59 protein-coding genes and 1 pseudogene (1 of these 60 running past the window's edge) are annotated in these 57,671 nt (G+C 35.7%); 36 read left to right on the top strand and 24 right to left on the bottom strand.

Annotated features, from left to right (window positions below):
• Positions 1 to 530 precede the first annotated feature (530 nt).
• From tssR to tssO, 4 genes are read right to left on the bottom strand one after another with little or no spacing between them, the layout of a single operon-like run.
• Positions 531 to 2,936, bottom strand: coding sequence for a type VI secretion system protein TssR domain-containing protein (tssR, locus tag J2772_RS21710; protein ID WP_209920422.1), 2,406 nt, complete (start codon positions 2,934 to 2,936; stop codon positions 531 to 533).
• Between the two features lie 47 nt (positions 2,937 to 2,983).
• Positions 2,984 to 3,895, bottom strand: a complete 912-nt coding sequence (locus J2772_RS21715; protein ID WP_045493865.1) for a PKD domain-containing protein — start codon at positions 3,893 to 3,895, stop codon at positions 2,984 to 2,986.
• Between the two features lie 52 nt (positions 3,896 to 3,947).
• Positions 3,948 to 4,475 (bottom strand): type VI secretion system transmembrane protein TssO, encoded by a 528-nt coding sequence (locus tag J2772_RS21720; protein WP_209920425.1) that lies wholly within the window; start codon positions 4,473 to 4,475, stop codon positions 3,948 to 3,950.
• A gap of 12 nt (positions 4,476 to 4,487) precedes the next feature.
• Complete coding sequence (tssO, locus tag J2772_RS21725; protein WP_209920428.1) at positions 4,488 to 5,021, bottom strand: type VI secretion system TssO; 534 nt, start codon at positions 5,019 to 5,021, stop codon at positions 4,488 to 4,490.
• 180 nt (positions 5,022 to 5,201) lie between these two features.
• Between tssO and J2772_RS21730 the strand changes: the two genes are divergently transcribed.
• The 7 genes from J2772_RS21730 (at position 5,202) to J2772_RS21760 (ending at position 12,876) form a co-directional block, all read left to right on the top strand.
• Positions 5,202 to 5,873: a response regulator transcription factor gene (locus J2772_RS21730; protein WP_209920431.1), complete on the top strand. Its 672-nt coding sequence runs from the start codon at positions 5,202 to 5,204 to the stop codon at positions 5,871 to 5,873.
• A gap of 260 nt (positions 5,874 to 6,133) precedes the next feature.
• On the top strand, positions 6,134 to 6,424 hold the full coding sequence (locus tag J2772_RS21735) for an HU family DNA-binding protein (protein ID WP_002984212.1): 291 nt from the start codon (positions 6,134 to 6,136) through the stop codon (positions 6,422 to 6,424).
• A gap of 368 nt (positions 6,425 to 6,792) precedes the next feature.
• Entirely contained in the window at positions 6,793 to 8,355 is a 1,563-nt protein-coding gene (locus tag J2772_RS21740; protein ID WP_209920434.1) for an Rne/Rng family ribonuclease, read from the top strand.
• 78 nt (positions 8,356 to 8,433) lie between these two features.
• On the top strand, positions 8,434 to 9,846 hold the full coding sequence (locus J2772_RS21745) for a T9SS type A sorting domain-containing protein (protein WP_209920437.1): 1,413 nt from the start codon (positions 8,434 to 8,436) through the stop codon (positions 9,844 to 9,846).
• 83 nt (positions 9,847 to 9,929) lie between these two features.
• A complete protein-coding gene (locus J2772_RS21750; protein WP_209920439.1) occupies positions 9,930 to 11,360 on the top strand; it encodes a T9SS type A sorting domain-containing protein in 1,431 nt (476 codons plus the stop codon).
• A gap of 171 nt (positions 11,361 to 11,531) precedes the next feature.
• Positions 11,532 to 11,999 carry an OsmC family protein gene (locus J2772_RS21755; RefSeq protein ID WP_209920443.1) on the top strand — a complete coding sequence of 156 codons (468 nt, stop codon included), beginning with the start codon at positions 11,532 to 11,534 and terminating at the stop codon, positions 11,997 to 11,999.
• Between the two features lie 229 nt (positions 12,000 to 12,228).
• Positions 12,229 to 12,876 carry a response regulator transcription factor gene (locus J2772_RS21760; protein ID WP_209920445.1) on the top strand — a complete coding sequence of 216 codons (648 nt, stop codon included), beginning with the start codon at positions 12,229 to 12,231 and terminating at the stop codon, positions 12,874 to 12,876.
• A 245-nt stretch (positions 12,877 to 13,121) separates the two neighbouring features.
• Here J2772_RS21760 and J2772_RS21765 read toward each other — a convergent pair whose 3' ends face one another.
• The 6 genes from J2772_RS21765 to J2772_RS21790 form a co-directional block, all read right to left on the bottom strand.
• Positions 13,122 to 14,633 carry a carboxypeptidase-like regulatory domain-containing protein gene (locus J2772_RS21765; RefSeq protein WP_209920447.1) on the bottom strand — a complete coding sequence of 504 codons (1,512 nt, stop codon included), beginning with the start codon at positions 14,631 to 14,633 and terminating at the stop codon, positions 13,122 to 13,124.
• A gap of 11 nt (positions 14,634 to 14,644) precedes the next feature.
• A complete protein-coding gene (locus J2772_RS21770) occupies positions 14,645 to 16,009 on the bottom strand; it encodes a CsgG/HfaB family protein (protein ID WP_209920450.1) in 1,365 nt (454 codons plus the stop codon).
• A gap of 26 nt (positions 16,010 to 16,035) precedes the next feature.
• Positions 16,036 to 16,446 carry a curli production assembly/transport component CsgF gene (locus tag J2772_RS21775; protein WP_209920453.1) on the bottom strand — a complete coding sequence of 137 codons (411 nt, stop codon included), beginning with the start codon at positions 16,444 to 16,446 and terminating at the stop codon, positions 16,036 to 16,038.
• An 11-nt stretch (positions 16,447 to 16,457) separates the two neighbouring features.
• A complete protein-coding gene (locus tag J2772_RS21780) occupies positions 16,458 to 17,192 on the bottom strand; it encodes a curli production assembly/transport protein CsgE (protein WP_245365297.1) in 735 nt (244 codons plus the stop codon).
• A gap of 7 nt (positions 17,193 to 17,199) precedes the next feature.
• Positions 17,200 to 17,598, bottom strand: a complete 399-nt coding sequence (locus tag J2772_RS21785) for a hypothetical protein (RefSeq protein WP_209920456.1) — start codon at positions 17,596 to 17,598, stop codon at positions 17,200 to 17,202.
• A 169-nt stretch (positions 17,599 to 17,767) separates the two neighbouring features.
• Positions 17,768 to 18,586, bottom strand: a complete 819-nt coding sequence (locus tag J2772_RS21790; protein WP_209920458.1) for a hypothetical protein — start codon at positions 18,584 to 18,586, stop codon at positions 17,768 to 17,770.
• Between the two features lie 349 nt (positions 18,587 to 18,935).
• Here J2772_RS21790 and J2772_RS21795 point away from each other — a divergent pair, with 349 nt between their 5' ends.
• Genes J2772_RS21795 through J2772_RS21810 form a run of 4 tightly spaced genes read left to right on the top strand, consistent with a single transcriptional unit; the run spans position 18,936 to position 22,184 of the window.
• Positions 18,936 to 19,565 (top strand): NUDIX hydrolase, encoded by a 630-nt coding sequence (locus J2772_RS21795; protein WP_209920461.1) that lies wholly within the window; start codon positions 18,936 to 18,938, stop codon positions 19,563 to 19,565.
• Positions 19,566 to 19,592: 27 nt separating this feature from the next.
• Entirely contained in the window at positions 19,593 to 20,399 is an 807-nt protein-coding gene (locus J2772_RS21800) for a lysophospholipid acyltransferase family protein (protein ID WP_209920464.1), read from the top strand.
• A gap of 3 nt (positions 20,400 to 20,402) precedes the next feature.
• Positions 20,403 to 20,840 carry a hypothetical protein gene (locus J2772_RS21805; RefSeq protein ID WP_209920467.1) on the top strand — a complete coding sequence of 146 codons (438 nt, stop codon included), beginning with the start codon at positions 20,403 to 20,405 and terminating at the stop codon, positions 20,838 to 20,840.
• 6 nt (positions 20,841 to 20,846) lie between these two features.
• Positions 20,847 to 22,184 (top strand): UDP-N-acetylmuramate--L-alanine ligase, encoded by a 1,338-nt coding sequence (locus J2772_RS21810; RefSeq protein WP_209920471.1) that lies wholly within the window; start codon positions 20,847 to 20,849, stop codon positions 22,182 to 22,184.
• 62 nt (positions 22,185 to 22,246) lie between these two features.
• Here J2772_RS21810 and J2772_RS21815 read toward each other — a convergent pair whose 3' ends face one another.
• The 4 genes from J2772_RS21815 to J2772_RS21830 form a co-directional block, all read right to left on the bottom strand.
• A complete protein-coding gene (locus J2772_RS21815; RefSeq protein WP_209920474.1) occupies positions 22,247 to 22,681 on the bottom strand; it encodes a lipocalin family protein in 435 nt (144 codons plus the stop codon).
• Positions 22,682 to 22,739: 58 nt separating this feature from the next.
• Positions 22,740 to 23,792 carry an NAD(P)H-dependent flavin oxidoreductase gene (locus J2772_RS21820; protein WP_209920477.1) on the bottom strand — a complete coding sequence of 351 codons (1,053 nt, stop codon included), beginning with the start codon at positions 23,790 to 23,792 and terminating at the stop codon, positions 22,740 to 22,742.
• 86 nt (positions 23,793 to 23,878) lie between these two features.
• Entirely contained in the window at positions 23,879 to 24,322 is a 444-nt protein-coding gene (locus J2772_RS21825) for a hypothetical protein (protein WP_209920480.1), read from the bottom strand.
• A gap of 45 nt (positions 24,323 to 24,367) precedes the next feature.
• Positions 24,368 to 25,243, bottom strand: a complete 876-nt coding sequence (locus tag J2772_RS21830) for an aldo/keto reductase (protein ID WP_209920482.1) — start codon at positions 25,241 to 25,243, stop codon at positions 24,368 to 24,370.
• A gap of 203 nt (positions 25,244 to 25,446) precedes the next feature.
• On the opposite strand from J2772_RS21830, the gene J2772_RS21835 reads away from it, so the two are divergent.
• A complete protein-coding gene (locus J2772_RS21835) occupies positions 25,447 to 25,914 on the top strand; it encodes a GNAT family N-acetyltransferase (protein ID WP_209920485.1) in 468 nt (155 codons plus the stop codon).
• Here J2772_RS21835 and J2772_RS21840 read toward each other — a convergent pair.
• Both J2772_RS21840 and J2772_RS21845 read right to left on the bottom strand, forming a co-directional pair.
• Positions 25,867 to 26,787: a LysR family transcriptional regulator gene (locus J2772_RS21840; RefSeq protein WP_209920488.1), complete on the bottom strand. Its 921-nt coding sequence runs from the start codon at positions 26,785 to 26,787 to the stop codon at positions 25,867 to 25,869. The genes J2772_RS21835 and J2772_RS21840 overlap by 48 nt on opposite strands.
• 40 nt (positions 26,788 to 26,827) lie before the next feature.
• The gene (locus tag J2772_RS21845; protein ID WP_209920489.1) at positions 26,828 to 27,574 is read right to left on the bottom strand and encodes a metallophosphoesterase family protein; all 747 of its coding nucleotides are present in this window, start codon (positions 27,572 to 27,574) and stop codon (positions 26,828 to 26,830) included.
• 315 nt (positions 27,575 to 27,889) lie between these two features.
• Here J2772_RS21845 and J2772_RS21850 point away from each other — a divergent pair, with 315 nt between their 5' ends.
• The 5 genes from J2772_RS21850 (at position 27,890) to J2772_RS21870 (ending at position 31,421) form a co-directional block, all read left to right on the top strand.
• Positions 27,890 to 28,507 carry an NAD(P)H-dependent oxidoreductase gene (locus J2772_RS21850; RefSeq protein ID WP_209920492.1) on the top strand — a complete coding sequence of 206 codons (618 nt, stop codon included), beginning with the start codon at positions 27,890 to 27,892 and terminating at the stop codon, positions 28,505 to 28,507.
• Positions 28,504 to 29,388 carry an NAD-dependent epimerase/dehydratase family protein gene (locus J2772_RS21855; RefSeq protein WP_209920495.1) on the top strand — a complete coding sequence of 295 codons (885 nt, stop codon included), beginning with the start codon at positions 28,504 to 28,506 and terminating at the stop codon, positions 29,386 to 29,388. Before J2772_RS21850 ends, J2772_RS21855 begins: the two co-directional genes overlap by 4 nt.
• A gap of 2 nt (positions 29,389 to 29,390) precedes the next feature.
• Positions 29,391 to 29,678: a putative quinol monooxygenase gene (locus J2772_RS21860; protein ID WP_209920498.1), complete on the top strand. Its 288-nt coding sequence runs from the start codon at positions 29,391 to 29,393 to the stop codon at positions 29,676 to 29,678.
• Between the two features lie 80 nt (positions 29,679 to 29,758).
• Positions 29,759 to 30,433 carry a type 1 glutamine amidotransferase domain-containing protein gene (locus tag J2772_RS21865; protein WP_209920502.1) on the top strand — a complete coding sequence of 225 codons (675 nt, stop codon included), beginning with the start codon at positions 29,759 to 29,761 and terminating at the stop codon, positions 30,431 to 30,433.
• A 4-nt stretch (positions 30,434 to 30,437) separates the two neighbouring features.
• A complete protein-coding gene (locus J2772_RS21870; RefSeq protein WP_209920504.1) occupies positions 30,438 to 31,421 on the top strand; it encodes an aldo/keto reductase in 984 nt (327 codons plus the stop codon).
• A 202-nt stretch (positions 31,422 to 31,623) separates the two neighbouring features.
• Here the strand turns inward: J2772_RS21870 and J2772_RS21875 are convergent, their stop codons facing one another.
• From J2772_RS21875 to J2772_RS21885, 3 genes are all read right to left on the bottom strand, one after another.
• On the bottom strand, positions 31,624 to 32,067 hold the full coding sequence (locus J2772_RS21875; protein ID WP_209920507.1) for a carboxymuconolactone decarboxylase family protein: 444 nt from the start codon (positions 32,065 to 32,067) through the stop codon (positions 31,624 to 31,626).
• Positions 32,068 to 32,072: 5 nt separating this feature from the next.
• Positions 32,073 to 32,504 carry a DoxX family protein gene (locus J2772_RS21880; protein WP_209920509.1) on the bottom strand — a complete coding sequence of 144 codons (432 nt, stop codon included), beginning with the start codon at positions 32,502 to 32,504 and terminating at the stop codon, positions 32,073 to 32,075.
• A gap of 63 nt (positions 32,505 to 32,567) precedes the next feature.
• On the bottom strand, positions 32,568 to 33,140 hold the full coding sequence (locus tag J2772_RS21885) for a Crp/Fnr family transcriptional regulator (RefSeq protein WP_209920512.1): 573 nt from the start codon (positions 33,138 to 33,140) through the stop codon (positions 32,568 to 32,570).
• A 66-nt stretch (positions 33,141 to 33,206) separates the two neighbouring features.
• Between J2772_RS21885 and J2772_RS21890 the strand changes: the two genes are divergently transcribed.
• From J2772_RS21890 to J2772_RS21905, 4 genes are all read left to right on the top strand, one after another.
• On the top strand, positions 33,207 to 33,572 hold the full coding sequence (locus J2772_RS21890; protein ID WP_045493771.1) for a DUF1304 domain-containing protein: 366 nt from the start codon (positions 33,207 to 33,209) through the stop codon (positions 33,570 to 33,572).
• Between the two features lie 539 nt (positions 33,573 to 34,111).
• A complete protein-coding gene (locus J2772_RS21895; RefSeq protein ID WP_209920515.1) occupies positions 34,112 to 35,362 on the top strand; it encodes a glycine betaine/L-proline ABC transporter ATP-binding protein in 1,251 nt (416 codons plus the stop codon).
• A 1-nt stretch (position 35,363) separates the two neighbouring features.
• On the top strand, positions 35,364 to 36,191 hold the full coding sequence (locus J2772_RS21900; RefSeq protein ID WP_209920518.1) for an ABC transporter permease: 828 nt from the start codon (positions 35,364 to 35,366) through the stop codon (positions 36,189 to 36,191).
• A gap of 1 nt (position 36,192) precedes the next feature.
• Positions 36,193 to 37,047: a glycine betaine ABC transporter substrate-binding protein gene (locus J2772_RS21905; RefSeq protein ID WP_209920520.1), complete on the top strand. Its 855-nt coding sequence runs from the start codon at positions 36,193 to 36,195 to the stop codon at positions 37,045 to 37,047.
• Between the two features lie 70 nt (positions 37,048 to 37,117).
• Here the strand turns inward: J2772_RS21905 and J2772_RS21910 are convergent, their stop codons facing one another.
• Positions 37,118 to 37,507, bottom strand: a complete 390-nt coding sequence (locus J2772_RS21910) for a winged helix-turn-helix transcriptional regulator (RefSeq protein ID WP_209920523.1) — start codon at positions 37,505 to 37,507, stop codon at positions 37,118 to 37,120.
• Between the two features lie 176 nt (positions 37,508 to 37,683).
• Here J2772_RS21910 and J2772_RS21915 point away from each other — a divergent pair, with 176 nt between their 5' ends.
• Both J2772_RS21915 and J2772_RS21920 read left to right on the top strand, forming a co-directional pair.
• Positions 37,684 to 38,676 carry an NADP-dependent oxidoreductase gene (locus J2772_RS21915; protein WP_209920526.1) on the top strand — a complete coding sequence of 331 codons (993 nt, stop codon included), beginning with the start codon at positions 37,684 to 37,686 and terminating at the stop codon, positions 38,674 to 38,676.
• Between the two features lie 4 nt (positions 38,677 to 38,680).
• Positions 38,681 to 39,154, top strand: a complete 474-nt coding sequence (locus J2772_RS21920; RefSeq protein ID WP_209920529.1) for a cupin domain-containing protein — start codon at positions 38,681 to 38,683, stop codon at positions 39,152 to 39,154.
• Between the two features lie 20 nt (positions 39,155 to 39,174).
• Here the strand turns inward: J2772_RS21920 and J2772_RS21925 are convergent, their stop codons facing one another.
• Positions 39,175 to 39,636, bottom strand: coding sequence for a thioredoxin family protein (locus J2772_RS21925; RefSeq protein WP_209920534.1), 462 nt, complete (start codon positions 39,634 to 39,636; stop codon positions 39,175 to 39,177).
• A complete protein-coding gene (locus J2772_RS21930) occupies positions 39,633 to 41,696 on the bottom strand; it encodes a TonB-dependent receptor plug domain-containing protein (protein WP_209920536.1) in 2,064 nt (687 codons plus the stop codon). The genes J2772_RS21925 and J2772_RS21930 overlap by 4 nt, the downstream gene beginning before the upstream one ends.
• Before the next feature lie 121 nt (positions 41,697 to 41,817).
• Here J2772_RS21930 and J2772_RS21935 point away from each other — a divergent pair, with 121 nt between their 5' ends.
• The 9 genes and pseudogenes from J2772_RS21935 (at position 41,818) to J2772_RS21975 (ending at position 51,866) form a co-directional block, all read left to right on the top strand.
• Positions 41,818 to 42,969 carry a homogentisate 1,2-dioxygenase gene (locus J2772_RS21935; protein ID WP_209920539.1) on the top strand — a complete coding sequence of 384 codons (1,152 nt, stop codon included), beginning with the start codon at positions 41,818 to 41,820 and terminating at the stop codon, positions 42,967 to 42,969.
• 415 nt (positions 42,970 to 43,384) lie between these two features.
• Positions 43,385 to 44,890 carry a succinate CoA transferase gene (locus J2772_RS21940; protein WP_209920542.1) on the top strand — a complete coding sequence of 502 codons (1,506 nt, stop codon included), beginning with the start codon at positions 43,385 to 43,387 and terminating at the stop codon, positions 44,888 to 44,890.
• Between the two features lie 220 nt (positions 44,891 to 45,110).
• Positions 45,111 to 46,385, top strand: a complete 1,275-nt coding sequence (locus J2772_RS21945) for an acetyl-CoA hydrolase/transferase family protein (RefSeq protein ID WP_209920545.1) — start codon at positions 45,111 to 45,113, stop codon at positions 46,383 to 46,385.
• 138 nt (positions 46,386 to 46,523) lie between these two features.
• Positions 46,524 to 47,318 carry a hypothetical protein gene (locus J2772_RS21950; RefSeq protein ID WP_209920548.1) on the top strand — a complete coding sequence of 265 codons (795 nt, stop codon included), beginning with the start codon at positions 46,524 to 46,526 and terminating at the stop codon, positions 47,316 to 47,318.
• A 236-nt stretch (positions 47,319 to 47,554) separates the two neighbouring features.
• Positions 47,555 to 48,685, top strand: coding sequence for a 4-hydroxyphenylpyruvate dioxygenase (hppD, locus tag J2772_RS21955; protein WP_209920550.1), 1,131 nt, complete (start codon positions 47,555 to 47,557; stop codon positions 48,683 to 48,685).
• Between the two features lie 73 nt (positions 48,686 to 48,758).
• On the top strand, positions 48,759 to 49,220 hold the full coding sequence (locus J2772_RS21960; RefSeq protein ID WP_209920553.1) for a hypothetical protein: 462 nt from the start codon (positions 48,759 to 48,761) through the stop codon (positions 49,218 to 49,220).
• A 57-nt stretch (positions 49,221 to 49,277) separates the two neighbouring features.
• A complete protein-coding gene (gene fahA, locus J2772_RS21965; RefSeq protein ID WP_209920555.1) occupies positions 49,278 to 50,525 on the top strand; it encodes a fumarylacetoacetase in 1,248 nt (415 codons plus the stop codon).
• A gap of 63 nt (positions 50,526 to 50,588) precedes the next feature.
• Positions 50,589 to 50,969 (top strand): annotated as a pseudogene (locus tag J2772_RS21970) (GxxExxY protein).
• Positions 50,970 to 51,044: 75 nt separating this feature from the next.
• Positions 51,045 to 51,866 carry a flavin reductase family protein gene (locus J2772_RS21975; protein ID WP_209920559.1) on the top strand — a complete coding sequence of 274 codons (822 nt, stop codon included), beginning with the start codon at positions 51,045 to 51,047 and terminating at the stop codon, positions 51,864 to 51,866.
• Between the two features lie 90 nt (positions 51,867 to 51,956).
• Here the strand turns inward: J2772_RS21975 and J2772_RS21980 are convergent, their stop codons facing one another.
• Positions 51,957 to 52,472, bottom strand: coding sequence for a hypothetical protein (locus tag J2772_RS21980; protein ID WP_209920561.1), 516 nt, complete (start codon positions 52,470 to 52,472; stop codon positions 51,957 to 51,959).
• Between the two features lie 95 nt (positions 52,473 to 52,567).
• Complete coding sequence (locus J2772_RS21985; RefSeq protein ID WP_209920564.1) at positions 52,568 to 53,410, bottom strand: alpha/beta hydrolase family protein; 843 nt, start codon at positions 53,408 to 53,410, stop codon at positions 52,568 to 52,570.
• A 202-nt stretch (positions 53,411 to 53,612) separates the two neighbouring features.
• On the opposite strand from J2772_RS21985, the gene J2772_RS21990 reads away from it, so the two are divergent.
• The 4 genes from J2772_RS21990 to J2772_RS22005 all read left to right on the top strand — a co-directional run.
• Positions 53,613 to 54,386 (top strand): HipA family kinase, encoded by a 774-nt coding sequence (locus J2772_RS21990; RefSeq protein WP_209920567.1) that lies wholly within the window; start codon positions 53,613 to 53,615, stop codon positions 54,384 to 54,386.
• Positions 54,373 to 54,756 (top strand): DUF3037 domain-containing protein, encoded by a 384-nt coding sequence (locus J2772_RS21995; RefSeq protein WP_129059012.1) that lies wholly within the window; start codon positions 54,373 to 54,375, stop codon positions 54,754 to 54,756. Before J2772_RS21990 ends, J2772_RS21995 begins: the two co-directional genes overlap by 14 nt.
• 21 nt (positions 54,757 to 54,777) lie before the next feature.
• A complete protein-coding gene (locus J2772_RS22000; RefSeq protein WP_209920570.1) occupies positions 54,778 to 55,812 on the top strand; it encodes an alpha/beta hydrolase in 1,035 nt (344 codons plus the stop codon).
• Positions 55,813 to 56,005: 193 nt separating this feature from the next.
• Positions 56,006 to 57,671, top strand: the 5' portion of a protein-coding gene (locus J2772_RS22005; RefSeq protein ID WP_209920573.1) for a carbon starvation protein A. It continues 176 nt past the right edge of the window; 1,666 of the gene's 1,842 nt are visible here — the first part of the coding sequence; the start codon lies at positions 56,006 to 56,008; its stop codon lies off the right edge, out of view.

A 57,671-nucleotide genomic window follows, 5' to 3' on the forward strand; every position in this document is an offset into this window, starting at 1 on the left:
GCTACACGTCCTGATACATCTGTTGATCTTGATACGCTGTAGTTCATTTTTAATAATTTCTGACCTTCTCCGTTGTTGAATTTTAAGATTCCTCTCGAATTTCTTTCTGCCATGATTTGTAAATTTTAATCGTTAGTAATATTTTGTGATTCAGTGATTGTGTAGCAAATATAAAAGGTCTTTTTCTCTAAAAAAAACTTTTCATCATAAATCTGAAAAATTGTAGTAGTTCTACGACTTTTTGTAGTAATTCTACGACATTAGATTTATGAATATCCCCATAACTACTACTAATAAAGCATTTTAAAATTTATCTCCAAGTAAGGAAAAAATACACTTTTACACTTGAATGAGAAATAATTGTCAAAATAAATTCAAAAAAATCAATATTTCCACCTTAAAATTTCACACCGAAAAAATAAGGAGAGGGGTTATTGTTTAAAATAATCTAAAAATTTTCATCCCGGATACCTTAAACAAAAAAGCAGAAGTAAAGTTACTTCTGCTTTTTATAATGATAAAACCAACAATTAATGTTTAGTATATTCCGGTGCTTCTGTTGGAGCCATTGTCGGAGTAAAGAACTCGTTCAACCAATAGAACGTCTGCCCGTTTTGCTGGATTTTCACTGCCGGATTATTTCTGTGATTAAGCATTCTTTCTGCCAGATCCTTATAGTGATGGAAATAAGTTCTTACGGTTTCATTACGAACTATTTTAGATTTCTTCCATCCTTTAAGTTTGAACTTAGCCAATATCTCTTCTTCGGAAAGATCGAATCCTGTACTCATTCCAATGGCATAAGACATTGGAAGTTCATAAAGATCTCCTTTATCTAAGAATTTAATCGTTGGATTGTATTTCTTTAATAGTCTTACATATTCCTTGATCGCTTTGGACTGACTGAAACCTGGTTTATCCGGTTCTGTATTTCTGTATACTTCAGAATAGAAAGCTTTAAGATTATCATATTCCGACTCGGAAATAAGGATTCCTTTTTCTATACTTGGAGTAATTTCTTTCAGCTCTTTTGGTAAATATCCTTTTACAAGGAAGGGGTTTCCATAGTTGATAAGCTGTGCGGCGATTCCTGCAGAAACAGGGTTAGTAAGTCCTGGATACAGATATTTATACTTTAAATCCACATCTGTTTTCCCAGCTCCTACTGAAGAGTGGAAATATTCATTCAATGACTTATCAATATTCTGATTATCCAGGGTAACCTGTGCAATAAGGCTGTCTACTGACTTCTTAAGGAATCCAGGTGTGGCTACATCTCCTTTTTTAGGGAAGATTACAAATCCTTGAGACATACTCTGCTTAGGATAAGCTAAAGAGAAGAATCCTGCATCTCCTTCTATCAGGCTGAAGTTGTTCTTGGTAAGAACATCAGATTGGTTAATGATCTTTTGCTTTTTAAGCTCAGCAATATTTTTAGCAGTATTGGTTACCACGTTTTCAGCCATCAATACAAAATCATTGTAAGTATCTGAAGATCTTGCGCTGGTCTGGAACATAATCAATCTTGCCTGAGCCTGAGTAAGAGAACCGATTACACTGTACATATTTCCACTTTGGTTAGCAGATGTCCCTACAGTGACTACGATATTGGTTTCATCCGGAACATTGGCAAGTAGGTTTCCAGCTGCAGAAAGAGCTTCTCCTACCGGCTGGTAACCATTATTGCTGGCACAGTTCATTTCATTCGTTTTCTGATCGATAAACGTTGTAATCTTACTGTAGTCACTACTTAGGTTGGAAACCGCAGTATTGCTACCACAGGTGTTGTTTTTATATAAAACCACCCCATATTTTACATTATTGAAGTATGATGGTTTTTCAAATCTAAGCTGAAGATCCTGTAATAATGATTTTACAATAGGTGCATAAGGTGCATTTCCGGCACTTATATCCAATGCAAAAACAATATTGATGTTTTTATCTCTATCTGTGATTTCTTTATAGCGATCGAAATAGATAGGTTCTCCCAACACGTTGAATACATAGTTTTTACTGTAATCAAGGATATTCGTAAAATACTTGGTTTTGGAATCCGGAGTTGGAGTTTCATTTAAAGCCAGGGTTACCGGGAAGATATTTTCCAGAGGTTTTCTCTTATTTACATCTGTAAGAAGAATAGCAGTCTTATTGTCTGCATCCGATCCTGATGCACCTGGATATCCTTCACGAACTCCTAACTCAGTATCGGTGATCCCTGTTGTATTTTTAAGTTTGATTGCTGAACGCTCACCCCATGTAGAAATTACGTTGGAACTCACCCATCCGTAAAGGCTCTTACCAATACTATCGATATCAACAGACGGCTTTTTACCTACCAAGAATCTTTTGTTATTTTCAGCCTGCTTGTAAACATATACCATCTGTCCGTTAGGGATCTTAACATTGGCTGTTTCAATAAGACTTGGTGAGTTGAACACCATGATAGAGTCATTCTTGTAGTATCTTTCAGCACTTCTGATAACCTCGCTGTTATTAGGTACTACGGCTACTCTTACAGGATATCCTGTTCTTTCATTTTTCAGGGAATGATTCCATAAAAGCAGGTCAGATTCATGGATCCAACCATACGTTTTAATGGATTTTGAGGAGACTTTTTTCATTAAGGCATCCGGAACATATTCCGCTACCTTTACCATTCCGTCTCTATGTTTCAGAACCATTAAAGGCTCCAGAAATTTCACTTCTTTATATGATTTTTCATCATCTTTATCCAAATAAGCCGTATTTCTTGATCTGTCTGAAATAACGATCCATGGAACGGATTTTTTAGGATATCCGTTGACAACTGTTGAATTATCTACCTGTCCATATTGAGAAGGCTCAGGCGTTTTTTTTGACGGCAGTTTTACCTGACAACTCGTCAACAATACTGATAATCCTATATAATATGCTGCTAGAGGAAATTTATTTTTCATCCTATTTTATCTTTTTATGATTGGCACATCCGGAGAACCGGACGATATTATTTGCTTTGGTTTATATCTACTTTCGTTACACAGTTCTGTGTATCATCCAAATTCACCTTTACAGTCTGGATCACCGTATTTTTGTCAAACTGAAGACCTGCACAGTACATGTAGAAGTTATTTACTTTGCTGTCGTTTACTTTTACCACTGTGTTTTCATTGTTACACAGGTAAGTTTTTAACAGGTAATTGTAATGCATATTAAAACTGTTACCGTTCGCAATCTGCTGTAAATGATATTTGAAATCGTTATCAATTTTCGCATAAGAATCTTCTACAGATACTTCTTCCTGTTCTAAAGAGTTATAAGCCGGAAGAATTTTGATACGGTGATAGATAGGCTCCTGGCTTTCTTCTGTGTATAGGGTCACCAAATAATCTCCAGGTTTTTTATAAGCATAGATAGCCAGCTTATCTTTAGAATCCGTATTTCCTGTTTCTCCAAACTTCCATGCAAACTGTGCCGCGTTGGAAACAGCACGAAACTGTACGTTCTCATTCTGCATTGCCTGCGTCTGAGCTTCTATAACTGTTTTAGACTTTACACTGTCCTTAGGCTGTTTAACGCTTCTTGCTGTTACCATTACCGGAAAGGATTTTGTGTACTTGTTGTCGACAATCAAACTTACCTGATAATATCCAGGTTTATTATAGAAGTGGATCCCACTGTTTTTATCAGAAGTTGTTCCGTCTGCAAAATTCCATCTTTTGGTTTTTGCAAACTGGGTTTTATCTTCAAATAAAAGGGTATCTCCTACCGACAATGTAGATGGATAAACTACTGCAACAATATCATCAGCAGAGTGGATCACTTTTTTCTGCAGCCATAATGCAACAAGTGCTGCGATGAGCAAGGTTGCAATAACACCGATAATAATGTTCTTCTTGTTCTTTTGAAAATAATTCATAGTTAATAATTGTGATGTGTTTTATTTAAAGTTCCTAAATTCATTGGTTAGTTTATTGAGTACGAGCTTTCAAATCACTCTTACGCTGATAAATCTTATCCTGCTTATCCTTAAACCCTATTCTGCATTCTTCCACCTGCTTTTCAAACCTCTTGATATCTTCTGAAGTGGTAGAAATTACCTTTTTATCTTCGTAATACATTTTATAGAATCTAGCAATTTGCGGGTAGGCATCTTTTCGGGTATCAATAATATTTTCATTACGTTTAAAGTAATCATTCAGATCATTTACTCCCACAAAGATATTATTTTCCACAAAAGGCTGTGGAGCCTCATCGGTAAGCTTCGTAATCATGGTATAAGTACTGTCCATGATCGGAATAATAATTTTTTGGTGTTGTTCAAATTCAGCCTTCTGTTCAAGATTCTGAATTCCTCTTACATCTTCATCAGAAAACGGAGAGTCAAATCCTTTTAAGAAGATGATTCCCAAAAATATCATGGCAGCCACAAGCATCAGTATTAAATAAAAAAACTGATAATGCCTTTCCTTTTTAGATAGTGTAATTTGTCCTTGCATATCTTTATCTTTTTATCTTCTTCTACCTCCTGTGAAATTTCTTGTAGGGTCTTTTCTAAGCTCATTATTGGCTCTATTAACTTTCCCCATACATTCATCAAGATCCCTTAGTACTGTTTTCTTTTTGAAATCTACCCCAATAATCTTAGTCTTTAAAGCAAGCATAGGTTCTATCTGCTTCATTAATGCAGCGTAGTGTTTAAAACTTGTGATACTGTCTTTCCCCATAACACTTTTAACATTTCCTACGTTATCCATAATATTGGTTCTAAGAAAAGCCTCATTTTCCACCTTGTTCATATCAAGCTGGGTCATTTTTTCGTAAATATCATCCACACTAAGCTTAAGCAGATCACTTCTGCGCATTAATTCCTTGTAAGCTTCAGCTTCGCGACTTATCCCTTCACGTTGTATATCATAGCTCTTAAAGAAGAGGTACAAACAACTAAAAGAGACCATAGACAAGACAGCAAAAGAAAGAATAAACTTCCAAATGCCCGTTCTGACGTCAGATTTGTTCAATTTTTTTTCCCTGTTAGAAGACATATATTTGCGATTTGTTTGGCCTGTGAAAGTATAAAAAAATTTTTTTATGCACAATACGTATTTTCCCCGCTCCGGTTTCGTGAAAACCCGGTTTAAATTAATATTAATTTTCTCTTTCATAAGTTTTTCATAAATTAGGCCTCTGAATTTTAAATATCATTCGCCAAATCGATATTAAGAATGAGTAAAATATTATCTAATACCGTGCGTTTTTCTATAGCAGACAGCGATTTTTATTTTAAAAAAATAATGATCAAAACCTTAATGGAAAACCCTTTCTATATGCTGTTGAACGACTGTAACAATGGCCACGAGCTTGTAAACAGAATTTACAGAAGACAGGAAGATGTATTCATTATTGAGCTATTTATGCCGGTATTGAGTGGAATTGAAGCGATTAAATATATAAGGAAAAACAACGCAGAAACGCCTATTATCACTTATTCTGGGACTTACCAGGAAGATATGGCTGAGATTCTGTCGAGAATTCCTAATATATATTACTGCCAGAAGAACAGCACCATTATTAAGGACATTATTAAAGGAAGTATAGCTTCTGATGAGTTTGATTATCAGGCCTATTCAAAAGAATGGGAACAACAGCCGCTTGCCGTACAGGAATATATGGACAGGCAGAAGAAAGGACAGGAAGAGCTTTCTCCGGCTGAGATACAGCTTATGAGATTCTGCTACGAAGGCTTCAGTAATAAGGAAATTGCCGAACAACTGAACCTGAGTACAAGAACAATTGATACTTACATTAACCGCCTAACGGAAAAATTAGGATTAAAAACCAAACTTCATCTTATCCGTTTCTGTGTGGAAAATGGGTACTACAATTCCAGTATGTAGGGATTATGGGATATGGAGAGTGCAACAGAAAGCTCTGGTAAGTTGATGGTTGTACATCCCGTTTTTTTATCATTATTGATGATTTTTCATCATTAAACTGCAATATTATTTTTTTATTAAATTATCTTCAACCTGCATTAATATAGCATATACGTTAATAGCTCAACTATTTGAACAAAAAATATTTTGCCACTAATTTGCTAGTATTCAATTTTTTTAACTAAATTTGCACACCTAAAATTTAAAATTAAAATAAGGAAATGACAAAGGCAGAATTGGTAAACACCATCTCAAATAAGTTGGGAACAGAAAAGAATGAAACACAGAAAGTTGTAGAAGCTTTTATGCAGGAGATCAGAACTTCTATGTATAATGGGGATAACGTTTATCTGAGAGGTTTTGGATCTTTTATCATTAAAACAAGAGCTGCTAAAACAGGAAGAAATATTTCTAAAAACACTGCGATTGAGATTCCTGCTCATAACATTCCTGCTTTCAAACCTTCAAAATCTTTTGTTGAGAAAGTAAAAACGAAAGTTGCAGTAAAATAAGAACATTAACTGAATATTAACTAGTTACTAAAAAATTAAAATTATGCCAAGCGGAAAGAAAAGAAAAAGACACAAGGTTGCGACTCACAAAAGAAAGAAAAGAAGAAGAGCGAACAGACATAAGAAAAAATAATCTCTTTTTCTCGAGATTTACAATATAATAATATAGTTGGTGGTTTTAAATTTTTAAAGTTCACCGACTATATTTTTGTTTGCAACTATAAGATTCCGCGGAAAACGGATGGTTTCAAATATTATTTTAATAAAAATATAATGGTTTTCATTCTAAATCCTTATATTTAATAGATGAATTAATCTAGAACAATACCAATTTCCTAAAATCTTAACAATTTTTATCTGATAACAAAATGAAGAAAGAACTAATAGTTTCGCATGAAGATGATCTTACAAAGATTGCCCTGCTGGAAGACGGAAGACTATGTGAACTTCATGAGCAAGAGGACAAAAGCGATTTTATAGTTGGAGATCTGTTTATTGGAAGAGTAAAAAAACTGGCACCCAACCTGAATGCAGCATTCGTAAATATTGGATATGACAAGGATGCATTCCTGCATTACCAGGATTTGGGACCACAATATCTTACCTACAGAAAGTTTTTAAAAGATACGATCTCTAAAAAACAAAACTCTTCAAGCTTAAAAAATTTCGAGATACAACCCGAAATAGATAAAAACGGAACGGTAGACAAAGTTATTGCAAAAGACGATCTTGTTCTTTTACAAATCACCAAGGAACCTATTTCTACAAAAGGTCCCAGAATTTCTACCCAAGTTTCACTGACAGGACGTTTTTTGGTTTTAATTCCATTCGACAATAAGGTTTCCATTTCTAAAAAAATCAAAAGTTTTGAGGAAAAGGAAAGACTAAGAACTCTAATCGACAGTATAAAGCCTGAAGGTTTCGGAGTAATTATCAGAACTGTAGCCGAAGGAAAAAAAGTAGCCGACCTTCATAATGACATGAATCAGCTGATTCAGAAATGGGAAAGCACTTTTAAAAATATCCAGAAAAACAAAGTTCCGTCTAAAGTTTTAAGCGAAGAAGACAAAGCTTCAGCTATTTTAAGAGACAATTTTAATCAGGATTTCGTGAATATCTTCTGCGATGATGAGCAAATGGTAAATGAAATGACCAATTACGTTGAAGTAATTGCTCCTGAAAAGAAAAATATTGTCCAGTTTTATGATTCTCATATTCCACTTCTGGAATATTACAATGTTGAAAAACAGCTTAAACAGAGCTTCGGAAAACACGTAAACATACCAAGCTCCAAAGGTGCTTATCTTGTTATTGAACATACAGAAGCACTTCACGTCGTAGACGTTAACTCCGGAAATAATATCACCACCGGAACCGCTGTCAATAAAGAACACGCTCTTAAAGTAAACAAAATGGCAGCCACTGAGATTGCCAGACAACTCCGCCTCCGTGATATGGGAGGTATCATTGTGATCGATTTTATCGACATGATCAATTCTGATCACAGAAGAGATCTCTTCGAACATCTAAAAGAGGAAATGAAGCGAGACAAAGCCCGCCACAAAATCCTTCCTCCTAGTAAATTCGGTCTGATCCAGATTACCAGACAAAGAAACCGTCCGGAAAAACAGATCGAAACCAAAGAAGAAAACCCGAACAAAGACGGAGAAATTGTAGCTCCAATTGTTATCGTGGAAAGAATGGGTGAAACGCTAAGAAACATTCTGCAGAAAGAGAAAGGAAAAATCTACCTGCATGTACACCCGTTTGTAGAAGCCTACTTAACAAAAGGCCTTCTTAAAAGTATCCAAATGAAATGGTTCATGAAGTACAAAAAATGGGTAACCATTGTTCCAAGGGATTCTTTTAAATATTTAGAATACAAAATTTACAATTCCAAAAAAGAAGAATTGATTGAATTTTCTAATTAAAACAAAATTTAAAACCTTCAGTTTTTACTGGAGGTTTTTTTATTATATTTGCAACAAATAACATAAAACTCAAACAAAATGAAAAAAAATCTATTACTGGTTACCCTGGTAACTCAGGGTATTTCTGCCCAAATTACATCTTACGACAACAGTTTTGCTTTTAATGGAAAGTATACCATTGCAGAGGCATCTAATTCTTACTACAACAACATTGTTCAACATTCAGACGGAAGCCTTTACTTTACCTATATAAAAGAAAGCGCTACTACTGAAGTTGTCTTATCTAGGTTAAATGCCAATGGAACAGTGGATACTTCTTTCGGATTCAATGGTGAAGTAAGCATTCCTTATATATCATCCGGATATCCTTCTACTCTTAAAAAACAGGCTGATGGTAAGCTTGTCATGCTAGGCTTCTATGAAGATGGCACAGCCATCACAAGAATTCTTCCTAACGGGCAGATAGATTCCTCTTTTGGAACCAATGGCACAGCTAAGATTCCCTATATCGGGATGAGTCTTAATGTAGACAGTTTTGGATTTCACCTTCAAAATAATAAAATAATAGTATATGGTAACGCTTTCGACAGCAATTACCACCTTTTAGATCATTCTCTAGTTTACAGATTAAATGAAAACGGATCTATCGATCAGACTTTTGGAAATAATGGATCCATTAATACAAAAAGTCGTTTTGTTTTTGTGGATAATCAAGCCAATATTGTAAGTCTCATCAGCAATACGATCAACAACAGCCCTTATCCTTATGGTGCGTTAGAAAAATACGACAGCAACGGACAGGTATTATTAACCTTTGGAAACAATGGGGTTGCAGCATTCTCATCCAGCCCGGGATTCATCAATTCCGCTATCATGGACAGTAATAATTATATTGTATGTGCTAATATTGACAATGAGATTTTCAGAATTACCCCCAATGGAATCCGCGACAATTCTTTTGTATTTAATAACACTACAGCCCCTTTCAATGAGGGCAGTTTATCGTTTCCTGTCACCGAGAAAAACGGCAGTTATTATATCTCATGGATAACAGGAGCAAACGGAGATACTTTTTTGATAGCTAAACTTACTTCAACAGGTTCTGTAGATCCTATTTTTAATTATTATTCAGAAAGCGGTACGAGCCCTTCAGGTATTGGAAACATGATTATCAATGATGGAAGTATTTTTGCAACGAAAGAAAAACAGATTGTAAAATTTCTATTAAATAATAATGCGACTCTAGCTACTGCAGACTTTTCCAAAGTAAGTTCTACCCCTATCTCATTTGAAAATCCAATTAAGCAACAATTAATTTACGATACAAAAGAGACTGTACAATCTATAGAAATTTATTCTACAAATAGTAAACTAATCAAAACCATTCAAAACAACAACTCCAATGTATCAGATCTTCCAACTGGAGTTTATATCGTAAAGATTAGATTCGCCAATGGTAAGGAAACTACGAGAAAACTAATCAAGAATTAATAATCAACATTCGAATGATAAAAAGGGTTTGCTTATTGTGAGCTGATCCTTTTTATTCTCAATTTAAAAATAAATACACTACAATGACAAAGAATTTATTCATCGTGCTGCTTCTTGTAGCGCAAACTGCTTTTGCACAGATTATTTCTAAAGATCCGACTTTCGCTTCGAACGGAGTCGCTGATATTCCCAGTAATTCTATAACGAACAATTACCAGATGGTTCAGAATGCTAATGGAGACATTTATTATACTTATAATGTAGATGTTGCTACAGGAGTTACTCATGGATTTGTGACCAAACTTAGCTCAAACGGAACTCCGGATCCAACTTTTGGAAATAACGGAACCGTAAAACTACCTTCTGAGCCTTATATAAACCAACTAAAAATACAACCGGATGGAAAATTGTTAATTTTTTGCTTTTTGGATGGTGCTCAAATAATAAGAATGCTTCCCAATGGTCAGATAGATCTTACATTTGGAACAAATGGTATTTCACCGTCAATCAATGCGGATCATGATGATTACTATAATTCTTATGAATTTATCCTACAGGGTGATAAAATCATTCTGCATGGTATCCAGAGAGGATCAAATCCGCACCATGCCATTTATCGTTTAGATGCCAATGGAAATACAGATAATACTTTCGGTAACAACGGATCTGTAGCCACACAAGGAAATATCACAGGCAGAACATTTGTCATGTTAGATAATCAATCAAATATTCTCAGCTTCAGTGATAATATCAGTGTCGTTGAAAAATTTGATCCTAACGGGCAGCCCATCACAAGCTTTGGAAATAATGGGACCGTGCAAATAAGCATAAATGGCTCCGGGATAGGTGATGTTGGTGATGTATTCATGGACAGCAATAATAGGATTATTTTCTCAACCCTTCAAAATAATGAGATGTTCAGAATAAACCAGAATGGAAGCCTTGACAATACATTTAATTACAATTTACAAACCAGTCTTGGTTTATCTTCAGGTCCAAGAATTTTAAGCATTAATGAAAAAGACGGATATTACTATATTGGCGGAAGCGCAGAAAACACTCTATTTACAACTAATTATTTTATTTCAAAACTTAATCAAAATGGGTCTATGAACTCTACCTTTGGTTATTATATAGAACCCAATTATGCTGATCCGCCATACCTCACTCCCCCTTTATCTACCATAACTGAAATGATTGTTAACAGCAATCATATTATTGTAAAAGGAAATAGCCGCATTGCAAAATATCTGATTAATAATGGTACTTTATCAACAACAGAAATTCCAAAAGCAACTCATACTATTTCTTTTGAAAATCCTGTAAAACAAAACCTGATCTATCAATCAAAAGAAAAAGTGAGAAAGATTGAAATTTATTATTCTGACGGAAAGATAGCAAAAATCATAAAAGACTCAGGTTCTCCTGTTTCGGATTTACCAAAAGGGATTTATATGGCTAAAGTTACTTTTGAAAACGGAAGTATCACCACCAAGAAAATGATTAAGAATTAAAATATGACCTCTGCTTCACCAGAGGTTTTTTATTACCTTGGTACCCATATTAAAGGCTTAGATTCCGTATTTTCAGGTTTGAAAGCATTGGATTTGTTTTTTGATATTGTACAGCAAGCTAAAAAAACCAACTCTGTTAAATTTAATCATAGCATCTTTTAATCCATCATTATGAAAAATCATCACTACAAAACCACCATTCAATGGACGGGAAATAAAGGAAATGGAACCAGCAGTTACAGAGACTACGAAAGAAGCCATACTATTTCAGTAGAAAATAAGACTGTCATTGAAGGTTCGTCTGATCCAGCCTTCCGGGGAGACAGCACGAAACACAATCCTGAAGATATATTCCTGTCTTCCCTTTCTTCCTGCCATATGCTTTGGTATCTTCATTTTTGCTCTGAAGCAGGGATTATTGTTATGGATTATATTGATGAAGCTACCGGAATTATGGAAGAAACGGCTAACGGCAGCGGGCATTTTACAGAAGTAACACTATATCCTACCGTTATTGTTTCTGATGAATCTATGATGGAAAAAGCTAAAGAGCTTCATCATAAAGCCAATGAATTTTGCTTTATTGCCAACTCCGTTAATTTTACTGTAAAACATATCCCTACGGTGTTAGTTAAATAAATAAAAATACATTTAAAAAAAACTCTAAAACACCAATAGTATTAAATAACCGTCTATAATAACTCTAATTTTCACAATCAGAATTCAATAAAAAGAGACTTATTTATAAAATAATCAATAAAAATAATATTTTACAATAATAAAAATCATAAAAAATTCAAATTATTTATTAATTTTATTCATAATGTTAAGTTTTTTTCATATTTTTATATAAACAAAACTAACCATGATGAAACCAAGATTAACTATTTTCGATGAGCCCATGTTATACACGGAAGGGTTATCAAAATTATTAATGCAGAGCAAAATTTTCAATACCATAAATATCTGCAATTCCTTAGAAAATCTCTCCAAACAATTAAGAGATAAGCCTCCTGAAATGCTTGTCATGAGTTCCAATATGCTTATGCTTACCGAAATATGTAAATCTGTGGAAAGCATCATCACAGAACATCATCATATCAAAATTATTATCATAGGCAGTTGTTATGATGTAATAGATATCAGAAAGCTTTTCAATAAAGGCATTAAAAGCTATCTGGATAAAAACTGCAGGTATGATGAATTTCTAAAAGCCATTAATGCTTTGCTCTTGAATGAAATTTATATTTGTGACCATGCTAAGGAAAGGATGCTCAGCTTCATCAGTAATGAACAGGAGAAACGAAATTTCCATATCAAAGATCCCCTTACCCGTCGCGAAATGGAAATTCTAAAACTGATATGTGATGGCTTCAGTAGCAAAGACATCTCTGAAAAACTTTTTATAAGTATCAATACGGTAGAAACACATCGAAAAAAAATTCTCTTGAAACTCAACGTAAAAAATACTGCGGGAGTCGTAAAATATGCTATTGAAAATCATATTGTAGACTGATTGACAACTTCAGATCATTACGCTAAAAAAATTCCAAACCTTACGGCCTGGAATTTTTTTTTGCCTGATCCCAAATTCCTTTTAATAAAAAGTCCGGCAAACAACTGATTATTAATGTAGAGTATTAGAAATGAATGGTCATTGGCTTCGTTTGTCAATTTTTTGTAGACCATGAAAATTCAGTATTCACTTGCGATGTAAAATTCACCATTGCCATCTTTGGCATTCATCAAACCTTCCCTATCCTACTCATAATCCGGCATTTCGCCATTACTGAAAAGGGAGGATCGTGAAAGATCTGTCATACTGCTGTTTAGATTTATTACCATTACATTTCTCTGTGAAATATTATCATTGGAGGTATTCATAAAGATGACCTGAGCATTATTGGGTGAAAATCTTGGATCCAGATCATTGGTACCCATGGCTTTTTCGCTTTCAGAAGAAATATCATTCACCGTATTATCGGATAAGTTATAAATGAAGATATGAGAATCTAACTGGCGATAGTTTCCGCTTCCATCCTGATATCCTGAAATGTCACGGGTAAACAGAAGAAGCTTCCCATCTACGGAGAAATTCAAACCTCCACTGGCTCCGGCAGATCCGGACACTATGGTCTTAAGAACATTTCCCATCATATCAATAACATAAATACTGGTATTGTATCCGTTGTAGTCATTAGTTTTCAAAGCAATTTTACTTCCATCATAGCTCCAGTCACATTCTGAAATCATGCTTCCATCCGGAGTAGTATATACCAGAGCAAGGCCACTTCCGTCTTTATTAATCCGATAAAGCTTATTGAAATTTGAATAAATAATTTCCTTACCGTTGGTACTCCAGGCAAAATCCATTTCGTAGTTATTAAAGCCTGCTACAGGAACTGATGTTACTTTAAAAGGATTGGAACCATCAGGATTTGCGGTGTAAATATGCGTACTTCCACCTTCAGTTCTGAGAAAAGCAATGAGACCTGCATTATTATTTTTCCGTGGTCGCCAGCTGTTATAAGACGAGTCTGTGAACTGAAAACTGCCGCCTTGCTCATCACTAGACATAATAACAAAGTTACCATTCAGTTTTCTTACATAATGATATCTGTTGGCAGGAACCGTATTGGTAGTAAATTTACCGGTCTGACTTAAAACTGGCTGGTGAATGTCGTCCGAAACAGACACCTGCCAGAAGTAACTTACACCAAACTTCAGATTTGAAAGTGTATAATGATTTACTTTCAAATCATTAACCTGAATCACATTAGTGTCAAGATTATTTTTAATTGTTAAACTATATTTTAAAACGTCTGCTGTATCCGGATCTGTTGCACTCCAGGTAAGCTCAACACTTAATGGCTGATTGACTGCATTATCTATCGGACTTAGAAGCTGCGGTGTGGTAGGCGGAGAATTCAAAGATGTATCATCACTCATTTCAAACACCACCGTTACCACCTGATTTTGATTCTGCATATTAACAGACTGAAAATTGGTAATATATCCCGAAAGTTCTGCTTTTACCGAATAGTTACCGATCGGCATGGCAGCAATTTCGAAAGAACCATCAGTACCACTGAAAACAGTTTGTGTGGTAGGATTAGTGAAGATTTTCACATTGGCAAGGGGCACATTACTGCCTCTTTTCACTACTTTTCCTTTTAACGTTCCTGTCTGAGCCTGTTCTACAAGGTCTTCATTACATGAAAACAGACAAAAAATTAGGATGAATATGCTGAGTATTTTGATTAAAGTTTTCATAATTCGTGTTTTTATTTGTTTCCAAGGTAAAAGTTGATTCCCAATGCAAAGCGTAAGGCCTGATCTTTTCTTTTTCCATTCACCAGCCCTTCCCAATCATCTTTAAAGCCAAGATCATATTGAGCAGAAGCTCTCAGTGAAAAATTATGATCTATCATGTATTCCAGTCCGCCTCCGACTTGTCCTTTGTACTGAGGTTTATATTTAGAGTACAACGCCCCTGCCCCACCATAAATATATGGACTGAATCTGTATTTCGGAAAAAGAAGATATTCCAGATTAACTTCAGGGCCGAAGTAGTTTCTTTTTACAATGTTTTCATTTTCAAGAGTAAAATAGTTTCCATTCACCTCCACATTCAAGTTAGGAGTAAGAAAATATTTAAGTCCCACTTTCCCACCTATATTCATTTTAGGATTTACATAATCATCTTTCACCTTCTGAGCCTCTACATTCGCAAATACGGAAACTTTCTGTCTGTAATTGTCAGGAAATCTGTTTCCAATTACTCTTCCGGTATTATCTTCCTGTTCTTTGTTATATTCATTGAGTAATGCCTGATAACCGACGGTATCATCTATGGCCTTTCCCCATATTTTATCCTGAATTCCTTCTACAATAAGGGATTTCACTGCCTTTTCAATAGCTTCAGTTACGGCTAACTGAACAGGTTCGTTTTGGGTTAATCCCACTTCAGCCTCCAACAGCCTTTCAGTATCTATATATCTGAAAAAACTGCCATTAACACTGGTTGAAAGAATGGTTTTGGAAGTATAAACCGTTTTGAGGATTTCTCCGTTAAGAGTTGAAACGGCTCGAAGATAAATGGTAATCCTGTCCTGACGGTATTGTGTGGAAGCTCCAATTCCAAAATAACGGGCTCCAAGACCGCCTGTGAGGATATTACTATCGTAGGAAATTACTCCTCCTTCCAGAAGAATTCCGGCGTATAGAAGTGGAGGAAGTGATTGAGTGTTTTTATCAGCATCTTTTATATATTCCTGACGTGTGGAACGGATGATTTGTCTTTCATTGAGCAGATTGGCTATATTTTCCCTTTCAATAGGAATAAACCAACGGCTGTCTTCCAAGGCTTTGATGAGAATGGTAGTGGTTCCCTGTGGTACCGCAGTGCTCCAGTTATTGCCATTTTCGGAAGGTTTGTACTGGCCGGTCTGATCTCTGAATTTATAGACTCCTACGACTATTTTTTCTTTAGGCGGGGGTAGTTTCTTAAGTTCTGCTGTGGAAGCGGTTACCTCTCCCATCGTTGGCTTTTCGGGATCCGAAGGTAAACCGAATATTGAACTACAAGCCTGTAAAATACATAGCAGAAAACTACAGAAAAAGATTCTGGTGTAAGTGTAAGTTCTCATGATAAGTTTGGTTTTAAGTTTCTATGTTATTTTGGAATTACGATCTCGGACTGATCGCCTGTACCGGTATCCAAAATATTAATTAAAAGTCCCTGATTGGTATTGGTAATCTGAAGGTAGAGTGATCCGAAAAGATAATTACCCGGTTTTATATTTCCACTCCCAAACTGGTCTTCAAAAAGCTTTCTTGAAAGTTCACTAAGGATTTGTCTGTTCAGACTCTGGGTGAAGCTATCAAGAGAATTCATACGGTCAAGCAGATTAGTATAGTCTTTTTTTTCATCAAATGGATTCTGTGCATTGGCTGAGCTTAAAAGCCACTGATAATTAAAAGTATCTCCTCCAAATGCTGGGTTAATCGGCTTATAAACGAGTTGCTGAGATTTCCCTTGGAAAATACCCGCAATAAAAATCAAAATAATAACTAAAGTTTTCATAACGGACGTTTTTAATAGATAAATTCATTTTTTATAAGGTTTTTCTTTGCTGTAAATTCCTTGATATATTTTAAGCTGGAAGCTAACTGTTCTTTTAAATAGTCTTCTCCCGGGTTGGTCATAAAACTGTATATTATTTTATCATCCATCTGAATATTGATTTGACCGCTTGTTCCGCGAAGAGGAAGTTCAGAAATAGTGACAGCACTGCTGCTTTTGTCCGGAAGCTGGCTATACTGGATATAGAACATATCGTAAAAGTCTTTTCCAACCTTGGTTTTAGTTTCATCAATGGTAAGACCTTTAAGTTCATAAACAGCATCATCTTCTGCCTTGGCTGTATTCTTTTTAAAAAGATCACTATTGAGTTCAAGGCTATCTTTTGCTACCAAAGCTTTAGATTCTTCATCTCTGATATAAAGGAAAGCTTTTAAAGCATCTTTTGGTTCAAGGTTTACACTGATCTCAGACAATATCTTTACTTGGTTAGGGTTTACAGAAAACTTACCGTTTTGCTGATTGTTGGAGAGATTTCCCCCATTTCCTTTTTTTATAGATATTAAAAAATAGTTCAGTTCTTTATAGACGGCTGTATTATTAACAACCACAGCTTTTATTCTGATCTGGTTTTCCAGTGTAGTACTCTCGATTCTTGCCATTACTTTTTTATCCTCCTGTCCATAAGTCATGATAGACAGGAAGACAAAAAAAGTATTCAAACTCAGGATAGATAAAAGTTTCATCATTTGTGATTTAATAATTTCTCATGAAAACGGTTTTGTTATCTCCTTTTACATTGATCTGCATACCATCTGAAATGCTATTGCTTCCCGTAACATCAATAATATTATTACTTCCTTGTGTAATAATGGCAGCCTTGGCTTCCTTCTCTGCGAATGAATTGATAAAATAAAGAGCATTATAGTCTCCAAGCTGCTTTACAGTAATAATTGTTTTGTTATTAAGAGAAAGTTCTGCATTATTATCGTTACCTATCTGAATGATATTAGAGTAACTCGCATTCATTTCCATATTCTGTCTGGTAATAAGGTTTAAGATTGTATTACTGTTGACCTTATCCCAGTCGATTTCCTGAGCTTGCAATGGCAATACCATACCAAGAGCTAAAACACTCCATCTCAAATTAAACATGGCATTGATATTTAAATTAAAAATTAATAGAGTATGAGAGAAAACACACCTGGTAAATATTCATATAAAATCATAATTTCCAGGTAGATGTAAGCTTTAGGCTAAAAAAGGAGAAGCTACAGGTGTGGGTTCTCCTTTCAATTTTAAAGATTACAGTATTAAAAAGGGTTTAGTTCGATTGATTGATAACCATAGAGTTTCCATTACCCACCTGAGTACCAAGATGGAAATGAGCATCACCGGATTGAGTTACCCAGCTGAAGTTTCCGTTACCCACCTGAAGGTCAATAGCAGTATTAGAATCTCCTAATTGAACTTGATATAATTGGTTTGCACTACCTACCTGTAGTCCTACAGCTGTATTATCATCACCAATTTGGGCTGAAAGTGCTATATTACTGCTACCCACTTGAGTATGGTTGGCACTATTATCATTACCTGCCTGATATTGAACAAGTAGATTATTAGCTCCTATCTGAAGACCATCGGCTTCGTTTCTTCTACCTGTCTGGATTTGATAAGCCATGTTTCCACTACCTACCTGAATAGCTGAAGCATCATTTCTTCTTCCATCCTGATATTGGAATACACCGTTCCCCACCCCTATTTGTACTGAAGAAGCTTCATTTCTTCTTCCAAGTTGAATTTGTTGAGTTGAATTAAAAAGACCAAGCTGCCAGGTTGAAGCATCATTTCGATTACCTGTCTGGCTCACATTATTTGAGTTTCCGATACCGATTTGATCTACATCTATCGAGTTTCTGTTTCCATTACTCACGGCAGTATTCATATTGATAATACCTACCTGATCAATATCCGCAGTATTACGGTTCCCATTCTGTGTTAGAGAATTCATGTTCAAAAGACCTGTCTGGTCTACAGTAGCTACGTTCAGGTTTCCAATTTGGGTAGTCACATCAATATTAGACTGGGCGAAACCGAAACTCATGGCGATTAGTGTAAAGACACCTGTAAGTAAATTTTTCATCTTAGTAAAAATTAATTGGTTAATAGTAAGACAAAGGTATATGCTATAGGCAAGTGAGAAACCACCATCAAAGTGTAAATTATAAAAGTCACCATTTTTGGTTCCCAGGCTCACCGTTTTTGGTATTTATGAAGTCACGGATTTCAGTTACGCAGAAATACAGTATTGAGCTAGAAATTACAGGAATTCAACGATGAATAGTGAATTCGCTTCACTTGTCAATTTTTTGTAATCAAAAACAATTTACTATTCACTTGCGAAGCAAAATTCACTATTGACAAACTTTCTCTATTGGTTAATTAATGTTAAGGCCCTTATTTCTTCAGGAATATATTGTTAAATTTGAGCTATGGAAAATTTTGGAAAAGATTTATTAAGGAAAATAAAAAGTGTAGAGCTTCCCGGCGAACCCGCTCATGGAATATTTTCTCCTCCCTACCGTCCCGTTTTTACATACGATGAAGTACTTGCAAAAAATCCCAAGTTTGCAGCAGTGAATATTGTATTGTATCTGAAGGATAATGAGTGGTATTTTCCTTTAATCCAGAGAACGATTAATGAACATGACAGACACAGCGGGCAAATCTCATTACCTGGTGGAAAACGCGAAGAAATGGATCAGGATTTTGCTGAAACTGCTGTTCGTGAAACCTCAGAAGAAATTGGGATAGATAAACATTATATGAGAATTATCCGGGAAATGTCTCCCATCTATGTTCCGCCAAGTAATTTCTACGTATATCCTTATATTTCGTATACTAAAAAGAATCCTCTCTTCGTTCTTCAGCAGACTGAAGCAGTGGAGACCATCGAGTTTCCGATCACTTCTTTTTTAAATCTGTCGGATACCCCTGAAATTATGGCACTTCCAAGTGCCGGCGGAAGTGAAGTTCCTGTCATCAATTTCAACGGATATATTATCTGGGGTGCTACAGCAATGATATTAAGTGAATTCAGCCAGTTGCTGAAAAAAATGTAACTTTGCACTACCGTGTTTAATTGAAAAATGGCGAAGAAAAATATTTTCACCGATGCATTCGGAACACCTTATTTTTTAAAAAGGTTTATTATTTTTATTTTAGGAGTTGTATCCTACAGAAGATTCAACGGCTTTAATAAGTTAAAAATAACCGGAACAGAGCACCTTGTGGATCTTCCGGACTCCAATGTGTTGTTTGTATCTAACCATCAGACTTATTTTGCAGATGTAGCTGCAATGTACCATGCTTTCTGTGCCGTAAATAATGGATATTTAAATACGATTAAAAATCCGATCTACCTGTTGAATCCAAAGATTGATTTTTACTATGTAGCAGCAGAAGAAACCATGAATAAAGGAATTCTCCCTAAAATCTTTAAAATTGCAGGAGCTGTAACCGTAAAAAGAACCTGGAGAGCAGAAGGAAAAAATGTCAACAGAATGGTAGACATGAGCGAGGTAGACAATATCATGAAAGCACTGGATAATGGCTGGGTAGCAACCTTCCCTCAAGGAACAACATCAGCCTTTGCCCAGGGACGAAGAGGAACTGCCAAATTGGTAAAAAACCAGCGTCCTATTGTAATCCCGATCAAGATCAACGGATTCAGAAGAGCATTTGATAAAAAAGGACTCCGTGTAAAGGTAACCGGTGTAAAACCTACCATGGAATTCAAGGCTCCTCTGGATATCGATTATGATAATGAAAAAGCACCGGAAATTCTATTGAAGATCATGACTGCCATTGAGCAGACGGAAGACTTCAATGTACTACACAATTATGATGAAGAACTTAGAGCTAAAAAATTAGAACAAAAGGACTCAAATAATTAAGTTATGAACAGAATAATCGGAATTTTATTCGCTATCATAGTATTAGTTTCGTGCAACAGCCAAAAAGTATATTCGGATTTTGATATCAGTTATTCGAAAAGTGGCGGCGTTGCTCCTGTATATGAAAATCTGCTTATCAAAGGGAACAATGTACACTACTCCTTTGAGGGCCAGGGGAAAAAACATAAACAGGATTTTAAAATTTCAAATGAAGATCTGAAGAAACTGGAACAGGTTCTTTCCCAAAATAATTTCAGAAGAATACAGGAAGATCGTAAGAAATTATACGATAATATTTCTACTTCAATTAATATTAAAAAAGGGCCTAACGAAGGCAGTAAGTCGGATGCCAGTATGATTATTTCTAATTATCAGACTAACTGGAATAACATTCTTGAGGCCTTCCAACAGATCATTAATACTAATGTTAAAAAACAGTAAATACAATTGAAAACCCACTTCATTGCCATTGGCGGAAGCGCCATGCACAATCTTGCCATTGCGTTAAAAGATAAAGGATATCAGGTTACCGGTTCAGATGATGCTATTTTTGAACCATCAAAATCCAGATTGGAGAAAAAAGGAATATTACCTCAGGAAATGGGCTGGTTCCCGGAAAAAATAACTCCGGATATTGATGCTGTTATTCTTGGAATGCATGCTCATCAGGACAATCCTGAACTGGCAAGGGCAAAAGAATTAGGGTTAACAATATATTCTTACCCGGAATTTTTATACGAACAGTCTAAAAATAAAACAAGAGTGGTTATTGCCGGATCACACGGGAAAACAACCATTACTTCCATGATTCTTCATGTTCTGAATTTCCATCAGAAAGATGTAGACTTTATGGTAGGAGCCCAATTGGAAGGTTTCGACTGTATGGTAAAACTTACTCAGGATAATGATTTTATGGTATTAGAAGGTGATGAATACCTTTCTTCGCCTATTGACCTGCGTTCAAAATTTTTATTATACCAACCAAATATCGCCTTAATGAGCGGGATTGCTTGGGATCATATCAATGTTTTCAAAACCTTTGATGATTATATTGAACAGTTCAGAAAATTTGTAGCAAGCATTACCCCTGGTGGTGTTTTAGTATACAATGAAGAAGATGCTGAAGTAGTAAAAGTAGTGGAAAATGCTGAAAACTATTTCAGAAAGATCCCTTACAGAACACCAGAATACGAGATCAACAACGGGAAAGTCTATTTAAAAACTGAAATGGGAGATGTTCCACTTTCTGTTTTCGGAGCACACAACCTGTTGAATATGGAAGGAGCAAGACACATCTGCCAGCAAATGGGAATTATGGATGAGGATTTCTATGAAGCAATCATGAGCTTTAAAGGAGCTTCCAAACGTCTTGAAAAGGTAGAAAGAGAAGATAAAGGAACATTGTATAAAGACTTTGCTCACGCTCCAAGTAAGGTAAAAGCTGCTGTAAAAGCATTCAAGGAACAGTTTAAAAATGAAAAGAAGTATGGCTTCCTTGAACTCCACACTTATTCAAGCTTAAATCCTGCCTTTTTAGAGCAGTATGACCATGCTATGGACGGATTGGATGAAGCTATTGTTTTCTATTCTGAAGATGCTTTAAAGATCAAAAGAATGGAACCTATCTCTCCGGAATTTATTAAAGAAAAGTTCAAGAATGACAACCTAAGAGTTTTCACCAATGCTGAAGATCTTCACGCTTTCTGGAATACATTGGATAAAACTGATGGAGTTTATCTGATGATGAGTTCAGGAAACTTTGGCGGACTTGATCTGACGAAATAATCGAATTTAAAAACTCGATATAAAATAAAAATTCCTTTCAGCCTTTGAAAGGAATTTTTATTTTATTTAACCCTGGTGAAATAAGTTTTGATAATATCAACAACACCATCCATATCTACATTCATCTTACCTTCAATAATCATATTTGTTTTGGTGAGCTCTGTAACAGTATAAGGAATATTCATATCATCATAAAAAATCATTTGCTTTGTCTTGGGATTATAGGTATACTTCATTGTAACAATATGATCCTCAATACATTTATTATCGTTAGCAGCATACCCTACTACTCTTGCATCAGACTCCGTAAAGTCAATCGTATTCATTACACTACATCCCTTTGGCTCGTTAGTTATATTTTCCTGTGTACTGGTTTGATAAGTTATTGACTTTCCAATTTTCCACATTCCAATAACATTAGGCTCCGGCGTACTATCATCACTGCTGCACGAAGCAATTGCTGAAAATGCGGCAAGTACCAGAAATATTTTTTTCATGATTAAAGTTTTAAATTGTATCTAAGTCCCGAAGATAATACAATTTCAATTACTTCCCTCATATTTGAAATATGAGATTTTTCAGGATTTCCTCTGTAGAAAGTTCACTATACTGATGAATAGACTGCCCTGTCCAAATTCCCACAAAATCCGTATTCTGCTTAGATTTTGCAGCTTTACGCAAGGCATTTGTCAGTTTATTCTGGTAAGGATAAGGTAAAATATATTCTGAGCCTTCCACAGCCTCAATATATTTATTTTTAACTCCTCTGGCATACCTGCCTGAAAAGCTTTTTGTTAACATGATCTCATCTTCTCTCACCTTTTTGAGCCTTTCTTTTTCAAAAGGTTGCAAAGCACTTTCCTGAGAAGCCAATAGAAGATTTCCTACCTGAAATCCCTGTGCTCCCAAATCCTTTACAGCCTTTACCATTTTCCCGTTATAAATTCCGCCTGCATAGATTAACGGAACCTTTACATGATCATAAACTTGTGATAATAACGATAATCCTCCAATCTGCGGAACATTGTCAGGATCAAAAGTTCCTCTATGCCCTCCAGCTTCTGTTCCTTGCACACAGATGATATCAATTCCGGATTTTTCTAACATCAACGCTTCACATACTGAAGTACACGTACCAATAAGTGTTACGCCATTTTCTTTCAGCTTCTGAATACTTTGATCGTCCAGATTTCCGAAAGTAAAGCTTAATATTTTGCAGTTTTCTTCAATGATTACATCTACCAATTCATGGTAAGGTGTTACTTTAAGATCTTCAAGATCAGGAAAGCTAACCTCAATATCATTCTCTTTTGCCAACTGTTCTAAAAACTGTCTGGTTTTAATAAATTTCTCTTTTAAAGCTTCTGTTATTTCAGGAATGTGATGTACAAAAATATTAGCAACAAAAGGCTTATCCGTTAATTTTCTTGTCTCTCTAATCAATCCAATGGATTCCTCTGCTGAAAGATCAGCCAATGCCAAAGAACCCAGACAGTCTGCACGAGCTGCTGCAGCTACCATCTGTACAGTACTCACTCCAAACATCGGAGCCTGAATGATAGGATATTGTACTCCCAATTTTTTACTGATTGTATCCGGCCAAAGCATAAGAAAGTATTTAATTAAAAAGGTACAAAAAATAAGACGATCTCAGTTTCACCAGAATATGACATTACTCACCAGCATTCCATCTATTATATCCAAGTCTGATATTTCTCTTCTACCCAAATTTTCATATATTCATTAAATTCAAACAATAATAATTCTGTTTCTGTCTCAAAGCATCCCAAAGGTAAACCATCTCTAATACTAATTTCCACCCCCTGATCTAAATTAATAAGAAACTGTTGGGAACCAAAATCTGAAATATCAAAAGTGATATAATTATAATTCTGTTTTAATCCTTTAACATCCAAATCTATAAGCTTTTCAAAGTAGTCAAAGATCTTTCCGAATAATTCACCTCTTTCCTGAAAGAAATCGGAATTATTTTTTGTTATTTTCTTATGATCAAAAGCTCTCATCTGAAAAATGAAATTAAAATCCTGGTCAACCAATAGTTCAGCAACTAAAAGTCTTTCACAAAAGCCATCATATTTGGAGTACGAAAAAATATAGTCACTGTTTAAGGTGACCATATTTTTATCTTCATCGAAACTTTTAGCATAAATCCACATGCGATATTAAATATCCGCTACAGCATTCAACATTTTCTCTTCCCATTCAGGATCTTTTGGATCAAAAAATAATCTTTTTCCTGTATCTAAAGAACGGACAACATTCATTTCATCTTCTGTAAGCTCAAAATCAAATACATTAAAGTTTTCTTCAATTCTTGATGGTGTCACAGATTTCGGAATTACAACAAAACCTTCCTGTAAATGCCATCTCAGAATTACCTGAGCAACCGTTTTTTCATATTTCTCGGCAACTGTCTTCAAATCAGCATTGCTTAAAAGGTTTGCATTTCCGTTGCCAAGCGGGCTCCACGGTTGTGTTACAATATTATTTTCTCTGTCGTAAACCTGTAATTCTTTTTGCTGAAACACAGGATGCAGCTCAATCTGGTTAATTACGGGAAGAATCGTTGAGTTCTCTTTTAATTCCTCTAATTTTTCAACAGTAAAATTACAGACACCAATCGCTTTTATTTTGCCTTCCTGATATAATTCTTCCAAAGCTTTCCATGTTCCCAAAAAGTCACCATACGGCCAATGGATAAGATACATATCCAGATACTCCATCTGCAGTCTGTTCAGCGTTCTCCGGAAGGCACTTTTAGCTTTTTCATATCCATGATCCTGAACCCAAACTTTAGAAGTGATAAACAATTCATCTCTGTCTACTCCACTGTTTTTTACCGCAGCTCCTACCGCAGTTTCATTTTGATAGATTGCTGCTGTATCAATCATTCTGTATCCTGTCTGAATGGCTTTAATAACGGCATTTTCACATTCTTTCAGGTCCTCCATCTGCCATACTCCAAAGCCTAAAGCAGGAATATCCACACCATTATTTAAAGTTACTACAGGTTGCCCTGTATAGATTTTCTTTTGCATAAATCTTTATTTTAATTATTAATATAAAGTGATGAAACAAATTTGCGATAAAAAAACGGAACACCGACTTACCAATTTTACTGTTTTTTGTTAAAAAGTGTTATTTAATGAGCACTTACGATAGGTTGGAAAATGCTAAGACACAAAGATGTTTTCCTTATTTTTGTATAAAACTCCAATCATTTTACAGGAAAAGAAAGTTTATGGAAAAGTATACTTTTAACAGGATTGAAAAGGATTCAGAAATTCCTTACACCTTATTGCTATTGGCAGATGAAACCATCGAAGCTATTGATCAGTATATTTTCAAATGTGACATCTATCTGTTATGGTATAGAACAGAAAATATTGCCGTTATGGCTTTATATAAAAACAGTGATACTGAACTGGAGATTAAAAATATTGCTGTTATTGAAAGTTATAGAAGCAAAGGAATTGGTAGTATTTTAATTGACAAAGCCAAGGAAATTGCCCGTGAAAGTCATTATGAAGTCCTGAATGTCGGAACTTCGGATACAGGTTTTCAGCAGATCAGGTTTTATGAGAAAAACGGTTTCATGAAAATGGGAATACGTAAAGATTTCTTTATTGAAAATTACCCATCCCCGATTTATGAAAACGGTTTACAGATGCGGGATATGATTCTGCTTACCCATCATCTTACGGAATAATCCTTTAATATGTTCTATTTCCGTTTGGTAATTGGTCTTTTTCCTGCATCCGAAATATAAAGTATTTTCCAGCTTTTTCTTTCCTTCCCAGATCAGTTTGACATCTCCGCTTTCGATTTCATTTTTGCATAAGAAATCCGGAACAACGGCTAACCCTACGCCTCCTTTAAGACAACGGATGATGGAATTGAGATTGGGAACTATATAATTAGGGCGGAAGTTTGGTTTATGTCCAAAATTTAATATCCAGTATTGAAAAAGATGTTCCATATCACCGGTAGTTCCGTACCATTTTTCTTTCTTCAGCCACTCTTCGATCTGCTCTGAATCCTTTGTTTTTAAAACTTTCTTGAAACCCTCCAGGTCTATATCTTTACCTCCTACAAGAACAATCTGTTCAGATGAAAAAGCTTCATGTTCTATATTGGGAGAAGATCCTTTTTTTGGAGTGATGATAAGATCCAGAATCCCTTTATCTAATTGATCCAGCATTTCAGGATATTCTCCAAAACTGATAATCAGATTAAAGGGTAATGAAGAAACGTATTGTTCCAGAGTCGTCTGAAAAGTTTCAAAACACATTCCCACACTGATTGTTGGAGTCATTTTTTCTGTGGATTTCTGAAAGTTTTTCTCTACATCCTCCAGCTTGGTAAGAGGCTCTGCTACAGCATTGAATAATACTTTACCTCTCTCTGTGGGCATCATTTTCCTACCCGTTCTGTCGAATAATTTATACCCTACATACGCTTCCAGTGAACTTAAATGCAAGCTCACTCCAGGCTGTGAAATGAATAAGGCATCCGCTGCACCTGTTAACGTCCCGGTTTTATAGATCGCCTTAAAAGTACGATACCATTCTAAATTGACCATGACTTATTTATTAATATTCTGATGCAAAGTTATGAAACAATTATAATATTAATATATTTTTATTTCTTAAAAATGATGCATAATAATCCGGAATTCCGCTTTTCTCGATCTGACGAGCGGTTTCTTCAAGCGGATAACTCAACTGTACAATTTCAGGAATCATCTTTTCATCATCTAAAGTAAGTACAAGGTAAGAAGCCAACCTGTTTCCTTCCTTGGAGCGACCTACGGAACCGCAATTGACAGCCCATTTTTTATTTTCAAACTGTTTTGTAAACGATAAATGAGTATGCCCCATCACGATCAGATCAGCATTTGAATTCTCCAGCATCTTCATAAAAACCTCATCATTTTCCGATTCATACAAATAATTATCATTACTTTCCAGGCTGGAATGTAATAACTGAAGACTCCAATGCTTATTTCCTACTTTATAGTTTAATTTCAAATGAAAAGGAAGTTCGGAAAGAAACTTTTTATTTTCTTCTGTAATATGTTTTTTAGAATGATCTATAGCGATAAATCTCGCCTTCGTTTCTTCTTCAGAATGTTTAGACAAGGGAAAAACAGACAGATCAAAAGCAATTCTTTCATCGTGATTTCCCAGCAGACAAGGAATATTCATACTCTTCATTGTCTCTATCACTTCATTTCCCCAAGGGGCAAAATCTACAAGATCTCCCAAGCAGAACTTCTGATGAATTCCTCTCTGTTCAATATCCTTCAACACCACTTCCAATGCCGGAAGATTCCCATGTACATCACTGAAAACTGCTATCTGTATCATTGTCTCTCAATTTGGTAATCAAATTTACAAGACAAAAGGGAATTTCAATTCAGATATAACATGACATTTCACCATGAGATAATCATTATTGATCATCAGTTTTTGTCGAATAAAGCCAGTTGTCAATTTTGTTTGCAAATGAATAATGAATTATTGTTGATTATAAAAAATTGACAAGCGAAGTGAATTCACTATTCACCATTCACTCAAATTACATTATATAAATATTCTGATACTTTACTATAATTTATATTATTTTTATTATACACCTGTCCGAGGTAACTTTGCATAGTAAAATTTAAACAATCATAAAAAATGAAAAAAATATTAATCATCAACGGAGGACAGAATTTCGGACATTCCGGAGGAAAATATAATCAGACCATCGCAGAAAATACATTAGCTGCTCTTAAAGAATTTGATAATGTAGAAGTAAAAATCACCAACGTAAGTGAACATTATGATAAACATGAAGAAGTAGAAAAATTTGTTTGGGCAGATTATATCATTTACCACACTCCCATCTGGTGGTTCCAGCTTCCGAATGGATTGAAAAAATATATTGATGAAGTATTCACCGCTGGTCACGCAAAAGGTATTTATATGAGTGACGGAAGAAATGCAGCCAATCCTGATATCAATTACGGCACAGGAGGAATGCTCGGCGGAAGAAAATATATGGTAACAACAAGCTGGAATGCTCCTGCTACAGCCTTTACACTTCCGGGAGAATTCTTTGATGAGAAAAGTGTAGATGAAGGACCTTTATTTGGTTTCCACAGAATGAATGCCTTTGTATCATTAGAAAAAATGGAAAGTTTCCACTTCCATGATGTAGAAAAGAATGCTAATGTAGAACGCGATATGAAACTTTACAGAGAACACGTGAAAAATGCATTTGAAAAAGAATTAAAAAAGGAACTGGTATCATGAAAAAAGTACTGATTACAGGTATTACTGGCTATATAGGCGGAACTATAGCAAAAAAACTCCTTGACAAAAATTATGAAGTAACAGGACTGGTCCGTAATGAAGCTCATGTGCAGGAACTGGAATCATTGGGAATCAAAACCATTATAGGAAATATACATAATGAAGATCTTATAAAATCAGCAGTTTCCAGTGTTGATGCTGTTATCCATAATGCTGACTCCGCAGATGACGCTTATGCTGTGGATAGTTTTATCAAAGCATTAGAAGGAAGCTATAAAACTTTTATATTCACTTCAGGTTCTGCTATTTTCGGCGGCAAGGAGAATGGTAAAAAAAGTGATTTTATCTTCAGAGAAGATTTCCCTTTGCAGCCAAGACTTGAAATGGCATCAAGAGTCATGATCAACAACTATGTTCTGCAATCTGTAAACAAAAGCATAAGAAGTATCGTTATTGTTCCTACAATGGTTTATGGAGAAGGTTTAGGGATAAAAAAAGACAGCATCCAGGTCCCTGCTCTTATTAATTTTTCCCAGAAAAAAGGACATGGAGTTTATTTTGGTGATGGTGAAAATATCTGGTCTAACTTACATATTGAAGACTTGGCCAATCTGTATGTACTTGCCTTGGAAAAAGCAAAAGGCGGTTCTATTTATTATGCTGAAAATGGTTCATCTTCCCTAAAAAACATTGCAGAAATCATCAGTAAAAAATACAATCTTAAATCTGCCCAATCTTTGAACATACAAGAAGCTGTTGACAATTTTGGTCCTGCAGGAGGTTATTTCGGCTTTGCTTCCAACAGCAGATGCAGCGCAGATAAAGCCAGAACAGAACTGGATTGGAAACCTATCTATAACTCAATTGAAAATTTTATTTAATTATGAAAATTCATCTTACAGCTATTATAAAAGCCAAAGAAGAACATCGTTCAGAAGTATTGGACGTTCTTCAGAATATGGTACAGGAAACAAGAAAAGAAGAAGCGTGCGAATTGTACAATCTTCATCAGGGAATTGAAGACAAGAATCATTTTGTCTTCTACGAAATATGGAAAAGTGAAGAAGGATTAGCACAGCATAATGAACAGCCTTATATTAAAGCTTTCGGAGCTTTGATTGATGAAAAACTTCAGGAAACACCACAAATTTATATCACTCATCTTATTTAACAATGAAAAAACTGACACTATTATTTTTTAGTCTTTTGACGATAGGATTGATTCAGGCACAACACCAAAAATCTATGGGTATGAAAAAGAAAATATTATTCGTTGTAACCAGCCATGATAAAAAAGGCAGTACAGGAGAAGATACAGGATACTATTTGGGAGAAGTTTCTCACCCTTGGGAAGTTCTTCACAAAGCAGGATATGAAATTGACTTTGTAAGTCCGAAAGGCGGAACTCCACCGGTAGATGGATTTGATTTAAAGGATCCTGTAAACAAAGAGTTCTGGGAAAACAAAGAATACAAAAACAAAATCGATCATTCTTTAACACCATCACAGGTAAATCCAAAAGAATACTCAGCCATCTTTTATGCAGGCGGACATGGAGCGATGTGGGATCTAGCAGATAATACTGAACTTGCTTCTATTGCTTCAACAATTTATGAAAACGGTGGGATTGTAGCAGGAGTATGCCATGGCCCAGCAGGTTTGGTGAATATCAAACTGAATAATGGAAAATATTTAATAGATGGTAAAAAGATTAATGCTTTCACCAATGAAGAGGAATCTGCTGTAAAATTAACAGATATTGTTCCTTTCTTACTGGAAAACAAATTAAAAGAAAGAGGAGCAAAATTTGAAAAATCAGGACTTTGGCAGAATCATGTGGTAACAGATCAAAGAGTCATTACGGGACAGAATCCACAATCTGCAAAAAGCGTGGGAGAAGCAATTTTAAAAGAATTAAATAAATAAGAAAATGGAATATAGAAAACTAGGAAACATAGATTTAGAATTATCAACCATCACACACGGAGCTTTTGCTATTGGTGGTAATATGTGGGGTGGTAATGAGAAACAGGATTCTATTAATTCTATTCACGCTTCATTAGATCATGGTGTAACTTCTATTGACACAGCTCCTTTCTACGGTTTCGGATTAAGTGAAGAAATGATTGGTGAAGCTATAAAAGGAAGAGACCGTTCCAAAATCCAGCTATTAACCAAATTAGGTTTGGTATGGGATGGAAGCAACAACGGAAAAGGAGAATTTTTCTTTGATGCTGAAGATGAAGGAAAAGTAATTCCGGTTTATAAATTCGCTTCTAAAGAAAACATCATCAAAGAAGTTGAAGAAAGCTTACAAAGACTGGGTACAGATTATATCGATCTTTTACAGCTTCATTGGCCAGACAGTACAACGCCTATCAGTGAAACAATGGAAGCTATGGAACTATTAATCCAACAGGGAAAAATCCGTGCTGCCGGAGTAAGCAATTACAGTGTTGTACAAATGGAAGAAGCTAACAGAACATTGAAATTAGCCAGCAACCAGGTTTCTTACAGTATGCTGAACCGTGCTATTGAAAATGATCTTGTACCTTATTCTTTAGAAAACAATTCCGGAATTATCGTGTACAGCCCAATGGAAAGAGGTCTTTTAACAGGTAAATATTTCAAGGATAACAAGCTAAAAGACAACGACCACAGAAACGGGTATTTCTCTCAGTTTGATTTAAATAAAGTAAAAACTTTCTTAGAAAAAATTGAACCGATTGCTCAGGAAAAAGAAGCCAGCCTTTCTCAACTGATATTAAGATGGACTACTCTACAACCGGCAATTACAGTAGTATTAGCAGGAGCCAGAAATGCCCAGCAAGCTATTGAAAATGCAAAAACAATGGACATCACCCTTTCTCAGGAAGAGCTGAACTTCATCAACGCTGCTTTAAGCAAGATTTAATATAAAAGCTGGGAGCTGGAAGAATGAGGATGGAAGTACTATATCAGTGAATTGATTACTTATAAGTCTTTGAATTCAGATTAAATAATCCCAATGATTTTTAATACAAAAAGAGCTCTTCACTATTGAAAAGCTCTTTTTTTGTATGGTAAACCTCAGCATTAACCTCCAGCTTACTCCTCCCATCTTACTTACCTCCTCCCTATTTTGCAATAGGCAGATGGGTACTTATCGCAATTCTGTTCCATGCATTGATGGTGATAATCGCCATAATGATCTGAGCAATCTGAGCCTCATCAAAGAATGATTTAGCCTTTTGATAGGTCTCATCTGTTAATCCTTTTTGGCTGATTAAAGTAATTTCCTCAGTCATTGCCAAAAGCACCTGTTCTTCTTCTGTAAAAAACTCTTTAGCTTCTGTCCACCCATCCAGAATGAAGATTCTCTGAGCTGTTTCCCCATATTTAAGGGCATCTTTGGTATGCATATCAAGGCAGAAAGCACATTTATTGATCTGGGAAGCCCTGATTTTAATTAATTCCTTTTGAATATGGGTTAAAGAAGTATTCTGTAAGTATCCTTCTAATCCCAACATTGCTTTATACGCTGCGGCATCTGTAGTGGCCATGTTAAATCTTGCACTCATTATATTTATTTTTTGGTTAATTGATCTATACTAAAAGAATATTGTTGCTGAACAGCCAATAAAAGAGCTGCCGCACTTCCTACCCAAACTGAATAATTGAGTGGAGCCTTAGAACCTAAAGCAATAGTCATTGATACTGCGAAAATCAATAATAAGATACAGCTTCCATAGGCTGCAATTCTCGTTTTAAAGCCCACCGTCAGCATCAATGGAAATAAAATTTCTAAAGATGTGGCTGCATAAGCTGAGAAAGTACTCAAAGCTTCAGGAAGAAAAAAAGTTAATGATCTAGTGTATTCTTCAAAGCTCTTCATATTTCCCCATGAAGAATTTTCCGGACTCCACCACCCGAATCGATCAGCCACTGCAGAAAGCATGGTTACAGAAAGAGCCAGTCTTAAAAATAACTGCGGAAACTGATGTTGTGTATCTGTCATTGCATTCTCTTTTAATTACATGACAAATTTCCGACTTCTGATCCGTAAAAAACTTAAACTGGTTTAAGAACGTAATTTTGCTTTGATTTCACTCAGATATTCTGGGGTAAAACCAAGAAATGAAGCGATAAGATATTGAGGGATTCTTTGAATAAACCAAGGATATAATGTACTGAAATGAATATATAACTCTTCCCGTGAATACTCAGTCAGATAACGGAGTTTTCTTTCGGAAGCCGCATAAGCTCTCTGATAAATAATCCTGAAATACTTTTCCATGACGGGATGCTTTTCCAATAATAATTCCTGACTTTTAGAATCAATGACAAGAATGGTAGATTTTTCCACAGACTGAATATTAAAATCCGTCTGCAGCTGCCTTTCGTAAGCAAAAGTATCAGTAATCCACCAGTTTTCAATAGCAAACTGAGTAGTGTGTTCTACTCCTTTTTCATTAATAAAATACTTTCTCAGGCAACCTTCCACCACAAAATACATATTTCTGCAAACCTCACCTTCCAGCATCAGACTTTGCTTCTTCTTCACCTTCAATACTTCAAAGAATGAAAAAATTGAAACATACTCTTCGTCTGTTACTGTAATGAATTTATTTAAATGTGCCTTGAAATTATCCATCTTTAGAATTGAATACTCAAACTTAACTTTATTTTTTTAGTTTTACAATCTCAAAAACATTAAATAATGGAAGTCGTTGCTAAAATTCTGATCGCCGTTGTGGCACTGGAACATCTCTATATTCTTTGGATGGAAATGTTCGCTTGGGAAACCAAAGGAAAAGAAGTTTTCAAAGCTGCTCTGCCTGCGGAAATGTTCAAACCTACAAAAGGATTGGCCGCCAACCAAGGGCTTTATAATGGTTTTCTAGCTGCCGGACTCATCTGGTCTTTTCTGATTAAAGATCCGCAATGGCAGGATAATATAGCATTATTCTTTTTAGGATGTGTGGCTGTGGCGGGTATTTATGGAGCCATTTCTGCTACAAAGAAGATATTTTTTGTTCAGGCATTGCCTGCAATATTGGCTATCATTGCTGTTTTACTGAAGTAATTTCATTGATTATTTTGTAAGGATCTTCTCCAAAAAATCAGCATTATCAAATCACTTTTATCTTTAATGATAAGAGGAAATTTATCATGAGTATCTCGCTCTATAACCTGACTTAAAACCAGCTTCTTAGGTCCAAAAAAATCCATTTAAAATAAAATTCGTAAATTTGCAACGTTGTAAAAAACTGATATACAGGTTTTTTATAATAGATCCGCATTTTGATGAAATGTAGGAATTCAAGTTGTTCTGTACACATATCTTTTATTACCTCATCAGTAATTTAATTGTAGAATCCATGTAAAAGATTAATTTCTTTTTACACATGACACTCTTTTTCTAGAGTAAAATCTATTGAAATATTTAAAATAAACATAAGGCCACAGGGCTTTATGCTATTATTTTTTTGTTTGCAGCTTTTATCATTATAAGCTCGGCAGATTATTTTGTACACTCGTCACCAAGAACAACAGATGTTAAATGTTTAATCATGTAATGATATACAAAATGGTGTATCAATTATAAATTAAAAAATTCTGAATATGGAAAAAAATGAAAACAGTAGAAAAGTAAAACTTAAAGTTGAAGATCTGACTATTATTTTTGGTAAAAACAAAGAAAAAGCACAGGAACTTTTAGACAAAGGTTTTTCCAAAAAGGAAATTCTTGAAAAAACAGGGTGTACTGTAGGAATCAACAAAGCGAGTTTTGAGATCTATGAAGGTGAATTCTTTGTCATCATGGGACTATCCGGAAGCGGAAAATCTACCTTGCTGCGTTGTCTTAACAGACTGAATGAGCCTACTTCAGGAAAAGTATATATCAATGATGATGATATTACCGGTAAAAACAATAAAGAACTTCTGGAAGTAAGAAGAACAGAAATGAGCATGGTATTTCAAAAATTTGGATTGCTTCCTCATCACAACATCTTAGATAATGCAGGTTTCGGACTTGAAATCAGAGGAGAAAGCAAAACTTCCCGCGATGAAAAAGCACAGAAAGCACTCGATATTGTTGGATTAAATGGTTTCGAAAATCAGTATCCTTCACAACTTTCGGGAGGAATGCAGCAAAGAGTAGGATTAGCAAGGGCTTTAGCCAATGATCCCGAAGTATTACTTATGGATGAAGCTTTCTCTGCACTGGATCCTTTAATAAAATCTGAAATGCAGGATCAAATGCTGGAACTGCAAAACACCTTGCAGAAAACCATTGTTTTCATTACTCATGACCTGGACGAAGCCATTAAAATAGGAGACCGTATCGTCATTATGAAAGATGGTGTCATAGAACAAATAGGAACAGCCGAAGATATTTTAACCAATCCTGCAAGCGACTATGTAAAAGCATTCGTAGAGAAGGTAGACCGTAAAACAATTATCACCGCAAGATCTTTGATGTTCGATAAAGCAACAGTAGTACGTTTTAGGAAAGACGGCCCTGAAGGTGCTTTAAGAAAAATGAGAGCAACAGGGTTAGAAAACTTACCCGTTGTAGATTTCCAAAATAATTTTCTTGGTTTTGTAATGCTTAATGATGTTGTCAGAATTGCAAAAAAGAAAGAGCCAACAGTGGAATCCATTATCAATAGCAATGTACCTTCAGTATATCCCGAAGTGACAGTAGAAGAAATGTTACCATTAATTTCAGGAAATAAATCTGCCATTGCTGTTGTAGATGAAAACAATAAATTTTTAGGTCTTGTCACCCAATTATCTCTTGTCATAGAAGCTACCAAATTTAACGAAGAAGAAATCATTGAATTAAAAGAAATCGCAAACAACCAATAAGATGAATAAAATTATAGATATAGGTCAATATGTAGAAACTGCAATCAATTGGCTCACAGAAAACGGAAAACCAGTATTTGATGTTATAAAACATATAGGAAACGCTTCTATCATGGGGATTGAATGGGTATTGATAAATACTCCTTTTTATGTAATCATCCTCTTCATTACCCTCTTAGCATTATGGAAAGCTGGAAAAGGTATCGCCATTGTTACAGCAGCAGGATTAAGTTTGATATTTTTGATGGGATTATGGAAAGAAACCATGGAAACACTGGCGCTTATTTTCGTAGCAACCATTACCGCACTTGTCCTTTCTATTCCTCTGGGAATTTTAGCTGCTAAAAACAAAATCGCAGCAAAAATTATCCGCCCTTTACTGGATTTAATGCAAACTATGCCTGCCTTCGTTTACCTGATTCCTGCTGTCCTGTTTTTCAGCATCGGAAAAGTACCCGGTGCTTTTGCAACAATCATTTTTGCAATGCCACCTGCTGTACGTTTAACAACACTGGGAATTGAATCTGTTCCTAAAGATATTGTAGAAGCCGCACGTGCTTTTGGAGCAACCAGCCGTCAGATCCTGTTTAAAGTGGAACTTCCTTTAGCAATGAAAACTATTTTAACAGGGATCAATCAAACCATACTCCTATCCTTATCTATGGTTGTGATTGCCGGAATGATTGCCGCAGGCGGTTTGGGTGAAAAAGTGTTGGAAGGAATTAATAATCTGGATATCGGACTGGGATTTGAAAGCGGATTATCCGTTGTTATTTTAGCTATTATCCTCGACAGGATTACCCAGGGATTTGTAAAGAAAAAACAATAAGATGAAACAATTAAAATATCTATTTTTTCCCATTTTAATAGCAGTGTTCACTGCATTAAACTCATGTGGAAACATAAAAAATTCCAAATATATTACCATAGGAATGGTAGATGGCTGGGCAGAAGATGTTGCTATGACCCATGTTGCCAAAGCCATTTTGGATCAGCAAGGCTATCATGTCATTATTCAGAAAGCATCCACAGATATGATTCTGGCTTCAATGAATAATGAAGATACAGACCTTTTCATGGGAGTCTGGCTTCCTTACACTCATGCTAAAAAGCTGGCCAAATTTCCCGAATTAACACATATTGGAACGAATTATAACAATGGCCGCATAGGATTGGTAGTTCCGGAATATGTTCCCATTCAGTCTATTGAAGACCTTAACCAGCATCAGGAACAGTTCAATCACAGAATCATTGGAATTGAAAAGGGTGCAGGATTAACAACAGGAACAGATAAAGCTATTATTGATTATAAACTGAATTACAAACAGATCAATTCCTCTACCATTGCCATGATCACTGAATTACAGAACGCCATACAGCGTAAACAATGGATTGTGGTAACAGGATGGCAGCCCCACTGGATGTTTGGTAAAATGAAACTCAAGTTTCTCGACGATCCAAAAAAAATATTTGGTGAAGCAGAACAGATTAAAACCTACGCAAGAAAAAGCTTTGCTACAGATCATCCGGAGCTCGCAGCATTCTTTTCTAAACTCCATTTTGATGATGAAACCATGTCTGATCTTCTAATCCAAATGGAACACAGTAAAAATAAAGAAGCCACTGCACAAAAATGGGTGGAAAAGCATTCTGAACTGGTCAATAGATGGTTAGATAAAAAGTAATTTGGCCATTCATTTATGATGACTAAAAATCCTCTACTCTACTGGGTCTGAGGATTTTTTCTTGCTCTTTTTAAGATTCGGAAGAGCTCATCGATTCCTTGATCTTCTCTCTATGCAGCAATCCCCAATTTACCAGCGTCTCTGTTACCGGAAATACAGATTTTCCATATTCTGTCACTGCATAAGTAACGGTAATAGGTTTTGTATCCTGGATCGTTCTTGTAATCAGAAGATTGGTTTCTAATTCCTTCAGTTCCTTACTCAGCATTTTTGCAGAAATTCCATCAATCCCACGTTCCAGCTTTTTAAAATGAATCTGTTGATCCGTTCTGTTAGTCAGGTATCTTAAAATCATCAGTTTCCACTTTCCGCCCAATACATCCAGGCTATCGCGCATTGCAAATAATTCTTCTGTACAGGTTGCTTCTCTTTCGGTTCCGTTTTCAATAATTTTTGCCATAATAGTTTCATCAAGGTAACTAGTAACCATTTGTTAACTAGTAGCAAATATAAACTATTCCCGTTTTACATTTGTACATCAAATAAGCAATATGAAATCGCCAGGATTTCTCTCAAACACAAATACTGATAGAGACAGTGCAATGGCATATGGCCTTAAAAAATAAATATCAACCTATGAAAGCAGTTATTTTAAATAAAGATTTTAAGCTCGAAGATGCTTTTATTGAAAAGCCTCAAGTCAAAAAGAATGAAGTATTAATTCAGATCAAAGCAAGTGGTTTCAATCCCATTGATTACCAAATGTTGGAAAATGAACTAGAACGAAAATTAATCAGTTCACCCATATTAGGGCGGGAATTATCAGGAGTCGTTGTAGATAGAGGAGCAGATGTCACTCAGTTCAACATTGGAGATGAAGTATTCTGTGGCAGCGGTTCCATGGGAAGCAATGGAACTTATGCCGAATATATTTCAGCTCCGGAAGCCATTGTTGCGCTCAAACCAAAAAATATATCCTTCGAACAGGCAGCTTCTATTCCATCGGCAGGACTGACTTCCCTACAAATTTTTAAAAGACTGAAATTACAACCGGAACAAACGATTCTTATCACCGGAGCAGCCGGCGGAGTCGGGTCTTTTTTAATTAAAATTTTATTGGCCCACAGTATTCAAAACTTCATCATCACGGTTGGTAGTGAAGAAAACAAGCAGATGTTTTTGAATCTTGGTTTGAAAGAACACCAGATTGTTAATTACAGGGAAGAAAATCTTGCAGAAAATATTTTAAAAGCCAATCAGCATCAACCTTTTGATATTGGAATTGATTTGGTTGGAAATTATATGGCAGAAGTCATGGCTGAGGTATTAAAGATCAACGGAACTTATGTAGATGTCACAGCTCTTGTTACCAAAGAAGCTCATGAACTTCTCTTCAACAAAGGCACTCTGATTATGACTATCTCCAATTACGCCTACAGCATGGTAAAACAGTATGAATATTATAAAAACAGTCTGGAAGAAATTGCAGGACTTATTGAAAATGGTACCCTCTCACCTTCCCAACATAAAATAATAGGAACTCTTTCTTTGGACACTGTCCTTAAGGCCCATTCCATCCTTAAAAACAACCAAACCCAAGGTCATAAACTCATCATGAAAAATTCGTAAGCCCATGAATAAAATACCAAGACGCATCGTAACCGGAATCAAAGACGGAAAATCAATTATCGTAGAAGATCAACAGGTTGAAAATGCCATAGAACATTTCCCGGGGCTGATTATTTCAGACATCTGGAATACCCAGACAATGCCGGCAATTTTAGATGTTGAAAACAGAATTCCAAACACAGGATTTCCACAAACCCCTAAAAATGGAACCTATTTCCGATATGTAGTCGTTCCCCCGGATAAAGACTTAGGAGTTCAATCCAAGGAAGGAGAACCTCATCCGATGATGCATTACACTCCAACATTAGATTATATCATCATTCTGTCCGGTGAACTTTATCTGATTATGGAAGAAGGGGAAACTCTCTTAAAACCTGGAGATATTGTAATCCAAAGAGGAACAAACCATGCATGGAGTAACAGGTCTGATGAACCGTGTATACAATTGGCCATTTTAATAGATGCTGAAGTTGGATAGTTTAGATGTTTTGCAACCCATCACAAAGCCGAAATCTCCAACAACTTCTGCTTCATTTTTTCAGGAGTAAGCAATCCCTCCTGATAATATACTAGATTCTGATTCTTATCCAGAAAAATCCACAAAGGATAAACAGGCTGTTCCTTATTTTTAGACAAAGCCAACGCCAACTCATGAATTCCTGAACTTCCATTGGATAAATACTCAAACTCTTGTCCCTGAAAGTTGATTTTCTCTCTGGTTTTTTCAGCCTCAAAATTAATCAGGTAGAAATGGTTGTTCATTATTTCTACCAAATCTTTATCCTTATTCAGCTTAAAGGACTCAATTTTACAAACGGCACACCAATCCGTATAAAGATGGATCACCATGGGTTTGGGAGATTCTTTTTGCAGATACTCCACTTCCGAAAAAGTCCCTGTCTTCATCTGAGACAGACAAAGACAGGGCACAAACATTAAAAATAAAGCTAAAATTCTCATTTCAGTATATATTTCACTCCCAAGAACCCTCTGATGCCTTGCATAGGAGCATAACCATATGCGGTATCGAAAGTATAGTGGTTTGGATTGCTAATTGGATCATCAGCATGTTTATCAAATGGGTCAAAAGGCCTCATTAAGGGATCTTTAGGAGTAAAGTTGAATAAATTTTTCACCCCGCAATAGATTTCAAATCCGGACTTGAAGCTCTTTGAAACCTGAATATTCGCTAAAGAATAGAATGGTGAATACTCAGGACGGTAGTCATTCGGTAAAACAGGCAGCCTCATAGGCCCGTAAAACTGTCCGGTGAAATCTAAAGTCAGGTTATTCGGGAATTTATAGGTTAAATTATAGGTTCCACTCCACTTTGGAGCGTGAAGTTGCTGTGTTTTTTGATCTTCATTATCAAATTTCTGATAAACATCAAGATACGTTACTCCTAAATTGACGCTTAACGGAAATGAAAAACTAAAATCTACATTTAATGAAGCTCCTCTGGAAATTCCATATCCCTGAAGATTGTCATAGATGATTTTATTCGGATCAGAATCAAAATCCCCAACAATTTTATTACTGAAATAGGTATAAAATGCAGAAGCATCAAGATTCACCATACGATTTCCAACAGGGATTTTCCAGATATAATTTACATTTCCATTTACAGATCTTTCAGGCAGAAGATCAGACTTTACAATAACTTCTCTGGAACCCGTTAATGCAGCATGATCCTCTGTAAACAGATTCACTACTCTGAACCCTGTTCCGAAATTGAATCTTAAAGTATGATATGGATTTGGTGAAAATTTCCATGCAAATCTTGGAGAATGTATGGAATGGTGAACCTTATCGTAATCATAGCGGTATCCTAATAACAAGGTATTTTTATCATTAATCTCCCATTGGTCCTGGACAAATACTCCCCAGATCGGAGATTTCATGGGTGCGTTGGTCACCCCGTCAGAAGCTAATGTTCCCGGAGTATTGTCATCGTAAAAAGTTCTTTTAAAAGTTACCCCTGCTGTAATGTCATGTTTTCCGAAATTTCTGTCCCAATACGTCTGCACAAAAGCTACTTTCTGAAGGGCATTAAACGGATTAGCCCCATAAAAAGAGTTCTGATCATGGTAATTATAGGAAAACTGAGTAACGATATGTTCTTTCATTGGCCATTCATACAACCCGAAAACTTCCGCTCTGTTGGTATAAATACTTTCACCATACACCTCATCGCTTCCACGGAAAGATTTATTCCATTGCATTTCGCCTCCGAAACGGTCTTCATACAAATATCTTAAAGCAAAACTGGCCTGTCTGTTTTCCTTTCTTTTAAAATTCCATTTATTAAAAACCGAAATTCTGCTTTGTAAAGCAGTATCTGTGAAGTTATCCTTGTTCTGATCTATCTTTTCCTGAAAACTGAAATAGTTTAAACTTAATAATGAAGCGGCATTCTTTCCAATATTAAACTTGGTGGAAAGATCCAGATTATTCTCAGCCCATGAGCTGGTCATCATATCTACACTCAGCTTGGGAGCTGTTAAAGCATTTTTTGTGATAATATTAATGACACCCCCCATTGCTTCAGAACCATAAATGGAAGAAGCAGGACCTTTTACCACTTCTATTCTATCTACAAGACTATTTGGAATCCCACTCAGTCCGTATACTGTAGAAAGAGAACTTACAATGGGCATTCCGTCAATCAAAATCATAGTGTATGGCCCTTCCAGGCCATTGATGTGAATATCTCCTGTGTTACATACAGAACAGTTCAATTGTGGTTTTACTCCATTTACCATACTAATGGCTTCAAAAATACTTGGAGTAGGGTTTTTCTGGAAAAATTTCTGACTGTAGATCTCCACCGCTACAGGGCTTTTGGATCTGCTCATCGGTTTTATGGTTCCGGTAACCACTACATCATCAATATTACTGGTCTTAAACTCCTTTTTTGAAACTTTTACAGAATCAGTGTTTGTATGTTGACTTAAACTGTCTGTCTCCTGAGCAAAACAATACGAGGATAAAAAAGTAATAGAAAATAATATTCGCTTCATGAAATTATAATTGTTAGACAAATCTAACAATTATTTTTGAATTACAAAACTCACAATAAATATTTGATTGAGCCAATTCATGAAAAATGATTAAATTTGAGAAACTACATATGAAAGTAAAATGAGATATCATCTATCGGGAAACATCCCACTAAAAAGGCATACAGTCTTTAAATCTCCGGAAGATAAATTTTACTATGAACAGCTTTTCGGAACGGAAGGTTTTCATGGGATCTCTTCTCTATTGTACCATATTCACCGCCCTACACAGATAAAATCAATCGGGGAACCGAGAGATGTAACTCCTAAAATTGCGGTGGATAAAAACATTACACCAAGAATGTTCAAAGGAATGAATGTAACTCCTGAAGATGATTTCATGGACAGCCGTAAGATTCTTTTGATGAATAATGATCTGAAAATGGGATTGGCAAAGCCAAGAAAATCGATGGATTATTTCTACAAAAATGCAGAATGCGACGAACTTTTATTCGTACATGAAGGCACCGGAATTTTAAAAACTTTTGTGGGAGACCTTGAATTTGCAACCGGCGATTATCTTATTATTCCAAGAGGAACTATTTACCAGGTAGAATTACAATCTGAAAATACTGTATTCTTTGTATTGGAAAGCCACTCTCCTATTTACACTCCGAAAAGATATAGAAATGAATTCGGGCAGCTTTTGGAACATTCCCCGTTCTGCGAAAGAGACATTATTGCTCCTACTTTCAAAGAACCTAAGGATGAAAAAGGAGAATTCTTAATTAAAGTAAAAAAAGAAAACCAGATCACCGACTTTATTTATGCAACACATCCATTTGATGTTGTAGGCTGGGACGGCTATTTCTATCCTTATAAATTTAATATCAAAAACTTTGAACCTATTACGGGAAGAATTCACCAACCGCCACCGGTTCACCAGAATTTTGAAGCCCATAATTTTGTAGTATGTTCATTCTGCGCAAGAATGTATGATTACCATCCAATGGCTATTCCTGCCCCTTACAATCACTCGAATATTGATTCTGATGAGGTATTATTCTACACAGAAGGTGACTTCATGAGCCGTAATCATATCGACTTAATGGACTTCACTCTTCACCCTGGCGGAATTGTTCACGGGCCACATCCGGGAGCTATGGAAAGAAGTATTGGTAAAAAATTCACGGAAGAATATGCTGTAATGGTAGACCCTTTCCGTCCGTTAAAAATTACGGAAGAAGCTTTAAAAGTGGAAGATCCGTCTTACAAAACTTCATGGTTAGAATAAGATGCTTTTACAACGAAATTCTCTTAACTGATTAATTTCAACCACAAAAGATTTAAACACTTAAGTTTCATAAAGTAAAATAATGCTTTTCAAAAAAGAACACCTAACGTATTGAAAATCGAAGATTTTCTTCTGAAGTGCACTTATATTCAATATTTTTTAAAACTTACTTAGATGAACTAAAGTGTTTAAAATAAAAGCTTATGTGGTTAAAAAGAAGATAGATTTATTTAAAACTAAAGAACTTACAGAATTTCAGATAAAACTATTACTGAATACATATAAAAGACGCTTTAAATCCTTTATTTAAAGCGTCTTTTTTCGTAGATTTGTAAGGTATGGTTCACATATATGACCATCATTATTTTTCATGACGCATCCTAAGTAATGGTGGTTTAATAAAAATCAATATTACATGTTAGAAAGAATCAGATTAGAAAGTCTACACGAAAAAGTAACTACAGCAGAAAATGCTGTAAAAATGATTAAAGACGGTATGACCATTGGGTCCAGCGGCTTTACAAAAGCAGGTGACAGCAAAGCTATTTTGCCGGCACTGGCTGAAAGAGGAAAAACAGAAGATCTTAAAGTCACTTTAATGACCGGGGCTTCGCTGGGACACGGCACAGACGGGAAACTGGCGGAAGCTAATGTCTTAAAGAAAAGAATGCCGTTTCAGGTAGACCCTACTTTAAGGAACAAAATCAATAAAGGTGAAATTCTCTTCATCGATCAGCATTTAAGTGAAAGTGCCGAACTTCTTCACACCAAAAATCTTCAAAGCATTGACGTAGCTATTATTGAAGCTGCCTATATTGAAAGAGACGGAAGTATTGTTCCTACTACATCAGTAGGAAATTCAGTGACGTTTGCAGCTTTGGCTAAGAAAGTCATCATTGAAATCAATACGGAAGTTCCGGAAGAAGTCTATGGCATCCACGATATTTATCAGGCTGAAGATTACCCTTACAGAAATGTTATCCCTATTGTCGCCCCGTGGAACAAAATCGGAAGAAAAAGTATCCCTGTTGATCCCAATAAAATTGAAGCCATTGTTTTCACCAACCTTAAAGACAGCCCGGCAGATATTGCAGAGCCGGACGAAAAGACAACCGCTATTGCCAAACATCTTCTTAATTTCTTTGAAAATGAAGTTCACTTGGGACGTCTTACAGACAGATTACTTCCCCTTCAGGCAGGTATCGGTAAAGTAGCCAATGCAGTGCTTACAGGATTTAAAGACAGTAATTTTTATGACTTAACCATGTTCTCAGAGGTTCTTCAGGACAGCACCTTTGATCTGATCGATTCCGGGAAATTAAGTTTTGCATCTGCATCGTCTATTACGGTTTCTCAGGAGTGCTATGAAAGAGTGTTAGGGAACCTTTCAAAATATAAAGATAAATTTGTTTTAAGACCTCAGAATATTTCCAATACACCCGGACTGATCAGAAGATTGGGAGTAATAGCCATCAATACTGCCATTGAATTTGACATCTATGGAAATGTAAACTCTACCCATATCGGCGGAACAAAAATTATGAACGGAATCGGAGGTTCCGGAGATTTTGCAAGAAATGCTTACTTAAGCATTTTTGTGACGCAAGCAGCTTCCAAAGAAAACAAGATTTCACACGTCCTTCCCATGGTTTCTCACACAGACCACACAGAACATGACGTTGATATTTTGGTTACCGATGTAGGATTAGCTGATTTAAGAGGATTAGCACCAAGAGAAAGAGCTCAAAAAATCATAGATAATTGTGTTCATCCGGATTACAAAGAAGAATTACAGTCTTATTTTGACAGAGCCTGTGAACGTGGCGGGCATACTCCGCACTTGCTGGAAGAGGCATTCAGCTGGCATTTACGATTCTCCGAAACCGGAAGCATGAAACAGAAAGTAGAAGTTTCCAATTAGCAAATTTTACTGGCTTCGAAAAATCAATAAAAGGATCAGATGGTATGCATTTGATCCTTTATTTTTTATTAAATTTATGTGATTCTTTACTATGATAAAAGTCTTTTAATATCACTTACAATATTTAAAATAAATAGAGATTTTAAAGGTATCTTTAAGAGAGGTTAGACACTTTATGAAATAGAAATTAGTCAGGAATTTTATAATAAAACGATAAAATATGAATAATTACATCAGCGCAGAAGAAGCGATATCTACGATAAAAAGCGGTAACCGTGTGTTTTTCCACGGCAGCGCATGTACTCCCAATTATCTGATTGATGAAATGGCAAGACAGGCTCATAGATTAGACAATGTAGAAGTGGTTTCTATTACCCTACAGGGAAATATAGAAATTGCAAAACCAGAGTACAAAGACAAATTCTTTATCAATTCCTTATTCGTATCTACGCCGGTTCGGGATGCTGTAAATTCAGACAGAGGTGACTTTGTTCCTGTATTTTTAAGTGAAATTCCTATTTTATTCAGAAAAAATATACTTCCACTGGATGTTGCACTGGTAACTGTTTCTCCACCGGACAGACATGGTTTCTGTACATTAGGAACCTCTGTGGATATTGCAAGAGCAGCAGTAGATACTGCGAAAATCATTATTGCAATAGTTAACCCAAGGATGCCGCGAACTCATGGTGACGGAATGATTCACATCAACAGAATTCATAAACTGGTTTGGCATGAAGAAGAGCTTCACACGGTAGATTACAGTTCCAAAGTCGGCCCTGAAGAAATGCTGGTAGGAAAAAATGTAGCTGAACTTATTGAAGACCGTTCTACACTACAAATGGGTATCGGAACTATTCCTGATGCCGTTTTAAAATGTTTACACAACCACAAAGATCTTGGTATTCACACAGAAATGCTGAGTGACGGAGTGATAGACCTTATTCAGAATGATGTAATCAATAATAAATACAAAGGCTACAACGACAATAAAACCATTACCAGCTTCTGTTTTGGAACCAGAAAGTTGTATGATTATGTGGATGACAATACGGTCTTTGCTTTCAGAGATGTAAGTGAAGTTAATTTCCCGATCAATATCATGAAGAACAAAAAACTGGCAGCCATTAACTCTGCGATTGAAATTGATCTTACCGGACAAGTATGTGCCGATTCTATCGGCACCTTACAATACAGTGGAATCGGTGGTCAGATGGACTTTATGCGCGGAGCTGCTTTAAGTGAGGACGGAAAACCTATCATTGCCATCACTTCAAGAACCAAAAAAGGAATTTCAAGGATTGTTCCTTTCCTGAAACAAGGTGCAGGTGTAGTTACCACAAGAGGCCATATCCATTATGTGGTTACAGAATACGGAACTGCCTACCTGTATGGCAAAAACCTTCGTCAGAGAGCACAGGAGCTCATTAGTATTGCTCATCCTGATGATAGGAAAATGCTTGAAAGAGCTGCTTTCGAAAGGTTTAAGCACTGATAATCAAATAGTAATATATTTTAACTTTAATTTTTATTTAGAATTTAAAAATATATCTTTAACTTATACCAAGAAATCATAAAAAAGCCCTAATATTTTGGCAGTATTTTTGATAAAAACCTTTCTAAAACAAGGAAATTGAAGACTATATATAATTCGATACGAGAAGAAGTTGTAAAGCATTCGAAGGTAAGGAATTCTGTTTTGGGGAATGTGAATGAATGGAAGAGAAGCCATTATATTATTCTTTCTGAAATTATTAAAGATGAACTATCTGATGCGGAAGAACTTAAAGGAGGTAAAAAATTTGAGATCGGGAATACGATTTCACACGTTACCTTACAGCGTTTTTTTGAAAACGATTATCAGGATAAAACCCACAGTGATTTAAGATTCTTAAAAACGCTGGATAAAATTTGCATTTTTTTGGGCTACAAAGACCTTAATGACTATATCCTTTCCGTAAGGCACAAGAACCCGAAACAACATAGCTCAGACGATCTGTCATTGGCCACACAGATGGTGTATGATTACTGTGCTATGGCTTTTGAATTTTATAAACAATTCCCAAGCCACCATACAGAGCTTTTTAAGGACTTGGTATTTGAGGATTCTCCGTTTTTAGAACGAGCTTCACAATTCAGTAAAGAACTATGCAATAAAGACTTTCATCTGGTCACAAAAAACAATCGTTCCAACTATGAAGTTTTTGACATTCACATTGTTACTGATGAACCAGACAAAAAAATACTAGAGGCTCAGGAGTTTTGGAATCTTCTATTTAAAGTAGGTGAAACCGGAGAAGAACACTTTGTCAACCAACTCAGTACACAAATTTATTTCATCAAAAAGATTGATAATACCTGGAAAATCTGGGACAATTACAATCCGGATGCAGGAAGATTAAACAAAAAAATAGAAACAGTATCATAAGAAGAAAGCCGCAGATAATCTCTGTGGCTTTCATGTTCGAAATATTTTTTTTCTCACTTGTTTTTTGTATTACAAATGTAGGCAGCTTATTTCAAACTTAAGAAACTTAAATATACTTAAGTGAACACTTCTTGAACTTTATGTTAAATATATTCAATGAATAGACCGTAATATTTTCGCTATATCCAAGAATTTTGTAATTTGCATACCAATAAAATAAAAGTAAAAGAGAAAATATGTCAACACTTACATTTGCCGAGAAAATTGCTCAAGCAGAAAATTTCTTACCGATTAACGGTACAGATTATATTGAGTTTTATGTAGGAAATGCAAAACAGGCTGCCCATTATTACAAAACCGCATTCGGTTTTCAGTCTGTAGCATATGCGGGTCCCGAAACAGGAGTTAGAGACCGTGCATCTTATGTGCTTCAACAGGGAAAAATCAGATTGGTACTTACAACAGGGCTTAAATCTGACTCTTTTATCAGCGAACACGTAAAAAAACATGGTGACGGAGTAAAAATTTTGGCACTTTGGGTAGATGATGCATATGAAGCTTTCGAAGAAACTACTAAAAGAGGTGGAAAACCTTATTTAGAGCCAGTAACTTTAACTGATGAGCATGGTGAAGTAAGAATGTCCGGAATTTATACGTACGGAGAAACTGTTCACATGTTTATAGAAAGAAAAAATTACAACGGAGCTTTCATGCCCGGGTATGAAAAATGGGAAAGCGACTACAAGCCTGAAGAAGCTGGTTTATTGTATGTAGACCACTGCGTAGGAAACGTAGACTGGAACAGAATGATTCCTACTGTAGAATGGTATGAAAAAGTAATGGGATTTGTAAACATCCTTTCGTTTGATGATAAGCAGATCAACACAGAATATTCTGCATTGATGTCTAAAGTAATGTCTAACGGAAACGGATATGCAAAATTCCCTATTAACGAGCCTGCAGAAGGTAAAAAGAAATCTCAGGTAGAAGAATATCTTGATTTCTACGAAGGAGAAGGTGTACAGCACATCGCTGTAGCAACAAAAGATATTATTCATACCGTAACTCAGCTTAAAAAACGTGGTGTAGAGTTCCTTTCTGCTCCACCGGAAGCGTATTACGACATGGTTCCTGAAAGAGTAGGCCATATTGATGAAGATCTTAAAAAACTTCAGGACTTAGGTATACTTATTGATCATGATGAAGAAGGATATCTGTTACAGATCTTTACGAAGCCTGTAGAAGACCGTCCTACTCTATTCTTCGAAATCATTGAAAGACATGGTGCACAGAGTTTTGGTGCCGGAAACTTCAAAGCATTGTTCGAAGCATTAGAAAGAGAGCAGGAAAGAAGAGGAAATCTTTAATTTTACAACCAAAAATATTAAGTTTTGTCAGGATGCAGGGTTCTGACAAAACTTTTTTATAAAACACAGCATAATGAGAAAACTTTTAATTGGAATTTTATTCTTTGGAACCTTAGGTGTAAAAGCACAATACGGATCCCTGAATGCAATTCTGGACAGACTTGAAGCAAGAAAAGGTATCAATCAGAATCTTGAAAAGGTAGATATCGACAACAAAAAGTTTGTTTTCATTAAAGATGAAGCAGACCATACGGAAAGAGATTTTATTGTTTTCAAAGGGAACAATGCAACCTATGTGGAGGTTTTTGATGATAAAGCTACCGGAGAAAGCAGCTCTAATGTTTTTAGCGGTGATATTGTCAGAAAAAAGAACATCATTTCCTTAAGGGCAGATGTACTTGAAGGCAAGAAAATTCCAATGCCTGTCACCAAAACGCTATTGCTTACCCAACAGGACAATATTCTCTACCTCATTGATGTTAATACCAGAGATCGATGGATTGATGAAGCTTCCTACTCAAAAAAGGCAAAATAAACATCTTAGGGGAAAGTTTCTCAGGATGATATTTTAATCTAACTAAAATCTAAACTTATGAAATCATTTGTAGACTATTCCTCAAACTCGGATTTTTCTATACACAATATTCCTTTCGGAGTAGCAGTATTCAACAAAGAATACATCGGATGCTGCACAAGAATCGGAGATCAGGTTATTGATCTTGCCACCCTTCATGATCTTGGCTATTTTGAAGACATTGAAGGAATGGACGACAATGTTTTTGAAGCCTACACGATCAATGAATTTATCGAATTGGGCAAACCTGTTACCAATGCAGTTCGTACAAAAATCCAAGCATTATTACAGGAAGGTTCAATATTATCAAAAGACCAAAAAACAATTGAAGAGGCATTTTATGACCTTGATAAGGTAAAAATGATGATGCCGGTTCACATTCCAAACTATACGGATTTCTACAGCAGCATTGAACACGCTACCAACGTAGGAAAAATGTTACGTGATCCTGCCAACGCTTTATTACCTAACTGGAAACACTTACCAGTAGGTTACCACGGAAGAGCTTCCTCTATTGTTGTTTCAGGAACGGATATCAACCGTCCAAAAGGTCAGATGAAACCTGCTGATGCTGATAAACCGGTTTTCGGACCATGTAAACAATTGGATTTTGAACTGGAAATGGCTTTCATCGTCAACAAAAATACGGAGATGGGAGAAAGTATTTCTACTAAAGATGCTGAAGATGCGATCTTCGGAATGGTAATATTCAACGACTGGTCTGCAAGAGATATTCAAGCTTGGGAATATGCTCCGCTTGGACCATTCCTTGCGAAAAACTTCGGTTCATCTATTTCTCCATGGGTCGTTACTCTTGAGGCTTTGGCACCATTCAGAACCTCTTCCCCTACACAGGATCCTGAAGTTTTAGATTATTTAAAATTTGAAGGTGATAAAAACTACGATATCAACCTTGAAGTATACATACAGCCTGAAAACGGAGAGCACAACCTGATCTGCGAAAGCAACTACAAATACATGTACTGGAATATGAACCAACAACTGGCTCACCACACCATCAACGGATGCAACATGGAAGTGGGAGATATGTATGCCAGCGGTACCATTTCAGGAAGTGATCCTAAATCTTTCGGTTCTTTGATGGAATTAACATGGAGAGGCCAAAATCCTTTATCATTAAGCAACGGTGAAGAAAGAAAATTCATTGAAGATAATGATACGGTTACCATGACAGCTTGGGCTGAAAAAGATGGGGTGAGAGTAGGCTTCGGTGAAGTTTCAGGTAAAATTATCCCAACACTTTAAAAATAAGATTGAACCACAAAAGTCACAAAAGAATTTATGATTACATAGTCATATTTAACTGATTTGACCTATAAGATAAACGGCGCCTGCATAGAAGTTCACAAAATTCTGGGCGCCGGTTTATTAGAAAGTGTATACCATAAATGTCTGAAAGAAGAATTCAAATTAAGAAATATTAATTTTAAATCTGAGTTGAAAGTTCCTGTAAATTATAAAGGAAAAGAAATTGAATGTGATTTCTTCTGCGATTTTTTAGTGGAAGATTTAATTGTCATTGAACTGAAATCAGTTGTTTAATTAAATGATATCCATCGGGCTCAACTTTTAAACTATATCAACTTAATGAAGAAGCCTAAAGGCATCTTAGTGAATTTTAATGTAAAAAATCTTTATCATAATGGACAAGAAACTTTTGTTAATAAATATTACGATATGCTTTTTTGAACTTTAAAGATCAAAACTATTTACTTAAAAAACTTTTGTGACTTTTGTGGTTATATAATTTTGTAGCTATAAAATATGAAAACAGTAATTCCTTCTGAGCTAACCTCTGTACAGCTTCAGACCATCATGCAGACCGCCGTTTCACCACGTCCTATCGCATTGGCATCTACGGTGGATCAAGACGGTAATCATAACTTATCCCCATTCAGTTTTTTCAATATGTTCAGTACGGTTCCCCCGATTCTGATCTTCTCACCATCCAGGAGAGTACGTGATAATACCACGAAACATACCCTTGAAAATGTTTTGGAAATTCCGGAAGTTGTTATCGGAACAGTAAACTTTCCAATTGTACAGCAAATTTCTTTAGCTTCTACAGAATATGAAACAGGAGTTAATGAGTTTATAAAATCTGGTCTTACCATGAGAGATGCAGATCTTGTGAAACCTAAATTGATTGAAGAATGCCCCGTAAACTTTGAATGTAAAGTTTTAGAGGTAAAATCTTTAGGCAACCAAGGTGGAGCTGGAAATCTTGTAATCTGCGAAGTTCAGAAGATTCATATCAGAGAAGAATACCTGAATGAAGCCGGAAATCTGGATCAGCAAAAACTGGATATGGTAGCCCGTTTAGGTAGTAACTGGTATTCAAGAAGTAATGAGAACAGCCTTTTTGAAGTTCCTAAACCTTTGGTAACAAAAGGAATTGGTTTTGATCTTTTACCGGATGCTATCAAATACAGCAAAGTATTTACAGGAAATGATTTAGGAATGCTGGCGAATGTTGAAGTATTACCTTCCGGAGAATATTATTCAGATGAAAATACTCATCAGGACGCTCAAAAACTTTTGTTGGAAAGTAATATTGAAGAAGCCTGGAAGATCTTAATTAAATAATTTCAATGTATTCAATAAAAAAGGAGTGAAAGTTTCACTCCTTTTTTATTACTATTAAGGCATCTTATTACCCCAATATAATTTAAATATTTATTTAGTCTCCAATGTTTTTGAAACAGTAATTTTTCCTTTTTCTGCAAAGTCTGTTACCTTACCGTCTTTATCAATGGAAACATTCAGGTTATCATTTTTAGAGTCATAATAAATGTACGTTGCATATCCCGGGCAATCATGTTGTTTACATCCGTGAATTTTATAAATCCCGTTATCAGATACAATAGGACCCTCCACATTGAAGTTTTTGAGCATCATATCATATTCTTTTCCAACAAGTTTTTTCACTCTTTCTGCAAAGCTTTTATCTTCAAACAATTTGACATCGTGAGGATATTTTTCTTCATTTTTGGTGATAATTTCAAGTGTAGCTCCGGTTGAAGGAGTTGTAACCGTTACTGAATCCGTCTTTGGAGTTACATTAGAATCTTTTGGTAGTACGGTAGCCAGTGTATCTGTACTTACAGAAGATTGGGTTTTAGCTTCTTTTTTACAGGAAACAACAGTTCCCAATAATAGCAGCGCTAATGCGCCCGTAATAATTTTTTTCATAATAATATTTAGTATGGTGGTTAATCTATTATAACGTGATTATAACCGATTTATTTTAAATATTTTACTTTATTTCCAATGTTCCCGGAGGTTTTCTATTTTATATTTTTAACTAAAAAGTCAATGCATTTTTCTGTTACGCTATTTAGATCATCCGGCAAATTGGAATCACTCCAAGGCTCTTTCGCTCCAAAAGTGTGATTTCCACCCTCAATAAGAAAAAGCGCTGAGTTCGGATTTAGAATATGAAGATGCTCTGCATGTTTTACCTCTACAGCTTCGTCCTCCGTTCCATGGATAATTAACATATAAGCTTTAGCCATTTCTGCTGCCCGTTCTACATCAAAACGGTGTATATTTTTTTCATAATCTTCATAAAACTGATAATAATGGGGCATTTCCTGTTGAGTACGTCCATTTAAAGCATAGTAAACCCCATCTTTCTTCCAGTTTTCAAAAAAAACACCTGTTGGAAAGCGATCCAATGTATCTACACTTGCCAACGTAATCAAACCGTTGATTCTTTCATCTTCAACAGTTTTAATAATGGAAATTCCTCCTCCCCTGCTATGTCCCATCAGAATAACCTTTTCCTGATCTACATGTGAATTCTGAATAAAATGATCAATAACAACCCCAAGATCAGACAATTCTTTAGAATAATTATTATTTCCAAAAGCTTCCAGATCAGCAAAATGCTGAGGCTTATCTATTGTGGTTCCATTATGAGAAAAATTAAATTTCACGAAGAAAAAACCTGCTTTTGCAAATTTTTCGCCCATCAAATCCCACGCTCCCCAGTCTTTATACCCTTTATACCCGTGAACAAAAATGACTAAAGGTAACTTTTCTTCAGTCTCTTTATAAAAAGCATCAGCAAGAAAACCTTTTGTTACTTTATTTTCTAAAAAAATATTCTTTTCACTAATCAAATTCATAAAACAGGTTGCTTTTATTCGTTATTCTATCGGTCCAGAACACTAATTTACTTTAAAATTTGTAAAAAAATTTCAGTTTTTTATTTTAATTTCCTTTTCCACTGTTTTTGGTATTACACTTTGCGTTGTAATATCTCAATATAAAGCGAGAGAAAAAGAATTCATTAAAAAAATTATAAAAAAATAACCTTATTTTTGCTTCATGCAGAATTTAAGAACGGTAACTGTGATGCGTTACATTCTGCCATTGAGAGAGGGAGGTTCACTTCCTGCTTTGGCAGAAGCTGATGATGATTTTAAATATGTCTTAAAGTTCCGTGGCGCTGGTCATGGAGTTAAAATGCTGATCTCCGAATTTTTAGGGGGAAAGATTACAGAAGCTTTAGGATTAAAGATTCCTGAACTGGTTTTCATTAACCTTGATGCAGACTTTGGAAGAACGGAAGCAGATGAAGAAATACAGGATTTATTAAAGTATTCCGAGGGTTTGAATCTCGGCTTGCACTATCTGTCAGGTTCCATCACTTATGATCCCGGAGTGAGTGTTGATCCGCTTCTGGCTTCAAAAATAGTATGGCTGGATGCTTTCATTACCAATATTGACCGTACCTTTAAGAATACGAATATGCTGATGTGGCATAAAGAACTTTGGATTATTGATAATGGAGCTTCGTTCTATTTCCACCATTCATGGCAAAATTTTGATGCTGCGGCAAAGACTCCGTTCAAATATGTGAAAGACCATGTCCTTCTTCCTAAAGCCAGCAAGCTTGATGAAGCAGATAAGTTTGCTCATGAAATACTGAATGAAACACTTTTCAGAGATATTGTCAATGCTATTCCTGAAGATTGGTTACATTGGAATGATGCGGATGAAACGCCTGATGAAATCCGTGAAATTTATTTTCAATTTTTGAAAACCAGATTAGAAAATTCTCAAATCTTTGTAAACGAAGCCCAAAATGCAAGAGGATAAAATATATGAATATGCGGTAATACGCTTGGTGCCAAAAGTTGAAAGAGAAGAATTTTTCAATATCGGATTGGTTATGTTTTCTAAAAAGGAGAAATTCATCCGGGTAGAATTCTACTTATGTCCTGATAAATTTAAGCTGATGCACAGCAAACTGGATTATGACGATATTATTCAAAACCTTGAAAGCTTTCAGAAAATAGCCAATGGAGACAAGGATGGCGGACCTATTGCTCTGCTTGATGTCCCAGAACGTTTCCGCTGGCTGACCGCTGTAAGAAGTGCCGTTGTACAAACTTCCAGACCTCATCCGGGAAAATCTAAGGATCTGAATATTACTTTTGGTAAACTTTTTGAAGAGTTAGTAAAGTAATAATTTCCTTTAAAAAATTTTATGCAATCATCTATAAACAACATATCAATCAACAGGTTTTTCACAAACCTGTTTTTTATTTTATTTTTAAGCGTTTCATGTTTATTTTTTTCACAAACATTTTCACAAGCTCCCACTCAGGGTAAGCATGTAAAAAGTACTCTTCTTCCTGAGATCACAGCACTTACTGAAAACATTGTATACAAAACCAGCAAAAAAGGAGACCCCATTACATTGGATCTTTATATGCCGAAAAATGCTTCTGCTGAAAAAATTCCCGTACTGATCTATGTTCATGGTGGAGGTTGGATAAGAGGTAATAAGGAAATTCATGCAGATGATTACGTTGAAAATACCGTCCAAAAACTCACCAGCAGGCAATATGCTATCATCAGTATCAATTATACTCTTATTAATGAGAATACCCATTTCCCTTTGCCATTGGAAGATACTAAGGATGCCGTAAGATGGGTTAGAAAGAATGCAGAAAAATATAATTTTAATACCAATAATATTGGACTTTTTGGAACATCTGCAGGAGCACACCTTTCACTGATGGCTGCATATAGCCCAGACAACACCTTTATGGGAAGTCCTGAACTTTCTTCATATTCTTCAAAAGTCAATTATGTGATCGATCATTATGGTCCGGCAGACCTGAATAAGCTTTTCCATACCAAATTAGGAACGATTCCGGTTTCTCTGGTTAAAATGATTTCAAAAAAGATCGTTGATCTGCAGCAAGGGCTTGTAAAAGGAATTTCAGGCTATGATCTGAATAAAGATCAGGATAGAACCATAGAATATTTAAAAACCATATCCCCGATTGTTTATACTTCAACAGGTGTTCCTACTTTAATTGTACAGGGAAATAAGGATAAAATAGTTCCTTTAAATCAGGCAAAAAAACTGCATCGAAAGTTGAAAAGAGAAAACATACAGACATCTTTAATCATTATTGAAAATGGAGTTCACAGCTTTTCTACTACAGATAAAGAGACTCTGGATAAAATGACAGACCAAATGATTGATTTTATTATTTCACAGAAGAAATAATATACATTATTCAAAGTAACAAAACACAAAGTAATACAAATCAAATATTTAAATAAATACAAAACAATAAATATGCTAGATTGATATACATATTAATATTTTTTTAACTGAAAATAATTACCTTGGCTATTGTTTAAGTTTTTCATAACAAAAATCATATTTCAATTAATTATTCATTAAAAAAACAAGCAATATGGACTCTCTAAATAATATCAATGCTCTTACACTCATATTTGCATCCGTTCTTATTTTTGCAATAGCTTATCGCTTCTATGGTATTTTCATAGCCAATAAAGTTCTCAGGCTTAACGATCAGAATGTGACCCCTGCGGTAGAATTTGCAGATGGTAAAGATTATGTTGCTACTAATAAGAATGTACTCTTTGGACATCATTTTGCGGCTATTGCTGCTGCCGGGCCATTAGTAGGACCTGTTCTCGCAGCCCAGTTCGGGTATCTTCCCGGTGCCCTGTGGATACTGATAGGTTGTGTATTGGGAGGCGGAGTTCATGATATGGTTGTCCTCTTTGCCTCTGTGAGACATAAAGGCCAGAGTCTTGCTACCATTGCCTCAAAAGAAATTGGGAAAGCAACCGGAACCGTAGCAGGTTTTGCCATACTCTTCATTCTGGTTCTTACACTGGCTGGTTTATCTCTGGCATGCATCAATGCAATGCATGAAGCTGCCTGGTCTCTTTTTACAGTAGTGATTACAATGCCTATTGCGATCATTATGGGACTGATTATGCGCTATAAAAAGAACAGTGTTCTGTTTGCAAGTATCTTAGGTGGGATTCTATTAATTGCCGGGATTATCAGCGGGCATGGATTAATGCAAAATCCAACCATAAACAATTTATTTTCATGGAATATTAAAACAATTTCCATTGCCATTCCATTATATGGTTTTATAGCTTCTGTATTACCGGTATGGCTTCTTTTAGTACCGAGAGATTATCTTTCCACTTATTTAAAAATAGGAACTATTATTATGCTGGCTATCGGGGTAATTGTTATTCACCCCACTGTACAGATGCCTGCTATCACAGCTTTTGTAAACGGTGGCGGGCCTATTATTGGCGGGCCGGTACTTCCTTTTATTTTTATTGTCATTGCCTGTGGGGCAATTTCCGGATTTCATGCTGTAATTGCTACGGGTACTACTCCGAAAATGCTTAATAAAGAAAGAGAAATTCTTTTTGTAGGATATGGAGCTATGCTTGTAGAAGGTTTTGTAGCACTAATGGCTCTTATTGCTGCCTGTACATTAATGCCAGGTGATTATTTTGCCATCAATACTCCTAAAGAAGCTTATGATTCATTTCTGGCAGCACATCCTTCTCTACATGGAGTAGATATAGATTATTATTCACAGAAAATAGGAATTGACCTTTATGGCAGAACCGGTGGTGCAGTTTCCCTGGCCGTTGGAATGGCTCATATCTTTAATAAAATTCCTTATATGGATCAGCTTACAGCCTATTGGTATAATTTTGCGATCATGTTCGAGGCCGTGTTTATCCTTACCGCCATTGATGCAGGAACAAGGGTTGGCCGCTTCTTTCTGCAGGAAATGCTGGGTTCTGTAATTCCAAAATTTAATGATAAAAACTGGATCCCGGGAATTATTATCAGCAGTGTTCTTTTTACTTTTGCCTGGGGATATCTGGTATATACAGGAAATGTGAACAGTATCTGGCCATTATTCGGAATCAGTAATCAGCTATTGGCAGCCTGTGGTCTTATTGTCTGTACAACAATGCTGATAAGAATGAACAGAGGGAAATATGCATTATGCTCAGCCGTTCCGGGAGTTTTTATGGCCGGAATTACGTTCTGGGCAGGTTATATTCAGGTAA

The organism is Chryseobacterium jejuense (assembly GCF_017877355.1).
GTDB classification, from domain to species: Bacteria; Bacteroidota; Bacteroidia; order Flavobacteriales; family Weeksellaceae; genus Chryseobacterium; species Chryseobacterium jejuense_A.

Bases quoted from the DNA above. Each gene is read 5' to 3' on its own strand.
- tssR (WP_209920422.1), bottom strand. From the start codon at position 2,936: ATGAAAAATAAATTTCCTCTAGCAGCATATTATATAGGATTATCAGTA.
- J2772_RS21715 (WP_045493865.1), bottom strand. From the start codon at position 3,895: ATGAATTATTTTCAAAAGAACAAGAAGAACATTATTATCGGTGTTATT.
- J2772_RS21720 (WP_209920425.1), bottom strand. From the start codon at position 4,475: ATGCAAGGACAAATTACACTATCTAAAAAGGAAAGGCATTATCAGTTT.
- tssO (WP_209920428.1), bottom strand. From the start codon at position 5,021: ATGTCTTCTAACAGGGAAAAAAAATTGAACAAATCTGACGTCAGAACG.
- J2772_RS21730 (WP_209920431.1), top strand. From the start codon at position 5,202: ATGAGTAAAATATTATCTAATACCGTGCGTTTTTCTATAGCAGACAGC.
- J2772_RS21735 (WP_002984212.1), top strand. From the start codon at position 6,134: ATGACAAAGGCAGAATTGGTAAACACCATCTCAAATAAGTTGGGAACA.
- J2772_RS21740 (WP_209920434.1), top strand. From the start codon at position 6,793: ATGAAGAAAGAACTAATAGTTTCGCATGAAGATGATCTTACAAAGATT.
- J2772_RS21745 (WP_209920437.1), top strand. From the start codon at position 8,434: ATGAAAAAAAATCTATTACTGGTTACCCTGGTAACTCAGGGTATTTCT.
- J2772_RS21750 (WP_209920439.1), top strand. From the start codon at position 9,930: ATGACAAAGAATTTATTCATCGTGCTGCTTCTTGTAGCGCAAACTGCT.
- J2772_RS21755 (WP_209920443.1), top strand. From the start codon at position 11,532: ATGAAAAATCATCACTACAAAACCACCATTCAATGGACGGGAAATAAA.
- J2772_RS21760 (WP_209920445.1), top strand. From the start codon at position 12,229: ATGAAACCAAGATTAACTATTTTCGATGAGCCCATGTTATACACGGAA.
- J2772_RS21765 (WP_209920447.1), bottom strand. From the start codon at position 14,633: ATGAAAACTTTAATCAAAATACTCAGCATATTCATCCTAATTTTTTGT.
- J2772_RS21770 (WP_209920450.1), bottom strand. From the start codon at position 16,009: ATGAGAACTTACACTTACACCAGAATCTTTTTCTGTAGTTTTCTGCTA.
- J2772_RS21775 (WP_209920453.1), bottom strand. From the start codon at position 16,446: ATGAAAACTTTAGTTATTATTTTGATTTTTATTGCGGGTATTTTCCAA.
- J2772_RS21780 (WP_245365297.1), bottom strand. From the start codon at position 17,192: ATGATGAAACTTTTATCTATCCTGAGTTTGAATACTTTTTTTGTCTTC.
- J2772_RS21785 (WP_209920456.1), bottom strand. From the start codon at position 17,598: ATGTTTAATTTGAGATGGAGTGTTTTAGCTCTTGGTATGGTATTGCCA.
- J2772_RS21790 (WP_209920458.1), bottom strand. From the start codon at position 18,586: ATGAAAAATTTACTTACAGGTGTCTTTACACTAATCGCCATGAGTTTC.
- J2772_RS21795 (WP_209920461.1), top strand. From the start codon at position 18,936: ATGGAAAATTTTGGAAAAGATTTATTAAGGAAAATAAAAAGTGTAGAG.
- J2772_RS21800 (WP_209920464.1), top strand. From the start codon at position 19,593: ATGGCGAAGAAAAATATTTTCACCGATGCATTCGGAACACCTTATTTT.
- J2772_RS21805 (WP_209920467.1), top strand. From the start codon at position 20,403: ATGAACAGAATAATCGGAATTTTATTCGCTATCATAGTATTAGTTTCG.
- J2772_RS21815 (WP_209920474.1), bottom strand. From the start codon at position 22,681: ATGAAAAAAATATTTCTGGTACTTGCCGCATTTTCAGCAATTGCTTCG.
- J2772_RS21820 (WP_209920477.1), bottom strand. From the start codon at position 23,792: ATGCTTTGGCCGGATACAATCAGTAAAAAATTGGGAGTACAATATCCT.
- J2772_RS21825 (WP_209920480.1), bottom strand. From the start codon at position 24,322: ATGGTCACCTTAAACAGTGACTATATTTTTTCGTACTCCAAATATGAT.
- J2772_RS21830 (WP_209920482.1), bottom strand. From the start codon at position 25,243: ATGCAAAAGAAAATCTATACAGGGCAACCTGTAGTAACTTTAAATAAT.
- J2772_RS21835 (WP_209920485.1), top strand. From the start codon at position 25,447: ATGGAAAAGTATACTTTTAACAGGATTGAAAAGGATTCAGAAATTCCT.
- J2772_RS21840 (WP_209920488.1), bottom strand. From the start codon at position 26,787: ATGGTCAATTTAGAATGGTATCGTACTTTTAAGGCGATCTATAAAACC.
- J2772_RS21845 (WP_209920489.1), bottom strand. From the start codon at position 27,574: ATGATACAGATAGCAGTTTTCAGTGATGTACATGGGAATCTTCCGGCA.
- J2772_RS21850 (WP_209920492.1), top strand. From the start codon at position 27,890: ATGAAAAAAATATTAATCATCAACGGAGGACAGAATTTCGGACATTCC.
- J2772_RS21855 (WP_209920495.1), top strand. From the start codon at position 28,504: ATGAAAAAAGTACTGATTACAGGTATTACTGGCTATATAGGCGGAACT.
- J2772_RS21860 (WP_209920498.1), top strand. From the start codon at position 29,391: ATGAAAATTCATCTTACAGCTATTATAAAAGCCAAAGAAGAACATCGT.
- J2772_RS21865 (WP_209920502.1), top strand. From the start codon at position 29,759: ATGAAAAAGAAAATATTATTCGTTGTAACCAGCCATGATAAAAAAGGC.
- J2772_RS21870 (WP_209920504.1), top strand. From the start codon at position 30,438: ATGGAATATAGAAAACTAGGAAACATAGATTTAGAATTATCAACCATC.
- J2772_RS21875 (WP_209920507.1), bottom strand. From the start codon at position 32,067: ATGAGTGCAAGATTTAACATGGCCACTACAGATGCCGCAGCGTATAAA.
- J2772_RS21880 (WP_209920509.1), bottom strand. From the start codon at position 32,504: ATGACAGATACACAACATCAGTTTCCGCAGTTATTTTTAAGACTGGCT.
- J2772_RS21885 (WP_209920512.1), bottom strand. From the start codon at position 33,140: ATGGATAATTTCAAGGCACATTTAAATAAATTCATTACAGTAACAGAC.
- J2772_RS21890 (WP_045493771.1), top strand. From the start codon at position 33,207: ATGGAAGTCGTTGCTAAAATTCTGATCGCCGTTGTGGCACTGGAACAT.
- J2772_RS21895 (WP_209920515.1), top strand. From the start codon at position 34,112: ATGGAAAAAAATGAAAACAGTAGAAAAGTAAAACTTAAAGTTGAAGAT.
- J2772_RS21900 (WP_209920518.1), top strand. From the start codon at position 35,364: ATGAATAAAATTATAGATATAGGTCAATATGTAGAAACTGCAATCAAT.
- J2772_RS21905 (WP_209920520.1), top strand. From the start codon at position 36,193: ATGAAACAATTAAAATATCTATTTTTTCCCATTTTAATAGCAGTGTTC.
- J2772_RS21910 (WP_209920523.1), bottom strand. From the start codon at position 37,507: ATGGCAAAAATTATTGAAAACGGAACCGAAAGAGAAGCAACCTGTACA.
- J2772_RS21915 (WP_209920526.1), top strand. From the start codon at position 37,684: ATGAAAGCAGTTATTTTAAATAAAGATTTTAAGCTCGAAGATGCTTTT.
- J2772_RS21920 (WP_209920529.1), top strand. From the start codon at position 38,681: ATGAATAAAATACCAAGACGCATCGTAACCGGAATCAAAGACGGAAAA.
- J2772_RS21925 (WP_209920534.1), bottom strand. From the start codon at position 39,636: ATGAGAATTTTAGCTTTATTTTTAATGTTTGTGCCCTGTCTTTGTCTG.
- J2772_RS21930 (WP_209920536.1), bottom strand. From the start codon at position 41,696: ATGAAGCGAATATTATTTTCTATTACTTTTTTATCCTCGTATTGTTTT.
- J2772_RS21935 (WP_209920539.1), top strand. From the start codon at position 41,818: ATGAGATATCATCTATCGGGAAACATCCCACTAAAAAGGCATACAGTC.
- J2772_RS21940 (WP_209920542.1), top strand. From the start codon at position 43,385: ATGTTAGAAAGAATCAGATTAGAAAGTCTACACGAAAAAGTAACTACA.
- J2772_RS21945 (WP_209920545.1), top strand. From the start codon at position 45,111: ATGAATAATTACATCAGCGCAGAAGAAGCGATATCTACGATAAAAAGC.
- hppD (WP_209920550.1), top strand. From the start codon at position 47,555: ATGTCAACACTTACATTTGCCGAGAAAATTGCTCAAGCAGAAAATTTC.
- J2772_RS21960 (WP_209920553.1), top strand. From the start codon at position 48,759: ATGAGAAAACTTTTAATTGGAATTTTATTCTTTGGAACCTTAGGTGTA.
- fahA (WP_209920555.1), top strand. From the start codon at position 49,278: ATGAAATCATTTGTAGACTATTCCTCAAACTCGGATTTTTCTATACAC.
- J2772_RS21975 (WP_209920559.1), top strand. From the start codon at position 51,045: ATGAAAACAGTAATTCCTTCTGAGCTAACCTCTGTACAGCTTCAGACC.
- J2772_RS21980 (WP_209920561.1), bottom strand. From the start codon at position 52,472: ATGAAAAAAATTATTACGGGCGCATTAGCGCTGCTATTATTGGGAACT.
- J2772_RS21985 (WP_209920564.1), bottom strand. From the start codon at position 53,410: ATGAATTTGATTAGTGAAAAGAATATTTTTTTAGAAAATAAAGTAACA.
- J2772_RS21990 (WP_209920567.1), top strand. From the start codon at position 53,613: ATGCAGAATTTAAGAACGGTAACTGTGATGCGTTACATTCTGCCATTG.
- J2772_RS21995 (WP_129059012.1), top strand. From the start codon at position 54,373: ATGCAAGAGGATAAAATATATGAATATGCGGTAATACGCTTGGTGCCA.
- J2772_RS22000 (WP_209920570.1), top strand. From the start codon at position 54,778: ATGCAATCATCTATAAACAACATATCAATCAACAGGTTTTTCACAAAC.